Raw genomic sequence first — 46,162 nt, 5'->3', positions numbered from 1 at the left:
TGGTTTTACTAAACCCCCCCCACCCCAAAACACCACCCCGGTGCACCCACCTAAAAACAAACAATAAATCCCACATAAGCACGACGGCGGCCGGTCACCTTTGAACAAAAGGTGACCGGCCGCCGTCGTGCTTATGGCGTATTTACTTGTTGTAGTTCGGAGCTTCCACGGTCATGGTGATGTCGTGAGGGTGGGATTCCTTCAACCCAGCAGCCGTGATGCGCACGAACTTGCCGCGCGCCTTCAGCTCGGGAATGGTCGGGGAACCGACGTAGAACATGGTCTGGCGCAGGCCGCCAACCAGCTGGTAAGCCACCGAAGCCAGCGGCCCGCGGTAGGCAACGCGGCCTTCGATGCCTTCGGGGATGAGCTTCTCATCGCCGGACACATCGGCCTGGAAATAACGGTCCTTGGAGTAGGAGGTGTTGTTGCCGCGGGTCTGCATGGCACCCAATGAGCCCATGCCGCGGTAAGCCTTGAACTGCTTGCCGTTGACGAACACGGTCTCGCCCGGAGACTCCTCAGTACCGGCCAGCAATGAGCCGATCATGACGGTATCGGCGCCGGCAACCAGTGCCTTGCCGATATCGCCTGAGTACTGCAGGCCACCGTCGGCAATCAACGGAACGCCGGCAGGGATGGCAGCCTTGGCGGATTCGTAGATGGCGGTGATCTGCGGAACGCCAACACCGGCAACCACGCGGGTGGTGCAGATGGAGCCCGGGCCAACGCCGACCTTAATGCCGTCAGCGCCGGCGTCGATCAGGGCCTGAGCGCCCTCGCGCGTTGCTGCCTGGCCGCCAATGACATCAACATGAGCGGCAGACTTTTCCTTCTTCAGGCGTTCGATCATTTCCAGCACGCCCTGGCTGTGGCCATTGGCGGTGTCCACGAACAAAGCGTCAACACCGGCGTCAACCAGAGCCATGGCGCGCTCGTACCCGTCGCCGAAGAAGCCGATGGCTGCACCTACACGCAGACGACCTTCGTCGTCCTTGGTGGCCAGCGGGTACTGCTCAGCCTTGGCGAAGTCCTTGACGGTGATGAGGCCACGGAGCACGCCGGCCTTGTCCACGAGGGGAAGTTTCTCAATCTTGTTCTTAGCCAGCAAGCCCGAGGCTTCTTCACGGCTGATGCCAACCTGGCCGGTGATCAGCGGCATGTTCGTCATAACATCGCGAACCAGTCGCGTGGAGTATTCGTTTTCCGGAATGAACACGGTGTCGCGGTTGGTGACGATGCCCATGAGGCGGCCATCCGGGTCCACAACTGGCAGCCCGGACACACGGAATCGGGCACACAGCTCATCGAGCTCAGCCAGTGTGGCGTCGGGGCCAACGGTGACCGGGTTGGTGATCATGCCTGATTCGCTGCGCTTGACCAGATCCACTTCCTCAGCCTGGCGCTCGATCGAGAGGTTGCGGTGAACAACACCCAAACCGCCTTGGCGTGCCATGGCGATGGCCATGCGTGACTCGGTCACGGTGTCCATAGCCGCTGACAGCAACGGGGTTTGGACCGTAATGCGCTTGGATACCCGTGAGCTGGTGTCAGCTTCGGAGGGAATCACGTTGGTGTGTCCGGGAAGGAGCAATACGTCGTCGTACGTCAGGCCAACAAAGGCGAAGGGATCATGAATTTCAGGCTGGGACACGAAGGCTCCTTGGCGGGGGTAGAACCATTTGAGGGGTGTGCATCCAATGGCCGGTCCCGTTATTACGAAGCTAGCCTGTGCGTTGGTTACAGTCTAAAACGAAAGCTGCCGTTGCCCTATTCCCGTTCCGTGCGTCACACCGGTGCCGCGCAGCGTTGCCAACAGAGTGGCGAACAGCGTGCCGAGCAGAGTGGCGAACGGCGCCTAGGTAGCCCAGCGTAACTCGCGTCTTAGGACCTTGGTGAGGGACGACGTCGTCCCTCACCAAGCGGGCCTAGGGCCTAGTAAGTGGCGGCTTGGCACCCGCTAGGGCAGAGTGGTGCCATGAAGGAAACTGCAGCTACCAGGGCGTCAGCTCTCTCCCCCGAATCCCTTGCCCCTCAGGCTCCTGAGCAGTCCCGGATCGTGGCTGCCCTGCGACATTACCCTTTGGTATGGGCCACCCTGCTGGTTGCTCTGGCCGTGGGAGTCATGCTGCTCTTTGGGATGGATGCGGGCGCCCGATGGACTGCGAGCCTGTACGCTGTGGCGATCGCCCTCTATCAGGGTTTCGGCATGGTCAAGGACATTCTGCGCGGGCATTGGGGCATCGACATTCTGGCCGTCACAGCAATCGTAGCGACGGTTTCTGTGGGCGAATATGTGGCGTCCCTGATCATCATCTTGATGCTGACAGGCGGTGCCGCGCTGGAGGATTATGCCACCGGACGTGCCGCTCGTGAGCTGCGGGCTCTTATGGATCGTGCGCCTCGGGCAGCGCACCGAGAGAACGCCGACGGTTCCACGAGCGATATCCCGCTGGCCGATGTTGAGATTGACGATACGTTGCTGGTTCGTCCGGCCGAGGTGTTGCCTGTCGACGGAGTGCTGTTGAACGGTCCGGCGATGTTTGACGAATCCGCACTGACCGGCGAAAGCCTGCCTGTGGAGCATTCCTCCGGGGACTTTGTGCCCAGTGGTGCTGTCAACGGACCAACGGCCATCCGTATCAGGGTCACCGCCCGGGAAGAGGACTCCCAATTCAGCCGCATTATTGCCTTAGTGCGAGAAGCGTCAGAAAGTAAAGCGCCCGTGGTGCGCCTTGCGGATAGGTACGCCGTCCCGTTCACTGCGTTTTCTTTGGCGCTGGCGGGAATCGCTTGGTACCTCAGCGGTGACCCGACTCGCTTTGCCGAGGTGCTGGTCGTGGCCACCCCTTGTCCGCTGCTGATCGCGGCGCCGGTCGCTTTCCTGGGTGGCATGAGCCGGGCCGCGAAGTCGGGTGTCATTGTCAAGGGCGGAGGAACCCTTGAGCAACTAGCCCGAGTCAAGACGGCCGCTTTCGATAAGACCGGCACACTCACCGCTGGCAACCCGTCGTTGGACGAAGTGCGAAGCGTGTCCATGAATCCGGATGAGTTGTTGACTCTCGCTGCCTCTGCCGAACAATACTCCTCCCATGCACTTGCTGCGGCGGTAGTGGCTGAAGCGCTTTCGAGGGGGCTGTCACTGTTAACTTCCGATGATGCGAGCGAGCATGCCACCAATGGCGTCAGCGCGCTCATCAACGGCCACCGGGTACTTGTCGGCAAGCAGTCGTTTGTGGCTTCCCACTCCGCAGGGGTCCAAGAAGCGTCCCTAGCTGGCGGGCAACTTGCCGTGTATGTGGGTGTTGATGGTGAGTTTGCCGGGACCTTGATCATGCGCGATCTGCTACGACCCGAAGCCGCCTCAACACTGGCTCAATTGCGCGCCTTGGGGGTTTCCGACACCGTGATGCTCACGGGTGACGCCGCAGCCACGGCGAACTTCATCGCCGCCGAGGCTGGCATTACCAAGGTTTATGCCAGCCTATTGCCGGCGGATAAGGTCCGGCTTGTCAACGAGTTGCCCAACCGCGGAGTCCTGATGGTGGGCGACGGTATCAACGACGCACCGGTACTAGCCGCGGCCGACGTCGGAATTGCCATGGGAGCGAAAGGATCTACTGCCGCGAGCGAATCAGCAGACGTTGTCATCATGGTCGACGACCTGGCCAAGGTGGCGCAGTCCGTGGCGATCGGGCAACGAACCATCCGCATCGCTGTAGAGAGTATCTGGATCGGCATCATTCTGAGTGTGGGGCTGATGATCGTGGCGGCGTTTGGCATGATTCCAGCCGTGGCAGGCGCCCTGGCTCAGGAAGTGATCGATCTTGCCACAATCTTGTACGCCCTGCGAGCCCTGGTGCCGGGGCGTCGTCGGAAGTAGAACGCAAAAAGACGGCGCTTGCGGGTAAGGATGGCTGTATACAACCATCTTTACCCGCAAGCGCCGTCTTATACCGAACTCCACCCGCTGGATGGGCGTGGGTGGACCCACGCTCGCCAGAGTCCCGGAAAGCGATGGGCCCACAGGTCCGAGGGGCCCCAATGTTGGGTCGCTAGCGACCCAACATTGGGGAGGACCTGGGGACTAGTGCTGGTGTGCTTCTTCGTCCTCGGCAGGCTTGTCCGTCACGAGAACTTCGGTGGTGAGCACCAAAGCCGCGATGGAGGAAGCGTTGCGCAGGGCTGAACGGGTGACCTTGACCGGGTCGATGACGCCGGCCTTGACCAGGTTCTCGTAAACACCGGTAGCAGCGTTGAAGCCGAAGCCGTCTTCAAGCTCGCCAACCTTGTGGACAACAACGTAACCGTCGTGGCCAGCGTTCTGTGCGATCCAGCGCAACGGCTGAGCAACAGCCTTACGAACCAGCTCAACAGCAGTTGCGGCATCGCCGGTCAACGCCAGAACGGCAGCGTCTTCGTCGAGAGCCTTAGCGGCCTGTACCAGTGCGGAACCGCCACCGGCGACAATGCCCTCTTCCAAAGCTGCACGAGTTGCTGAAACAGCGTCCTCAATGCGGTGCTTCTTTTCCTTCAGCTCAACCTCGGTGGCTGCGCCAACCTTGATCACGCCGATGCCGCCAGCCAGCTTGGCCAGACGTTCCTGCAGCTTTTCCTTGTCCCAGTCGGAGTCGGTGCGCTTGAGCTCGGCGTGCAGCTGAGCAACACGGTCAGCAACATCCTCAGCCGTGCCAGCACCGTCAACGATGGTGGTGTTGTCCTTGGTGACCGTGATGCGGCGAGCCGTACCCAGTACCTCAAGGCCAACCTGGTCCAGGGACAGGCCAATCTCCGGGGAGACAACCTGTGCGCCGGTCAGGATTGCAATGTCCTGCAGCATGGCCTTGCGGCGGTCACCGAAGCCCGGTGCCTTGACAGCTACAACGTTCAACGTACCGCGCAGGCGGTTGACGATCAGCGTGGACAGAGCCTCGCCGTCGACGTCTTCGGCAATGATGAACAGCGGCTTGTTGGCAGCAAGTGCCTTTTCCAGCAGCGGCAGGAATTCCTGCAGGTTGGAGATCTTGCCCTGGTTGATCAGAACCAGTGCGTCTTCCATGACTGCTTCCTGGCGTTCTGCGTCGGTGACGAAGTACGGGGACAGGTAGCCCTTGTCGAACTGCATGCCCTCGGTGAGGACCAGTTCGGTGGAGGTGGTGGAGGACTCTTCAATGGTGATGACACCATCCTTGCCGACCTTATCGAACGCCTCGGCGAGCAGGTCGCCGATTTCCTGGCTCTGAGCGGAGATGGCTGCAACTTCTGCAACCTGTCCACCCTCAACCGGGCGAGCGTTCTCCAGCAGGCGCTTGGCAATGGCTTCAACCGAAACCTGGATGCCGCGCTTGAGCTCGCTGGGAGCCGCACCTGCGGCTACGTTGCGCAGGCCTTCCTTGACCAGTGCCTGTGCCAAAACGGTGGCCGTGGTGGTGCCGTCGCCGGCAACATCGTTGGTCTTCGTGGCAACTTCCTTGGCCAGCTGTGCGCCAAGGTTTTCGTAGGGGTCTTCCAACTCAACTTCGCGAGCGATCGTCACGCCGTCGTTGGTGATGGTGGGGGCACCCCACTTCTTATCGAGCACAACGTTGCGACCGCGCGGGCCCAACGTTACTTTGACGGTGTCCGCCAACTTGTCGATGCCGGCCTCGAGGGCCTTGCGTGCATCGTCATTAAACTGAAGCTGCTTTGCCATGCGTTATGTCCTTTCACGCAAAGACCCCGCGCCGGTGACTGATCTCGACAGGCTCGATCACCGATCCGGCACGGGGCTTTACAAAAGTGGTTGACGAAGGTCGTTACTTAACGACGATTGCCAGTACGTCGCGGGCAGAGAGAACCAACAGTTCCTCGCCACCGGTCTTGACTTCGGTGCCACCGTACTTGGAGTAGATGACTACGTCGCCAACAGCAACGTCGATCGGGACACGGTTGCCGTTGTCGTCAACGCGGCCGGGGCCCACTGCCACTACTTCGCCCTCCTGGGGCTTTTCCTTGGCAGTGTCCGGGATAACCAGACCGGAAGCGGTAGTCAGCTCTGCTTCGAGCTGGCGAACAACAATACGATCCTCAAGAGGCTTAATAGAGACCGACACTCGGACCTCTCCTTCACACGTAAATTTTTTGGATGCTTGGCAATCTTCTCGCCCATGTTGTGTGGAGCCCAACCGTCGTCGCGGTGCCGGTGATGCTCCCATGGCCAAAAAGATAAGCAAGTTGGCACCCTCAGGGTGAGAGTGCTAACTCTGACTCTAGGGAACTGATTAGCACTCGGTCAAGGCGAGTGCCAGTTTCACGCTTAAAAGTACGACGACGGCGGGCCGGGTTTCGCTCACGGCGCACCTTTGTGTCTGCCCTGGTGGGCGGCGCACTGCACCTGATGCTGACATGGCTGGGTTGACCGCCTAAAACTTCATCTTCCGTGCCCTGAAACGTTGTTGTCGCAAACGCAGCACAGTGCAAAGATGCAGCCATGACCTTAAGCCCTGTTCAAGTGCGTGACCTGAAGAAAAGCTATGGCGCTTTCACAGCCGTGGATGGCATCAGCTTCGATATCCACGAAGGTGAAACGTTTGCACTTCTTGGCCCCAACGGGGCAGGGAAGAGCACCACCATTGAGATTCTGGAAGGATACCGGGATAGGAGCAGCGGCGATGTTCAGGTGCTGGGCGTTGATCCCCAACGAGGAGGCCTGGACTGGAAAGCCCACTTGGGGATCGTGCTGCAGTCTACGGGTGAAAGCGGCAACGTCACCGTGCTTGAACAACTGAATCACTTCGCCGCGTACTACCCTCATCCGCGGAAGGTGGCCGATGTTATTGAGGCTGTGGGGCTGGGCAGCAAAGCCAAAACGCGGATCAGCAAGCTCTCAGGCGGGCAGCGTCGGCGCGTGGATGTGGCGTTGGGAATTATTGGCCGGCCAAAGCTTTTGTTCCTGGATGAGCCCACCACTGGCTTTGACCCGGAGGCCCGGCGCCAATTCTGGGACCTGATCAATCAGCTGAAAAGCGAAGGAACCACCATCTTGCTGACCACGCACTATCTCGACGAAGCGGCCACACTGGCTGACCGGGCAGGCGTCATTGCCGGCGGCAAACTGGTGGACATTGGCCCCATTGACGAGATTGGCGGGGCCAGCGCCCGGGTTCCTCTGGTGCGGTGGCGCCAAGACGGCGCCGACCGTACAGAGCGCACCAGCGAACCGGCAGCTCTGGCCGCCCGGCTGTTCGCAGAACATGGCGGGGAAGTGCCGGGTCTGGAAATCACCCGGCCAAGTCTCGAGGACATCTATCTGGACATGGTGGGTGCTCACGCCGCTACGAAGAATGCCGAGTCGCAGAGTGCCGTGTCAAAGGATGCAAAGCCGTCCGGCCTGGAAGGTGGGGCGGCGTGAAAACTCTGCAGCTAGGAATTTTCCGCATCGGCTACGAACTAAAACTGTATTTCCGACAGGGCGATTCGGTGTTTTTCACGTTCCTGTTCCCGATCGTGATGCTCTCCATCTTCGCCGTCGCATTCAGCACCACAGAAAATGTTGGTGCCGCCCCTGACGGCAGTGGCGGCATCTCCTGGGCCGCGTTTTATGTTCCCGGCATGGTGGCGGCGGGCATGTTGCTCAGCGGCGTCCAGAACCTCGCCGTGGATATTGCCACGGAGAAGGGCGACGGGACACTTAAACGCTTGGGAGGCACTCCCCTACCGGTGTTTTCCTACTTCATGGGCAAGACCGGCATGGTGCTGGTCAGCTCCGTGGCACAGGTAATACTGCTGCTGTTGGTGGCCCGCTTTGCCTTCAATGTTGAGCTACCCACGGACGGCGACAAATGGCTGACCTTTGTTTGGGTCTTCCTCTTTGGCGTGATCACCAGCTGCGTTTTGGGCATCGCCCTCTCCGCGTTGCCGCGCACGGGCAAGAGCGCCACCGCGGTGGTCATCCCACTGGTGTTGGTGCTGCAATTCATCTCTGGCGTGTACTTGAACTTTGCCCAGCTGCCCGTCTGGCTACAAAACTTCGCCAGCATCTTCCCGCTGAAATGGATGGCTCAGGGCATGCGCAGCGTATTCTTACCCGCATCATTCGAGGCCGCAGAAGCCAGCGGGAGTTGGAACTTGGGACTCGTGGCGTTGGTAATGGGCGTGTGGCTCGTGGCCGGCCTGATCCTGTGCCGCGTCACGTTCCGCTGGATCCGCAAGGACAGTTAGAACTAAACAGCCAGCGCTCAAGCGCAGCCCACAGCGCAGACCACAGCGCATCCCACAGACGCTATCGCAGCAATGGTTGAAAAATTCGGAACGCTATCCCACTGCAGTGAGATAGCGTTCGTCAAAACCGCACCCTTGCTGCGATAGCGTCCGGGAGGGGTTAGTTGGCCCGGCGCCAGGCAGCGGCAGGTGCGGGCATCCGCCGTCGAAAGTTAGCTTAGTAGTAGACGGCCAGCGGACCGCGGGGGCCCTGGATAACCTCAACCGGGGTGTCAAAGACTCGGGTCAGGACCTCGTCAGTCATGATCTGGGCAGGGGTCCCGAACTCAATGACCTTCCCGCCCTTCACGGCACAGATGTAATCGGCATAGTGTCCAGCAAAATTGATGTCGTGCAGCACGATCACGATGGTGCGCCCCAGCTCCGCAGCGGCCCGGTGGAGATGCTGCATCATCTGGGCGGAATGCTTCATGTCCAAGTTGTTCAGCGGCTCATCGAGCAGGACATGCTCGGTATCCTGGGCCAAAACCATAGCCACATAGGCGCGCTGCCGCTGGCCACCGGATAGCTGATCGAGGTAGCGGTTTTCGAGATCTTCCAAGCCCAAGAAGTCGATGGAACGGCTGATGAGCTCCTCATCTTCGGCATTGAGCCTGCCCTTGGAATAGGGGAAACGACCAAAGCCCACCAGCTGGCGGACCGTGAGCCGGGTGACGAAGTGGTTCTCTTGGCGCAGGATCGAGACGATCTTGGCCAGATCCTTGGAGGAAGTGCTGGCGACGTCGTAGCCGGCCACCTCGATGGTTCCGGCGTCCAAGCCCAGCAAGCGCCCCACCATGGTCAGCAACGTCGATTTGCCGGCGCCATTTGGGCCCACCATGGCCGTGATTCCACCGGTGGGAATAACCAGATCTACCGGGCCGATGGCGACGTCGCTGCTGTATTTCTTATGGACGTCCTTGAGCGTAATCACAGGCGGCCCTTTCTGAGGATGAAGATGAGGAAGACGGTTCCGCCGATCGCTTCGATGAGGATCGAGACCACACCTTGGGCGTAGAAGACGTTCTTCATGATGAAGTAGGCGCCGGAGAGGACCACGAATCCGGTCAGGACTGCGACGGGGAAAATGTAGCGGTGGTCGTAGCTGTCGGCGAGCTGATACGCCAAGGTGGCCACGAGGAATCCGAGGAAGGTCATGGGTCCCACCAGCGCCGTGGAGACGGCCATCAGAATGGAGACCAGGAACAGCACACGCATCACCTCAAAGCGGTGATTCAAGCCAAGGTTGATGCTGGCATCTTTGCCTAGCGCAATGACGTTCAGGCGTTTGGAGTTCAGGATCAGCAGGACGCCGGCCACCACCACTAGGGGAATCGCCACAGGTAGGTAACTGACATCGGCGTTGGAGATGGAGCCAAAGAGCCGGGCCGTGAGAATGTCGAATTCGCTCGGCGTGAGGAGGCGTTGCATAAACGTCGAGACGGAACCGAGTCCGCCGCCAATGACGATGCCCACCAGGAGCATGATTTGCAGGTTTCCGTACTTGCCGGACAGCAACCAGCCAAACAATGCCAGTGAGAGCGCCACCATGATGGCCACCTGCAAGATGAATTGTGGGACTCCTTGGACGGCGACAACGCCGGCGGCACCCATAAAGAAGACGGCAGCGGTCTGCACCGCCATATAGAGGGATTCGAAGCCCAGGATGGAGGGGGTGATGATGCGGTTGTTGGTGACGGTCTGAAAACTGACCGTGGCCAGGGCCTGACAAATGGCCACAATCAGCATCACCCCGACGCTGGTGGCGCGGAGTTCGGCGATGAGCCAGAATCCGGAGGAGCCCACGGGCATCGGGTTGTCCCAGGCGAGCAAGCCGGCGCCAAAGCCTAGTGCCAGGATGATCAACAGGCTCAGGACAATCCAGTACCGGCGGCTGATCGCTTTGGTGGGAAGAGGCCCTGATCTACGTACCCGCGAGCTAATTTTCGGGGTCTGGCGGGCAGGTACAGAAACCGTGGTGCTGGTATCAAGCATTTCGACGCTGCCTTAAGAGAAGTCCAATGAATACGATGGCTCCGACAATGCCAAGAATCAGTGACACGGGCACTTCGAAAGGCATGATGATGGTTCGTCCAATCAAGTCGCAGACAGTCACAATTCCGATGCCGAGCAGGCAGACCCAGGGAAGGTTGCTGCGCAGATCATCGCCGCGGAACATGGAGACAATGTTCGGAACGATCAAGCCTAGGAACGGTAGATTCCCCACCACCACGGTAACAACACCGGTAGCGACGGCGATCAGCGCTGTGCCGAGGAGCATGATCTGGTTGTAGTTCAAACCCACGTTGGTGGCGATGTCCTCGCCGAGGCCGGCAACGGTAAACCTGTCGGCGACAATGAAGATCACCACGGCCACAATCGCTACGATCCACAGCACCTCATACTGACCGCGCAAGACGGCGGTGAAGCTACCGGCGAACCAGATGCCCAGGCTTTGCAGCATGTCGGTTTGCAGCGCGATGAAGGTGGAGATTGCCCCGACCACCGAGCCGAGCATGATGCCCACAATGGGCACTGTCAAAGATGCCTTCAGTGAGACTCGGCGTAGGAACAAGAAGAAGATCATGGTGCCGATGAAGGCGGCCGCAATGGCGCCTGACATTTTCGCCAGGATGCTGGCCGTGGGGAAGAGAATCATGACCACCAGCAAGCCCAGACCCGCCCACTCGGTGGTTCCGGTGGTGCTGGGTGAGACAAAGCGGTTTTGTGTTAACAACTGCATGACCAGCCCGGACATGGACATGGCCGCCCCTGCCAAGACCAGCCCAATGGTGCGTGGGATGCGGGTGATGGCAAACATTTCTCCGCCATCGTTGCCACCGAAAATGTCATACACGCCGGTAAACAGGGAAATCACCAGCAGCAGAGCCACGATGGCAATGCCGATGATGAGTTTGGGGTCAAAGAGTTTGCCCTTGGAGGGTGCTCGGGTGGTCATGGCCGTCATCATCCAGCCGTCCCTTTCAGATTGCTCACGGAAAACTACGCAGTTGAAACCAACGCAGTGGCGGATCAGGCCAGAAAGGGCCCGATCCGCCACCACATTAGGGGTTCAAGAGACTTACTTGCCTTCGAAAGCGTCGGCGATGGCGTTGAAGAACTCCGTGTAGGTCTGGATACCTTCGTTGGTGTAGGAATCGTTGGGCATAAAGATCACATTGCCTTCCTTGGAGGCGGTGACGTTCTTCAATGCATCAGACTTGGTCAGCAGTTCCTTACCGGCAACGTATGTGGGGTCATCAGCGCCGGTGGCGGCGTCGCGGTCCATGGCGATAATCCAGTCCGGGTTGGAATCAGCAATGGCTTCAACGGAGATGTCATCGCCCTGGTGGTCCGTGCTGGCGTCCTTGACTTCCAGTGCCGGGGTCAGGCCCAAGATGTCAAAGACCGGGCCCAAGCTGCGGCCGTTGCCGGGAGCTGCGTAGTTGATGTTGCCACCGGAAGTGATGAGGGCCATGACGGTGGAGTCCTTGGTGTAGGCCTTCTTGGCGCGGGCAATCGCAGCGTCGAGATCATCATTGAGCTTCTTGGCTTCTGCCTGCTTGCCAAAAACTTCGCCCAGGACCGTGGTCGGACGCTTCAACTCAGCATCAAGGGCTTCTCCTTCGCGGGGGTCCAGCTCAAGCACTGTGGCATTCGGGGCCAACTTGGCAAAATCATCGTGGAACTGAGCAAAACGCTGCCCGTTGACGATCAACTGGGGAACTGCGGCAACGACTGCTTCGAGGTTCGGCTCGCGATGGCTGCCCAGGTCGATAATTGAGGTATCGGACTTGTAGGCGCTGGTTTTCGGCATCAATGCGACGGCGCCAGCGGTGAGTTTCACACCCCAGTCGGAGAGAGTTTCAAAGGTACGGTTGTCGGTGGCGACAACCGAGGTCAGTGGAAGATTGATGGTCTGCGAACCGTTATTATCCTCGACCGTGACGGATGTCGCCGCAGCAGTTTCCTCCGGGGTAGCGGCAGCCTGCCCGCCACAGGCAGTAAGTGCCAAAACAGCGGCGGTAGCGGCAAACGTGAGCAGGTGCTTCTTCAGCATCGTATTTCTCCAGAGGTAGGTTAGCTTAGGCAATCCTTATAAGCATTCCTCACAACCTAGTGCATGTGAAAATAATTGCGCAACTTATGCGTAGCGTATTTACCGTGACGCTCATCATGGTATCTGAGCCGGTTAGGCTTTACACATGTCCCACGATGCAATTTCCCCGCTCCTAACTGTTGAAGGCTGGGAACTTTTGTCATCCCTGGGCCCTTATGTCGAAAAGGACTCCCTCAAACTTAACGACACACTTCGTAAAGCAGGCCACTCCCCCGAGCTGGTGGCCGCCGCTTTGACCCAATCTCGGTTGCGATCCAAGGCAGAAGCCAAGTTTGGCGAGTTCGCCCACCAGATGCTGTTCACCCAGACCGGACTGGAACAAGCCACGCGGTTGAGTGTTGCGGCTTTGCATGCCCAAAGATTTACGACGGCGGGCATCACCAAAGTTGCCGATCTGGGCTGCGGCTTGGGTGCTGATTCCCTGGCCATGGCAAGCCTGGATATCAGTGTCACGGCGGTGGAGATGGATGAAATCACCGCCGCGTGCACCACGGTAAACCTGATGCCGTTCCCGCACGCCGAGGTAGTGTGCGCCAATGCGCAGGACGTAGATCTCACGGGGGTCCAGGGCGTGTGGCTGGACCCAGCCCGCCGCACCACCAACACCTCAGGCACCACGAGGCTCTTTGACCCAGAAGCCTTCTCGCCGCCGCTGTCCTTTGTGGAAGAACTGGCGGATAAGGGCTTGGCAGTGGGCGTAAAAATGGGGCCGGGAATACCGCACGATGCCGTCCCTGACACAGCCGAAGCCCAATGGATTTCCATCAACGGTGATGTGGTGGAGGCCGGGTTGTACTTCAATCAGCTGGCCCGCCCCAACATACGCCGCGCCGCTCTGGTTATCGGTCAACATGGCAGCGCCGAGCTGACCAGCGCCGAAACATACCAGCCACAGGAGCAGGATGCTCAGCTGGGCCCCATCAGTGGATACCTTTATGAGCCCGACGGCGCCGTCATCCGTGCGGGTCTGGTGGCGGATCTAGCGCGAGTCATGGGCGCGCATCTACTCGATGAACACATCGCCTACTTGTCTTCCGATGAGCCGATCGAAACCCCTTTTGCGCGTAGCTATAAGGTCCTCGAGGTCAAGCCGTTCAATGTCAAGGCCCTCAAAGCCTGGGTCAAGGCCAACCGGATCGGTGTCCTGGACATCAAAAAGCGCGGCGTTTCCACCACCCCGGAAGAGCTCCGCCGTCAACTCCTCACCGGCTCCGGCAAGGGGCCCAACAAGGCGACTCTGGTGCTGACGCGGATTGGTGAGGACCGGGTCGCCATCGTGGTGGAGCCCCACAGCCTGTAACTAGCCCGTACTGCAAACGGCGGCGCAGCGCCCAAGGGCGGCACTTCAGGGCCACGTTTGCAGGTCTTCACCAACTACCTTTTCGCAGCAATGGCGCCTTTCTCGAGAACCCTCGCGCACTGCCTGAGCCGCCCAAACGCGCCCGTCAGCACTTGGTGCAAGAGCGTCTGCCGAAAAGCAGCCATTGCTGCAATAGCGTCCCCGAAAAAGCCGCCATTACTGCGATAGCGTTGGTGCGGGTGGGGGTCAGCTGCGGGAAAACTCGGAAGCCTCACGGACCAGCTCGGGGCTGGGGCGCACCCCGGTGTAGAGCACAAACTGTTCCTCGGCCTGAATGGCGATGACCTCGGCGCCGGTGATGATGCGCTTCCCGGCAGCTCTGGCCGCCTGGATCAGCGGGGTTTCGGAGGGAAGTGCGACGACGTCGAACACCACCTCCGCGGCGCTCACCAGCGAATCACTGAAGGACTGCACCGCTTCATCGGCTCCTGCCATACCCAGCGGGGTGACGTTGATGAGCATGCCAGCGCCCGCATCGCTCGCGTCGCTCGCGTCGCTCACCTCCGCCAACCACGAGAATCCATACAGCGCGGCGAGGGCCCGGCCCCGCGCTTCGTTGCGAGCCACAATCGTGACGTGAGCGAATCCGGCGTCGTGCATGGCAGCGGCAACAGCCTTAGCCATCCCGCCGGAGCCGCGTAGCAACACAGTGGTTTGTGGATCGAGCGCATTCTCCGCCAACAGCCGGGCGATGGCGAGGTAATCGGTGTTGTAAGCGGTCAGGACGCCGTGGTCATTGACAATGGTGTTGACCGAATCGATGGCCGAGGCGGAGGCATCCATGACGTCAATGAGCTCGATGACGTCCTCTTTATACGGCATGGAGACGGCGGCGCCGCGAATGCCCAGACCCCTGATGCCGGCAACGGCTTGCGCGAGGTCCACCGGAGCGAATGCCTTGTAGACGAAGTTCAGGCCGAGAGCGTCGTAGAGGTAGTTGTGAAAACGCGTGCCAATGTTGCTGGGGCGGGCCGCGAGGGAAATGCACAGGGTCATGTCTTTGTTCAGGATTGGCATGCATCCATTGTGCCGCAGATCCTGAACTACAATCGTAAAGGCAGCTGGTACTGTGCCGCCTTGCATCCCTTACTTCAGCACCATTCCAGCATTGCCAAGGAGGCATCGAAAGTGAAGATTGATTTCGCCAAATCTGAGCAATCTACACTGGGTTTGGAGTGGGAAATTGCGCTCGTTGACTCCGAAACTGGGGATCTAGCAGCGCGCGCCAACGATGTTTTCGCCAACATTGAGGCCGCCGATCCTGACATCTGGGTCGATGGTGAGCACCCCCAAATCAAGGGTGAGATGCTGCAGAACACTGTGGAGTTGGTCACTGGCGTCAACCACACGGTTCCTGAAGGCCTGGAAGATTTACGCCGGAGCTTGTACACGCTGCGCGAGGCCACAACTCCGCTGGGGCTGGACTTACTCAGCGCCGGAACGCACCCTTTCAGCGACCCCTTCGCCCAAGCCGTGACGGACAAAGAACGTTACGCCAAGCTGGTGGATCGAACCCAGTGGTGGGGCTCTCAGATGCTCATCTACGGCGTGCATGTCCACGTGGGCCTGGACCATGTTTCCAAGGCCATGCCGGTGCTGGATGGGTTGGTTAATCACTTCCCACATTTTCAGGCGCTTTCGGCGTCCTCCCCTTATTGGAATGGTCAGGACACCGGCTACGCCTCCCAACGGGCTCTGATGTTTCAGCAGCTACCCACCGCTGGCTTGCCGTTCCAATTCCCCGATTGGGCCGCGTACGAATCGTATGTACAGGACATGTTCACCACCGGTGTCATCGACGCGCACAATGAAATCCGCTGGGACATTCGCCCCGTGGCTGGCCTGGGCACCATTGAAATGCGTATCTGCGACGGCATGTCCACGCTGGCGGAAATCGGCGCCGTTGCTGCCCTGACTCAGTGTTTGGTCCAAGACTTTTCTGACACCCTTGACGACGGCGGCACCATCCCCACCATGCCCCCGTGGCACATCCAGGAAAACAAGTGGCGCGCGGCCAGATACGGCATGGACGCCATCATCATCCTCGATGCCGCAGGCAAGGAACAACTCGTCACCGAGCACTTGGTGGAACTGTTGAACAAGCTGGAACCCGTAGCCGCCAAGCTAGGCTGTGCCGACGAACTCGCAAGTGTGGAGAACATCATTGCCACGGGCGCTAGCTACCAGCGCCAGCGCCGAGTCGCTGCCGCCCACCAGGGTGAGCTGCGCGCCGTCGTGCGTGAACTCGTGGCAGAGATGGCCAGCAACTAGGCCCTTTACCCTCCCCACGTACAGCCGGTCGGGTCCCTATTCGGGCAGGATCACCAATTCCAAGTAGTCACGCAGACAACCGGCCATGTCGACGCGCTCCGGGGCCATCATCCACTGGGTTTGAATGCCGTCCCACAGTGCGATCAAGCTTGCCGCGGCACGCTCGGGGTCGACGCCAGGGCGCAGCCGGCCTTCATTGGCGAGCGCTGAGAACGCCCTCAGGTAGCTGCTGCGCAACCTTTCAAAACGTTCGGTGAAGAAATCCAGCCCGGGGTGATTGTCAGTGATCGATTCCGCGCACAAAACCGCGTAGAGCTCAATGACTCCGGGCACCGTTTCATTGAATCGTGCCTGGCGGACCACGGCATCCACCAATGATTCCTCCGGGTCCCGGGGCTGCCCGCCTCCCGTCACGCTGTCACGCCAATTCAGCACAGCCAACAGCAGATCACTCTTGGACGGGAAATAGTGCAGCAGGCTTGTCTGACTCATTCCCACCTTGTCGGCCACGTCCTGCAGCGATCCGCCCCGGTAGCCTCGTGCCGCAAAAACCTCGTGGGCGGCGGTCACAATGCTCTCCCGACGCTGCTTGGATTTGGCATAAGGACCGCGTTTGGCGGACGGGGCGGTTGGCGTGGTGGTCATGGAATGTCAGCTTAGTCCACATTCCCCAGTAACATAATTGAAATTCGAGTAGTCACTCGATAAATTTATTGAAATTCGAGTAAACACTCGAGATTTGTGGTAAATTTTCTCCCGTCCCCAAAAAAGGCGCTCCGGACCCGACGGCATTAGATTCACCCAGAGGGCTTACCGGGCCCACACAACGAAGTGAGAGAGCAGGCTATGCCCCCCATAACACGAAGGCAGCTACTGCAAGGCGGCCTTGGCACAGCCGCGCTTGGGCTGTTGTCCGGTTGCGCCACGCCGGGAACCCGGTCCGTGAACGCAGCCCCCACCATTGCCTCGGCCTCCGGCCAAAAGATCACCCTTGAATACTGGTCCTGGCTCAAGAACCTGCAGCCGGTGGCGGACATCTGGAATGCCGCCAACCCCAATGTGCAGGTCAAGACGGTATGGATCCCCGGCGGCAACCAGGGCGGCTACCCGAAGCTGTACTCTGCGCTGGCAGCCGGGGGCGGGCCCGACCTGGCCCATGTGGAGTACGGAGTCATCCCTTCCTTCATGATGGTGAACGGCCTGGTGGACCTCAACCGCTACGGTTCAGATGAGTTCGCCAACCGCTATGACAAGACCTTGTGGAACCAGACCAGCTACGCAGGCGGCGTCTACGGCATCCCCCAGGATTCGGGGCCCATGGCGACGTTCTACCAACCCGCTGTCCTGGACAAGGTAGGTGCCACGGCCCCAGCCACTTGGGATGAGTGGGCCGGGGTGGCCGCGGAGCTCCGCAAAGCCAAGACCTACATGGACTGCTTCCCGCTCGCAGAAGCCGGCTTCTTCACAGCCCTGGCCACACAGGCGGGTGCCCAGTGGTTCCGGGCCGACGAGGACGGCTGGGTCATCAACATGACCGACGACGCAACCCTGAAGGTCGCCCGGTTCTTCGACAAGGCCATCGACCAGGACCTTGTCCAGACCGACTTTGGCGCGTATTCGCCGGGCTGGTTTGCGGCCGCAGGCAAGGGAGAGATCGCCTCATTGACCTCGGCCAGCTGGGGTGACGCCCTCGTCCAGGGCATCAGCGGCGGTGCCGGCCAGTGGAAGGTGGCTGCCATGCCCCGTTGGGATTCGGCCGGCTTTGGTTCCAGCTACCTGGGCGGCTCCGCCGTGTCCGTCCTGGCCAACAGCAAGCACCCGCGCGAATCCCTGGAATTCGCGGCTTGGCTGACCTCCACCCAGCAAGGCATCGACGCCGAAATCGAGCACTGCGGCATCGGCTGGTCCCCCGTCCCGGACGTTATTGGCACCACGCGCCAACAGCCTTCGGACTTCTTCAGCGGCCAAAACTACAACCAGGACGTCTTCGCCCCGGCGGCGCTGGAGCAAAATACCCAGTGGTCCTGGTGGCCCTCACAACAGCAGTCATTCAACATCCTCAGCGACGGATTCCGGCTCAAATCATCAGGAACCAGCCTCGTGGATTCAGTGGCTGACGCGGAACAGAAAATCATGACCGTCTTCAAGAACAGCGGCCTGAGCATCAGGAAGGAATCGGCATGACCACCACTCCCCCAAGGACCGAGCCGGCCGGCGCAACAGCCGGCGGCCGGGCACCCTCCCCCAGCCGGCGGAACAGCGGAGGGCGGGCATCCGCCGTCGGACGCGCCCCCTGGCTGCTGCTGGCGCCGTTCCTTGCCCTCTTTGTCCTGACATTCATCCTGCCCATCCTTGCTGCCGTGCTCTCCAGCTTCACCAAGGTCACGCGTGGCGGCCTGTTTGGCGAGGCCGGCATTACGAGCACCTTTGCCGGATTGTCCAACTACGCCCAGGCACTGGCCGATGGAAACTTCATCGCTTCCATGGGCCGGATGCTCCTTTTTGGGGTGGTCCAGGTCCCGGTCATGATCATCATGGCGACCATTTTGGCGCTGCTGCTGGAATCTGCCTCGGCACGGTGGCCCGGCTTCTTCCGGGCAGCCTTTTTCCTGCCCTACGGTGTGCCCGGGGTGATCGCCACGATCCTCTGGTCCTTCATGTATGTGCCCGGTTTGAGTCCCTTGATCGATATTGCCGGCTGGTTCGGCCTGTCCCCCGATTTCCTGGGGCCGAACACCGTGTTGTGGTCGATCGCCAACATTGTCACGTGGAGCTACACCGGCTACAACATGCTCATCATCATCGCGCAGCTCAAGGCCATACCCACCGAGGTGTATGAGGCTGCCAAAATGGACGGCGCATCCCCGGTCCGGGTGGCGCTGTCCATCCAGCTGCCCCTGATCAAGCCGGCCCTGGTGCTGACCACCATCTTCTCCATCATCGGCACCCTGCAATTGTTCGCCGAGCCGCAGGTCCTCAAAACAGTGTCCCCGGCGATTGACAGCCAGTACACGCCAAACCTGAGCGCCTACACCACAGCCTTTGCGTACAACGACTACAACGTGGCCGCCGCCCAGGCCGTGCTCATCGCCTTGGTTGCTTTTGCGCTCTCCTTCGCTTTCCTGGCGTTCACGAATAGGAAGTCATCATGACAGCACAGCTGACCAACACGCCCCTGAAGCCCGTGGCACGGACAAAAGCACGGACGAAGGCACCGGGCCGCAACAAGGGCACCACCATCCTTGTCACCGGCATTCTCGTGGTGGCTGCCCTGTACTTTCTGGCACCCGTTTACTGGGTAGTGGTCGCATCAACCAAATCCACCGCGGATTTGTTCGCCACCAACGGCTTTGCCTTCGCCGCCGAATTCAACCTGTGGAACAACCTGTCCCAGGTGCTCAGCTACGACGGCGGCATCTTCGTCCGCTGGTTCGGCAACTCGGTGCTCTATGCCGGCATCGGCGCCGTGCTGGCCACCTACATTGCCGCGGCCGGCGGTTACGCCCTGGCCAAATACCAGTTCAAAGGCAACAACCTGGTCTTCGGCATCATCTTGGGCGGCGTGCTAGTGCCCGGCACGGCCACGGCCTTGCCTCTGTTCCTGCTCTTCAGCCAGATGGGGTTGGCCAACACCTATTGGAGCGTCCTGCTGCCGTCGATGGTCTCCCCATTTGGGCTGTTCCTGTGCCGCATCTACGCTCAGGCCACTGTTGATCCCGCCCTGCTCGAAGCGGCCCGCCTCGATGGTGCCGGCGAGATCCGGATCTTCCACACTGTGGGGCTGCGCATGCTCACCCCGGCGCTGGTCACCGTGTTCCTGTTCCAGCTGGTAGGCGTCTGGAACAACTATTTCCTGCCGCTGGTCATGCTCTCCGACACCAAGCTGTACCCCATTACGCTGGGATTGAACAACTGGCTGACCCAGGTCAACCGCCTGCCCGAGTTCTACCAGCTCACCACCGGCGGCGTGCTCCTGTCCATCATTCCCCTCGCCATCGCAATGGTCGTGCTGCAGCGCTTCTGGCGCGGCGGCCTTACAGAAGGATCCGTAAAATAGTGACCCCCGCAGACGTTTCGTACATCACCGACCAGGGCCCCGGCTCCGGCCTGCGTGTGCCGGCCCGTTCCTGGCTGAATTCCGACGCCCCCTCGCTCTCACTGAACGGGGACTGGCGCTTTCGGCTCCTTCCGGCCGCCCCCGGAACCCCGGGCGCCGGATCCGTGCTGCCCGACGGGGAATCCGTGGAAGGTGTGGCTGCCGAATCCTTCGACGACTCCGCCTGGGACACCCTGCCCGTCCCGTCCCACTGGGTGCTGCATGGAGAGGGTAAATATGGCCGCCCGATCTACACCAACGTGCAATACCCCTTCCCCGTCGATCCGCCCTTCGTCCCCGACGCCAACCCCACAGGAGACTACCGCCGCAGCTTTGACGTCCCCGCCGCCTGGTTTGAAAGTACGACGGCGGCACTCACCCTGCGCTTTGACGGCGTCGAATCGCGCTACAAGGTTTGGGTGAACGGGCAGGAAATCGGGGTGGGCTCGGGCAGCCGACTCGCCCAGGAGTTCGATGTCACCGCGGCGCTGCGCCCCGGCTCCAACCTTCTTGTGGTGCGCGTCCACCAATGGTCGGCCGCCAGCTACCTGGAAGACCAGGACCAGTGGTGGCTGCCGGGCATCTTCCGCGACGTCACACTGGCGGCCCGCCCCGCCGGCGGCATCACCGACGTCTGGCTGCGCACCGGATGGACGGCTGCCACCGGCGCGGGGCAGGGATCCGGCACCGGCACCCTCGATCCGGAAATCATTGCCGAGGCGGACGCCTACCCGGTGACCCTCACGGTGCCCGCGCTGGGAGTTGCGGTGCGCTGGGACTCGCCGGCCGACGTCGTCCCCTTCACAGTGGACAACGTGGAGCCCTGGTCCGCCGAACTCCCCCGGCTCTACGAGGCCACGGTGTCCAGCGCGGCGGAGAGCATCACGCTCCGCCTGGGTTTCCGCACCGTGGAGATCGTGGGTGACCAGTTCCTGGTCAACGGCCGCCGCGTCGTGTTCCACGGCGTCAACCGGCATGAGACCAACCCGGACCGCGGACGCGTCTTTGATGAAGCCGACGCCCGCGAGGACCTGGCGCTCATGAAGCGTTTCAACGTCAACGCCATCCGGACCAGCCACTACCCGCCGCACCCGCGCCTGCTGGACCTGGCCGACGAGATGGGCTTCTGGGTCATTTTGGAATCCGACCTGGAAACCCACGGCTTCCACCGGCAGGGCTGGGTGGATAACCCCAGCGACGTCCCCGCGTGGCGCGATGCCTTCGTTGACCGGATGGAACGCACCGTGGAGCGGGACAAGAACCATGCCTCCATCGTCATGTGGTCCCTGGGCAATGAATCCGGCACGGGCGCAAACCTGGCAGCTATGGCAGCCTGGACCCACGCCCGTGACGCCTCCCGTCCCGTCCACTATGAGGGCGACTACACGGGAGCCTATACGGATGTGTACTCCCGCATGTACTCCTCCATCCCGGAGACCGATTCCATTGGCCGCAACGACTCTCATGCGCTGCTCCTTGGCTGCGACGCGGCCGAATCGGCCCGGCAGCGCACCCGGCCGTTCATCCTGTGCGAGTACGTGCACGCCATGGGCAACGGCCCCGGCGCCATGGACCAGTACGAGGAACTTGTGGACAAATACCCGCGCCTGCACGGCGGTTTTGTGTGGGAGTGGCGCGATCACGGCATCCGCGCCAATACCGCCGACGGCACGGAATTCTTTGCCTACGGCGGCGACTTTGGCGAGGTGATCCACGATTCCAACTTCGTCATGGACGGCATGGTCCTCTCCGATTCCACGCCCACCCCCGGCTTGCATGAGTACAAGCAGATCGTCTCCCCCATCCGCCTGTCGCTGGCCCTGGACGACGGCGGTGCGCCGCGGCTCACTGTCGCGAACCTGCGGCACACGGCTGACGCGTCCGACGTCGTGCTTCGCTGGCGGGTGGAGCACAACGGCGCCGTCGCCGCCTCAGGGGAGCTGGCTGTCGACAGCGCAGACGGTCCGCTGCGGGCTGGCGAATCCGTCACGCTCACACTGCCGCCCGTCGCTGCCGCGGCGGAAGGCGAGACGTGGTTGACGATGGAAGTCGTGCTGCGCGACGCCACGGAGTGGGCCCCGGCCGGGCATCCGCTGGCCGCAACCCAGCTGGACCTCTCGGCGCCGCAATCCGCACCGCGCGCGCCCCGTCCGGCCGCGCCCGTCAGCGGCGCGGCTCCCGTTGAGCTGGGCCATGCCATGTTCGACGCCGGAGCGCTCGTTGCGCTGGCAGGCCTGCCGGTGTCCGGTCCCCGGCTTGAGCTGTGGCGGGCACCGACCGACAATGACAGGGGCAAGGGATTTGGCGCCTATGGCCCGGAAGATCCTTGGCTCAACAACGGGAAAGGTGTTCCGGCACCGTCGTCGGAGGCCGTGTGGAAGCAGGCCGGACTTGACCGGCTGACGCGCCGCGTCGAGGACGTTGCCGCGCTGCCGGACGGACTGCGGGTCCGGACCCGCTACGCTGCCGCGAACAGTGCCGCCAGCGTAGCGGTAGAGGAGAACTGGCAGCTGGCGGGCGAGGAACTGTGGCTGCGCCTGGACATCATGCCCAGCGCGGGCTGGGACCTGGTGTTCCCCCGGATCGGCGTGCGGCTGGACTTGCCCACGGACGTTGACGGTGCCTCATGGTTCGGCGCCGGCCCACGGGAATCCTACGCGGACAGCATGCATGCAACAGTTGTGGGACGGCACAGCGGCTCCATTGATGAGCTGAATGTCCCCTACGCCCGGCCGCAGGAAACCGGGCACCGCAGCGATGTGCGCTCACTGGAGCTCTCCCGCAACGGGGCTCCGTGGCTTCGCATTGAGGCCGATCCGGATGCACTGGGGCGCCGTCCCGGGTTCTCGCTGGCCCGGCACACGGCACAGCAGGTCACCGCGGCTGGGCACCCGCACGAGCTTCCGGCGTCAAGCCACAGCTACCTGTATCTTGATGCGGCGCAGCACGGCCTGGGCTCGCGGGCCTGCGGACCGGATGTGTGGCCCGACTTTGCCCTGCGCCCCGAGGCAAGGACGCTGGTACTGCGCTTCTCCGCACTGTAACCCAATGCCGCCAAACGCGGCAGCATCTAATGGGCACTTTTCGCCAACGCGGCAGCACTCATTGCTGCCGCGTTGGCGAAAACACGCCATTTGGTGATGCGGCGTTGCGGGCGGCGGGGAATTCTTAGAAATTTCTTAGACGGTGCGCGGGACAGTGGAGGAAGAGCTTCACTCTCCACTTTGAAAGGCGCCCGCCATGGCTTCCCCGCCCCCATCCATGCACGACGCCGGCGCCCCCTTACGCACCCGGCTGGCGGTGCTGCCCCTCCCACGGTTTTGGGGCCTGTGGGTCACCGTCCTGTCCGTGGCAGTCTTGGCCCTTGGGTTCTTCGCCGTTGCCACGCCGAGATTCACGGCCAGCGAGTTCGGTGTTGACCAGGACCTGAGCCGGAACCATGTGGGCGTGCTGACAGCCCTCGCCATGACACTGGACAAGGCGTTTTCCCCGGTCGGCGGAGTGGCCATCATCGCCCTGGTGTGCCTGTTCTTGCTGCTGGTCCGCAAAGCGCCCGTCAATGCCCTTGCCTTTGGCGGCGTCGCTGCCTCGGGGTGGCTGGCCAGCCAATTCTTCAAGGTCATTGTTGACCGGCAGCGGCCCAACCCGGCGCTGCTCCTTGACCCGCTGGCACCGGAGACGGGTTCCAACAGCTTCCCGAGCGGACATGTCGCACTCGCGGTGGGCCTGGCCTGGGCGTTCTGGTTCCTCCTGCGAAAGACCCGATGGGCACGCCCGGCCGTGCTCCTGGGCGTTCTGGTTCCGGTGGTGGTTGCATGGTCCCGACTCTACGTGGGCGTGCATTACCCCACCGATGTCGCCGCCTCGTTCCTGGCTGCGAGCGCGGCCGTGTTCTTCTTTGCGGGTGTGTGGAATGCGGCCGTGGCCTGGGCGATGTCCCGGATGAACCCCGTTCCCGGCGGGTCTACCCTTAACAGTGGGAGCAATACTTCTTCACCCACCCGAATTCACGATTGAGGCTTGCCTTGCTGCACACCATTGCTTTATCCCTTCCCCACGCCGTCCCTGCGGGTTTGCTGTCAGTCATGGATCCTGCTGCGCTGCTGAGCGGCCTGGGCCCGGCCACCTTGGCCGTCGTCGCCTTGATTGTCTTCATTGAATCGGGGCTCCTGTTCCCGTTCCTGCCCGGTGATTCGCTCCTCTTCACGGCAGGCCTGCTGCACAACCAACTGAACCTCTCCCTCCCGGTGCTGATCGGTGTGGTGGTGCTGGCCGCCGTGACAGGCGATCAGGTGGGCTACCTGCTGGGCCGCAAATTTGGCCGCCGCTGGTTCAAGGACGACGCCCGCATCCTGAAAACCAAATACCTCACCGAGACCGAAGAATTCTTTGCCAAGCGCGGCGGCTGGGCCATTGTGCTCGCCCGCTTTGTCCCCATCGTGCGCACCTACGCGCCGCTCGTGGCGGGCGTGGCCAACTACGACCACAAGAAGTTCACGCTGTGGAACATTGCCGGCGCCCTGGGCTGGGCCGGTTCCATCACCTTGCTGGGCACCTGGCTGGGCCACTACGAAATTGTTTCCAAGAACATTGACGTGATCGCCGTCGCGCTTGTCCTTGTTTCCGTGCTGCCGGGCGTCATCAGCTTCCTACTCAAGCGCCGCGCTGCAGCTTCCGGAACGCTGCTTTCCGCACCGGAAGGCGAGTCGGCGGGGGACAATAATGAGCATGCACACCCCTGAGCTCCCGCGACTGCTGCTGGTGGAGGACGACCCCGTCCTTGGCCCCCTGATCGCCGAACTCCTCGCCGATGACTATGATGTCCACCTCGCCGCGGACGGCCAAAAGGGCCTGCACCTTGGCCTCACCGAACAGTGGGACGCCATGGTCATTGACCGCGGTCTGCCCGTCATGGACGGCCTCGAGCTGGTGGCCGCGCTGCGCCGCAAGGGTGTGGCCACCCCCGCCATCATCCTGACGGCGCTGGGCGCCACCGCGGACAAAATAGCAGGGCTCGACGCCGGAGCGAACGACTACATGTCCAAACCCTTTGATGCCGGTGAGCTGAGGGCGCGGCTGCGTGCCATGACCCGCAGTTTTGTGCCTGCGGCTTCGCTGGTGGACGTGGGCGGCTGGCTTTTTGATCCCGCCAACCGTTCGCTGCGCTCACCCTATGGGGAGTTGGTGGGGCTGACGGCCAAGGAGAGTGAGCTGCTGGCGCTGCTGGCGGACAGCCCGGAGAAGGTGTTCACCCGGGGGGAACTGCTGGCGGGTCTGTGCCACCCAGACGACTCCCAAAGCGTCATTGACACCTACGTGCACTACCTGCGCAAGAAGGTCTCCAAATCGCTGGTCCGCACCGTGCATGGGCTGGGCTACCAGATCGGGGACGGCGCATGACCGCCATGCGGGGACGGCCTGCCACTGCACAGTCGGCTGACTCCCCCGCCCTGAGGCGTGCCGCCCTCACAGTGGGAATCAGGATTGCCGCGGCCATCGCCCTCATGGTGGTGGCGGTCATCATCGCCGCTGCGGCCTACATGCTGTACCTCTCCCACCAACCGGATGTGGCCGCCTCAAACACCTCCGCCCGCGTCTATGTTGAATCGAATGACATGCTCAAGGCCATGGTCCTGGCCGGATTCGCCGGGATTCTTGCCGCCGGGGCCATTGGCTGGCTCAGCGCCCGCAGCGCCATCCGGCCCCTGGGCCGGGCCCTTGAGCTGCAGCGCCGCTTTGTCCAGGAGGCCAGCCACGAACTGCGCACGCCGCTGACCATCCTCGACGCCCGCATCCAGCTGGCCGAGGCCAAGGTGCAGCCCGGCAGCGATGCCGCCCGCATCCTGGGACAGGTCCGCCAGGACACGGCCGCCCTTAGCGCCACGGTCCAGGAGCTCCTGCTCGCCGCCACGGCCGGGACGGAGGCCTCCGCCGACCCCATCTCCATTTCCCCCGTGGTGCAGGAGGCGGCCGCGAGCCTGAGAGACGTTGCAGTTTCCCGCGGCGTGCAGCTGGAAACCACGCACGACGGCGGCCCCCGGGTCCGTATCCAGGCCAACAGTTTGCGCCGGGCTGTCCTGGGCCTGGTCGACAACGCACTGAACCACACCCCGGAGGGCGGGCGCATCACGGTGGCCGTGGCACAGTCCGGGCGGAGCGTGGCCATCACCGTGCACGACACCGGCGGCGGCATCACCGGCATTGAGCCGTCCCGGGTGTTTGACCGCTTCGCACACAGCACCGACCCCGCTGCCGGTGGCCGGCGCAGCTACGGATTGGGGCTGGCCCTGGTCCGTGAGATCGCGGTTGCCGCCGGCGGAACCATTGAAGTCGCCGCAACCGGCCCCGGCGGCACCACCATGGTCCTCACCCTCCCCGCCGCCTGACCACCCCAACCAAAAAACGCGCTCGCAGCAATGGCCAACTTTTCCCGGACGCGCTCGCAGCAATGGCATGTTTGCCGGCAACGCTATCGCAGTGGGTGCGATAGCGTTTGCGAAAATGCTGCCATTGCTGCGATAGCGCTTGTTTACCGCGGGTTCATGTGCAGGGGATAGCGTGGACCGCTGACACAGTGGGAGAGCTGATGAGCATGAGCAACACCCCGGGCCTGGCCCGCAAGCTAGGCACTTTCGACGCCGTCGTCATTGGCCTGGGCTCGATGATCGGTGCCGGCGTGTTTGCCGCGTTCACCCCCGCGGCTCAGGCGGCCGGTTCCGGCTTGCTCATTGCTTTGCTCGTGGCCGCCTTCGTGGCCTATTGCAATGCGACCTCCTCCGCCCAACTCGCCGCGGCCTATCCCACCTCCGGCGGCACGTACATCTACGGCCGCGAGCGGCTGGGGCCGTGGTCCGGCTTCCTCGCCGGGTGGGGTTTCGTGGTGGGCAAGGTGGCCAGCGCCGCCGCCATGGCCATGACCTTTGCCGCCTACGCCGCGCCCGCGGGGTGGGAGCGCCCGGTGGCGGTGGCCGCCGTCGTGCTTCTGGTTGCGGTGAATTACCGGGGCGTGACCCGGACGGCGACTCTGGCCCGGATCATTGTGGTGGCGGTCCTGGCAGCATTAGCCATTGCCGTTGCGGCCGCGTGGGCGGGTAGCCCGGGCACAGGCGGCAGTACTTTTCTCGGCGATGGCCTGCTCTCGCACGGGTGGTACGGGATTCTGCAATCGGCCGGGCTGCTGTTTTTTGCGTTTGCCGGCTATGCCCGGATCGCCACCCTTGGCGAGGAAGTTCGCGCGCCCCGCCGCACCATTCCCCGCGCCATTTTGCTGGCGTTGGGCATTGCCGCCGTCATCTACGCCGCTATAGGCGTCAGTCTGCTCGCCATTTTAGGGCCCGACGGCGTTGCCGCCACTGCCTCTCCGCTCGCCGATGCGGTGGCTGCCGGGGGCTGGAATTGGGCGGCGCCCCTAGTACGAGTGGGTGCCGCTTTGGCCTCGCTAGGTGCACTGCTTGCTTTGGTGGCCGGGTTGGGACGGACCTCGTTAGCCATGGCACGGGAAGGCGATCTCCCACGCTACTTTGCCGCCGTCCACCCCCGATTCCAGGTACCGCACCGGGCTGAACTCGCCTTGGGCGCCGTGATCTGCATGATCGTCGTCTTCGCTGATCTGCGCGGCGCCATCGGGTTCTCGTCCTTTGGCGTACTGGTCTACTACTTGGTCGCTAACGTTGCCGCCTTCACCCAGAGCGGGGCCGACCGCCGCTATCCAAAGTTCTTGCAAGTGCTCGGTGCCGCGGCCTGCGTGGCCTTGGTGGCCACACTGCCGCTCAGCTCAGTGCTGGCTGGTTTGGTGATGTTCGCGCTCGGAATTTTCTACCGTCTGATCCGGCTACGGATTCCGGGCGCTCCAACTCCCCTCCCCACATCGATGTGACACTTAACGATGATGTGGGTTAGAGGCTGATGCTGGTCACGGGCATGGAGGAATCGGGTGCGAAGGACAGGTCACTCGGAGCCACGCCGTTCATCACCAGCTGCGCACCTAGGGCCGCAACCATGGCCCCGTTATCGGTACACAGCGAGAGCTTCGGAACCAGGAGCGTGATCCCGGCGGATGCGCACCGCTGCCCGGCCAGTTCCCGCAACCGTGAATTGGCCGCTACTCCGCCGCCCAACAACAGCGTGGTGATGCCCTGTTCGCGGCACGCCAACACTGCTTTAGCGGTGATGACATCCAGTACGGCTTCCTGGAACGACGCGGCAATGTCGGCCACGGGGACCGCCTCACCGCGCGCCTCATAACCCTCAACACAGCGGGCCACGGCGGTTTTGAGCCCGGAGAAGGAGAAGTCGTAGCGGTGCGGGCCGGGGGCCTCGGCCGTGCCCATGTACTTGGGCATGGTCAGCCCGCGAGGGAAGCGCACGGCCTTGGCGTTGCCTTCCTTAGCCAAGCGGTCAATGGCCGGCCCCCCTGGGTAGTTCAGCCCCAACAGCCGGGCCACCTTGTCAAAGGCCTCCCCCGCGGCGTCGTCAATGGTGGCCCCGAGCAGCTGAACATCGGAGGCGATGCTGCGCACCCGCAGGATCTCGGTATGACCGCCGGAGACCAAAAGCGCACCCAGATTCTCAGGGAGGGCCCCGCCGTCGTACACGGACGCGATGGACTCATCCAATAAGCCCACACCCACGTGTGCCACCAAGTGGTTGATGGCGTACAGCGGTTTGCCGGTGGCCAGCGCGAGCGCCTTGGCTGCGCTGACGCCGACCATGAGCGCACCAGCTAGCCCGGGACCGCTCGTGACGGCGATTGCATCCACGTCCTCGAGGCTCACGCCAGCATCGGCGAGCGCGGCGGCCAGGGTTGGCACAAACGCGTCGAGGTGCGCTCGGGAGGCAATTTCCGGGATGACGCCGCCGAAGCGAACGTGCTCCTCCATGGACGAGGAAACAGTATTGGTCAACAGCTCGGTACCCCGGACCAGTCCCACACCGGTTTCATCGCAGGAGGATTCAATCCCCAGGATTAGCGGGTTGCTCTGGTTCATGAGGGGTCCTTCGAAGTGGTGGAAACGGGAGGTTGCAGACGCATGATGAGCCCGTCCGAGCCGTCGCGGTAATACTTGCGCCGCGTGTGAATATGTTCAAAACCGTAGCGCTGGTAGAGCCGCTGCGCCCTCGGATTGGTGGAGCTAACTTCCAGCATGATGTTCTGCGCACCGCGCCGGATCGCCTCAGCAATGAGATCATCCAGCATGGCCCGAGCAATGCCGCGCCCTTCAAATTCCGGCAGCACACCAATGGTTTGAATGTCGCCGATGGGCGGCACACACATCAGTCCAGCGTAGCCAGCCACAGTTTTTCCCTGACCTTCACGGTCTTGATGTTCGACGCCGGATGGCAGCTCTGCGATGATGTACCGCCGGGTTTCTGGCTGGGCCAGCTCGTCCACGAACATGGTCCGGGGCCAGGAGTCGATTCCAAAAAGCTGGCGATCCAGTGCCGTGATGAAGTCAATGTCAGCGGCCACCATGTCGCGCAGCACTGCGGGCTGGTGCGTTCCCCCCGGAGCGCTTCCCTCTGACATCTAGAGTGCCCGCTTTCGGGGGCCGGGAACTTTGGCGTCGGACTCGCGTAGATAGAGAGGAGTCGAATCCAATAGTCCGGCGCTCTCTAGGGAGCCTGCCGCGGCGATCTTGCGTGCGGCAGCGCGGCCCAGTTCAAGGGCTGTTGGCTGGGCGTCGGAAAACAGGGGGTAGACATCACAACCGTTGGCAGCAAGAACCTCTTCGTAGAGTCCAGCCCCAGCACCAAACACCTGAACGCCGCTGATCTCCTCGGCAGGACCAACATGGGGGCCGTCCAGGAGGTGGGCCCCGGCGCTGTACCGGGCCCAGTAAACTTCCTTGCGTCTAGCGTCGGTGGCGACCACAAAGTCGCGCATGGCCAGCGGACCCACGGCCCGTCCGTCCCTGTAGGCGGGTGCGTCAAAAACCTGATGCGCTAATGCGTCAAGGCTCATCATGCCGTAGAGCGGGATACCCCAAGTGAAGCTGAGTGTGCGTGCCATGGTAATTCCAGAACGCAGCCCCGTGAACGGCCCCGGGCCTGTGCCCACCACGATCGCATCCAAGGCCGGGCCTTCTGTCACGGGGTCGGTGAACAGGGACTTCACACCCGGGGCCAGTACCTCGGCGTGGCTGCGGGTATCGGTGGTGGCAAAATTGGCCACCAGTTCCGCCGTCCTGACCGGGTCCAAGGGGTCAAAATCGAGCAACGCGGCGCTGGCGACAGCGGAGGTGTCAATGGTCAAGATTCGCACGTTTTAGGCTTCTATTCTGTTGTGTTCACAAGCTGACCCAGCACCGAAAAATCGATGCCTTCCCAGCGCGGCCCGACAGCTTGCAAGCGCAAGGTGCGGGGTTCGTCGTCGTCTTCGTCGGCATAGTCAAAGGTGTCGGCAGCGTCACTGGCATCGCCGTCTATGCTGGCAGCGGCGCCGATGGGCTCGGCGTCAGTGTGGCTGGCCATGGCGGGTATGTCAGCTGAGGGCTTGTCCCCACCCACTGCGCTGTCGCCACCCACGGCGCGCACCAGCTCAATTTCCAGCCGACTGGCCGCGAGATGCTCCACCCGTTGCGCACCCCATTCCACCACTGTCACGGAAGTGTCCATGGTGTTTTCCAAGTCAATGTCATCAATCTCGCCGGGCGAGCCCAAGCGGTAAGCGTCAACGTGGACTAGATCAGGGCCGCCCGGATTCGGGCCATCGGGCAGATTGGGGTGGATGCGCACCAGCACAAAGGTGGGCGAAATGATGCCCTCGCGCACGCCGAGGCTCCGGCCCAGACCTTGAGTGAAGGTGGTTTTTCCGGCGCCCAGTTCACCGCTGAGGATGATCAGATCGCCCGCCTTGAGCAGCTGTGCCAAATTCTCGGCCAACTGCTGGGTTTGCGCGGCGGTGCTGGTGGAAAATTCCCAGGCCATCACGCAGCGCCCCCAGCAGCGGCCCCGCCAACGTAGCTCCGCGGCACCCGCTGACTGATCCGGGTCACGATCTCATAGTTGATGGTCCCGGCCGCTGCGGCCCACTGCTCAACGAGGGGTCCGCCGTCGTGCCCATTGCCAAACAGCTCGGCGGTGGCACCCAACGCGGAGCCGGCAACAGCGGCATTGGCGAAGCCGTCGCGGCCGTGCGGGCCCAGATCAATCACCATCTGGTCCATGGCAATCCGACCCACCACGGGGTAGGTGATGCCGTTGACACGGACGGGGCCTCCACTGGCGACCCGCGGAATACCATCGGCATAGCCCAACGGAACAAGACCCAGCGTGGTGGGTTCGGAGGTGCTGTAGTTGAGGCCATAGGAGATGCCTTGACCGGTGAGCACGTCCTTGCAGTTGGCGATTTGGGTTTGCAAGGTCATGGCCGGGACCAAGCCCAGCTGGGCGGAGGTGCGGTCGGCGAACGGTGAGAGTCCGTAGATGCCCAAGCCCACGCGGACCAGATCAAAGTGCGAATCGGGCCGAGACATGGCGGCGGGGGTGTTGGCGATATGACGCACTTCCAGCCAGGCACCGGCTTCCTCGGCAATCGCCACGGCCTCACGGAAACGGAGCAATTGTTCATCCGTTTCGGTACGTTCGGGTTCGTCAGCAACGGCGAGGTGGCTGAAAACGCCAACAACGCGCAGCAACCCCTGCGCTTGATACGCCACGGCCGCGGCGACCAGCGCGGGCCAGTCTTCCTGCGTGCTGCCGTTACGGCCTAGGCCGGTATCAATTTTCAGGTGCACCCGGGCGGGGTGCTGCCGGGCCCGGACCGCCGCCACAATATGTTCCAGCTCCCAGCCGGAACACCCCAAATCAATGTCATTCTCTACGGCGGATTCAAAGTCAGTGTCTGGAGTGTGCAGCCACGCCAGCACCGGGCCGTCAATGCCCGCGGCACGGAGGGCTAGGCCCTCACTGACATGGGCCGTGCCCAGCCATTGCGCCCCGGCGGCAACGGCAGTGCGGGCCACCTCGATCATGCCGTGCCCGTAGGCATCGGCCTTGACCACGGCCATGAACTTCGCGGGGGCGACGATTTCACGGAGGTGGCGAATGTTGTTGGCGATTGCGGACAGGTCAATGATGGCTTGCCGTTCAGGGCCTGTGGCAGGCGCGGGAACCGGCACAACTAAGTGGCTCACCCACCCATTTTAGCCCGCCCAGCAGGCCAGCTGCACAATCTTGGGCCCGCGTTGCCACCTCGGCTAGCTTGGAGCTGTTGGCAGTGGCAAGATTGATTCAGTTATTGACAAACTGAACGTCCCAGACCACTGGAGTTCGGCAGGGTTCGCCACGGTTGCGCAGGAGAGGAACGCCATGCATCAGATTCGGCGCGTCGCCATGCTTTCCCTCCATACCTCACCGCTGGATCAGCCCGGCGGCGGTGACGCAGGCGGCATGAACGTCTACGTTCGGGCACTGGCGCTGGAACTCGCCGCAACGGGTGTGGCTGTGGACATTTACACCCGCCGCACCTCGCCTGATCAGCCCGAAACCGTTGCGCTTGACTCCTTGGTATCGGTCCACCATATTGTGGCGGGCCCCTTCGGCAAGGTGTCCAAGGAAGCTCTCCCTGAGCTGATCACGGAAATGGCCGACGCCGTCGCCGATCACGTCAGTGCCCTTCCGGGAGAACCCGTTCGGGTCATCCACTCCCACTATTGGGTTTCTGGCATGGCCGGAATCCTGGTAGCCAAACGCCTGGATCTCCCGCTCGTCCACACCATGCACACCATGGCGCGGGTTAAGAATCAGCACCTGCCGCAGGGTCAGAGCGCCGAACCCGGTGTGCGCGAGGACGGCGAACAGCACATTGTGGCCGCGGCAACACGGCTGATCGCCAACACAACAGCCGAGGCCGCAGAGCTGGAGCGCCACTACGATGGCTGTGAACAACGCATCGATGTGGTTTCTCCCGGTGTGGACTTGAAAATTTTCAAACCGGCCTTCCGGGACCGATCGCGGCAGGATCTGGGCATTGCCCCCGGGAGCTTCCACGTTGTCTTCGCTGGGCGGTTGCAACGCCTCAAGGGTCCCCATGTACTGGTCAAGGCTGCCGCCATCTTGCGGGCGCAACGCCCCGACATTAATCTGCAGCTTTCCTTTCTCGGCTCGCGCAGCGGCTCTGACAAATATGATCTTCAAGCACTCATCGAAGAGCGTGGACTGCAAGATTCCGCCACCATCTACCCTCCCGTGGAGGCCAGCAAACTAGCTGATTGGTACCGCAGTGCCAGCGTTGTAGCAGTGCCCTCCTCAAGTGAGTCCTTCGGTTTGGTCGCCTTGGAAGCCCAGGCCTGCGGCACCCCGGTTATTGCCACCAATGTTGGCGGTCTCCCCCGCGCAGTCAGCGATGGACGCACCGGCTTGCTGGTCGAAGGCAGATCCCCGCAGCTCTGGGCCGAGGCGATCGCCTCGCTGCATGACTTCAGTGAAACGCGCATCGATATGGGCCGCGCGGCCTCTGTTTTTGCCGGCTCTTTTGGCTGGGAACAAACTGCCGCGCACACGGTGTTGAGCTACGACCTGGCCCTGACCTATCAATACATCGCCCCGCCAGGCTGCTAACGGGCCCGGCCGCTAAAACGCCCAGAATGAAAGCAGTCGGCGCTGTCAAGACCAAACTGGCGGTTAGCTCCGTTTGATTGCCGGTTCTATGCCGAAGGACAGTGCCCTGACTACCTATCCGGCTAGTTCCTGTTATTGCCGCTGTGTTTGGGGTCACAAACAAGCTACTGATCGGTAGCCTTTCCCCGTTGGCTACGTCGGTTCACAGCGCTTTCATCACTTCTCAAAGTTGCCTACCGCCCTGCCATGTTGCATCCGTGAGGCAAGAGGTCGCACGGAGATCCTGTTGAAAGGTTCAGCGCACCATGACCATGAAACGAACGGGAAGAACTCTCTTTCGAAGCCCAGGACTACGAAAGGCCGTGGCGCTAGGCGCAGGCCTGCCGTTACTTCTGGCCTCAGTGGGGGCACTGCCAGCATCGGCCAACCAGAGCCAGCTGAGCATGCCCAGTATCACTCAAACAGATGTTAACCCTTTGAGCTTCCCCGCCGGACGCTACATAGTTGTCCTCGCCGAGCAGCCCATCGCCATGTACGACGGCGGCACGGCCGGCCTTGCTGCAACGAAGCCGCAGGCTGGGCAGAAGCTTGACTCCACGCGCGCCGAGGTGAAGAAGTACAAGAAGCATCTTGAAACCAAGCAAGCTGCCGTGGCCACGGCCGAAAACGTCAAGGTCAAGCGAACCTTCACCGCGGCCCTCAACGGCTTCTCAGCGGAACTTTCCGCAGATCAGGCGTTAGCCTTAGCGAAAGACCCAAGCGTCTTGACCGTTGCTCCGGATACGGAGAACGCCCCTGATTACTCCAGCACCGATTTCCTTGGCCTCAGCGGCAAGGATGGCAGCTGGAACAAGAACTTCGGCGGGCAGAACAAGGCAGGCGAAGGCGTTGTGGTCGGTATCATCGATACCGGGTACACGCCGTCGAGCCCGTTCTTTGCCGGTGAAGAAGTCCTCCCACTGACGGGGGACCCGGTGGTCGGCGTCCCGTACCGCACCGATGACGGCAACATTGCCATGCTCAAGGCCAACGGTGACACCTTCTCCGGGGAATGCCAGAAGGGTGTGGAATCGGGAGCCGATTTCGATGGCAGTGCCTGTAACTCCAAGGTCCTGAGCGCACATTACTTTGCCGATGATTTCCTGAACTATGTGGCCCCTGCGGATCGGGCACCGCAAGAAGTTCTCTCCCCCGTGGACGTTGCCAGCCATGGCACACACACCGGCAGCACGGCCGCCGGTAACGCCAATGTCGAGGCAAAAATTGGTGACCGCGCCATGGGGATTACCAGCGGTGTTGCCCCTGCTGCCAAGCTCTCCATCTACAAGATTTGCTGGGAAGACACCGATCCCGACACGGGCGGTTGCTACTCTTCCTCGGCTGTTGCCGCCATCAACCAGGCCATTCTGGACGGCGTGGACGTTTTGAACTACTCCATCTCGGGTAGCACTACCTCCACGACCGATCCGGTGTCCCTGGCCTTCCTCTCAGCCACTTCGGCCGGCATCTTTGTGGCGGCCTCGGCTGGCAACTCCGGCCCCACGGCAGGCACTGTTAACCACGGTGCCCCGTGGCTGACCACCGTCGCTGCCACCTCCTTTTCCTCCGAGCTTCAGGGCACGGCGGAATTCGCTGATGGCAGCAAGTTCCGCGGCGCCAGCATGATGGGTCAAGGTGTTCCGGCCAGCCACGTCATCCTTGCCACCACGGCAGCCGCCGCCGGTGCGGCCAACCCGGAGCTTTGTGGACCCAATACCTTGGATGGCAGCAAAGTTGCCGGCAAGATCGTGGTGTGTGACCGCGGCGTGATTGACCGTACGGCCAAGAGCGCCGAGGTCAAGCGTGCAGGCGGGGTGGGTATGATCCTGACCAATGTCACCCCGTCCTCCGAGGACGTGGACCTGCACGCCGTACCTACTGTTCATGTGAACCCGCCGGCCACACAGCTCATCAAGGACAAGATCACGGCCAACCCGGACATTTTGGTGGCGTTGGTTGACCATGACACCACGGGACTGCCGGTAGCACCGCAGCCGCAGGTGGCAGGTTTCTCCTCCCGCGGCCCGCTGGCAGCAGCCGGCTCTGATCTGCTCAAGCCCGATGTTGCAGCACCCGGCGTCGCCGTTCTGGCTGGGGTCTCCCCCATTGCCACTGGTGGGGAACAATTTGGCATGATGTCCGGAACCTCGATGGCGGCACCGCATGTTGCCGGTTTCGCGGCGCTGCTCATGGCCAAGAATCCTACGTGGTCACCGGCCACGGTCAAGTCAGCCATGATGACAACGGCCACGAATGTGGTCAATGCCGATGGCAGCAAGAACACCGATCTCTTTGCAACAGGTGCCGGTCAGAGCGCCGTGGTCAAGGCGCTCACGCCGGGGCTCGTGTACGACGCCGGCGACACCGAATACCTGAAGTTCATTCAGGGCACCGGCATTGATCTGGGCATGCCCGGGCTCGGCAGTACCGCGCCGCGTGACATGAACGTGGCATCTTTCGCGGTGGGTTCTTTGGCTGGCAAGGTCACAGTCACCCGCACCGTCATGGCGTTGACGCCTGGCATGTACCGGGCCACCGCCAACGTCCCCGGCGTCAATGTCAAGGTCACCCCGTCGGTGCTGAACTTCTCTCAGGCCGGCCAGCAGCGCACCTTCAAGGTCACCTTCGAGAACAACAATGCAGCTCTGGGCGCGTTCGCCATGGGCAGCCTGACTTGGCAGGGTGCCGGAGCCACGGTGACCTCCCCGGTTGCCGTGCGTCCGTTGGCTGCTTTGGTGCAGCCGGAGATCAGCTTCAGTACCAATAACGGCAATAGCAGTGGCAAGATTCCGGTGGTTTCCGGGACCAACGCTCCTGTGGCGCTGACCGTCAATGGCCTGTCCAAGGCTGACTCCAACGCTATTGAGCTGGTTCCCGGTCCGCTCGTCGTGGGCAACAGCGCCTCAAACTTCTTGAAGCAGGTTGTTGTTCCGGAGGGAACCGAGTTGGCCAAGTTCCAGGTCATTTCTGCGGATGAGGGCGCCGATTACGACATGATCGTCTTCAGCCCGGGCGGACAGTACAGCGATGTGCGTACGGCGTCCTCGAGTGAGACGCTGACCTTGACCAATCCGGCCCCCGGGACCTACCAGGTGCTGGCCAATCTGTACTCCAGCACTGACGGCGGGGCTGTCAAGGCCACTGTGGATGCCGCGATCCTCGGAGCAGATGCCGGTAACGCCAAGGTTTCACCGAACCCGTTCAAGCTCGCTAACGGCAAGTCCGGCAACGTCACGTTGAGCTGGACCGGGCTGGCACCGGGCAACTATCTGGGCCGGGTCTCCTTTGGCGACACAGGGACGCAGACGTTTGTCTCCGTCATTGTCACCCCCGGTGGCACCGCAGTGGTTCCGGATGAGGACAATAGCGGTCCCGTCAAGGATAAGAAGGGCAAAGACAAGCCCAAGAAGGGTAAGAAGGGGCACTCGGAATTCTCCGTTGAACAAGCTCCCACGGACCTGCTGCGCTAGAGTCCAGCACGTCTAGATAAGCATTTTTCCACGCACGACGGCGGCCATCCAGTTGAACTGGATGGCCGCCGTCCTGCGTGGCTGGCTTGGGCAAGGCGCACGCTCCCCGAGCTGACGCGCTGCCGAATCTGGCGCTGCTTAACCCGGTGGTACTTGGGCTGATTTTCGCCCGGTTTAGATGTTGCCGGTGCCCCCACCGAGTGCACCAAAGAGCGGAGCCAGAGCCTGCCATTGGCTGATTTCACAGCCATCGGTGCGTTTGAAGGTGGCATTGACTTCCTTACCGTGGAACCAGCCGGTCACCTGGGCAATTTCCGGGCCACCATATTGCTGGGTGCACGCCCTATTGGGGTCCGGGACGGGGAAGAACATTTTCTCACCGTACTTTTCCACCGCGGCCAGTGCCGCGGCCGGATCGGGCAGCGTGGATTCCGGTGCCGGGGTGGCGCCTTCGGCCACAAGACGGAACGTTCGCGGCGTGGCCTGGGGCGATTCCGTGAGTTTGATGGTGAGGTCTATTCCACTGGCGGAGGGCGGTGTCACGGCGGCTGGGCTCTCGCTCGCAGCGGGTGGCTGACTGCCTGAGCTGGACGGGTCAGACCCGGGGCCCTGCTGCGCGCATGCGGCCACTACTGTCACGACGGAGAGCATCAACAACGTGGCCGTGAGCCGTGAGGGAACTCTTTTCACTGCTTTCATTGCTTTCATTGCTTTTACTGCTTTCGCGGTGCCGTTGAGACGATGCGTTCTTGGCATGGTGACGCCTTCCTCGTGGTTCTGCCATGCTAACGCACCATGCCGGCGGCCCACAGAGTATGAACGCTAGCCAATACACGCTAGTGAATGAAAGCTTGGGCTTGAATTGCCACGGCTGCTGCGCCACGGGCCCATTCGGTGAAATCGGCCGACCCCACCCGTACCTTCACCGGCGCTGCTTCCGGGTCCCGTCCCGCCGTCAAGGCAGCCAGCACGGTGGCTTCTTTCGCCGCGAAGAGGGCCACGCCTTCCCCTCCCAGCACAACTGTGTTAACCATTGTCAGGTTTGTGGCCGCGGCGATGAGGATCCCCAAGGACTTTGCTGCTGCCTCCAGGACTGCCGCGGCGGCGCGGTTGCCATCTGCGGCAAGGTCCAGCGCCTGCCCATAGTCCACCGGGCGGCCCAAGGCTGCTGAAATTTGCAGACAAATGCTGGGGATGGACAGCATCGCTGTGGAACAGCCCCGGTGCCCTTCGGCACACAGCGGACCGTTGGGATCCAACGGGAAGTGCCCGCCCAGCCCCAGTCCGGTATCCACTGTTCGGATCACGTGGTTGCGAATGGTGAGTCCGTAGCCAACCCCTGCGCCCACGGTAATCACAGCAAAATCGGGCACCTCGCGGCCCGCCCCAAACCATTGCTCGGCGGCTACAAGGGCTGTCACGTCATTTTCCACCACAACGGGGAGTCCCAGCCGGTCCTGCAGCAGGCTCTGCAAGGGCACGTTTTTCCAGTCCAGAAACGGTGCGCGGTGGACCACGCCGTCCGGGCGCACTTGTCCACCCAGGGAAACGCCCACCCCCGTGGCTGTGACGCCTGCTTGCGCCTCCAGTTGCGTAGAGAGCTGGGCAATGCCTGCCACCACGGCAGCGGCCGATTTCTCGGGTAGAGGCAGCACGGCTTCCGCCAGAATAGTGGCACGAATGTCCGTGACCACGGCCTGCAGACTTTCTCCTGTCACTTTCACGCCCACAAACCACGCAGCGTCAGTGGGAACATCGAGCAATCGCACAGGGCGCCCCACGGTACCGTCGGCAACGAGAGGGCCTTCAACGAGCAAACCCGAATCGAGCAGTGGTTTGCCCAAGCGGGTGAGGCTGGCAACGCTCAACTTCATTTCCCGGGCCAATTCACCGCGGGAAATGGGGCCGCGGACAAGCACTAGCCGGGCCAGTTCAAGGGCTGATTCCGCGAGCGTTTCCGGTTGAACGCGGATCGGAGCAAGCTGGTTCGGGTCAAGCTGGTTCGATATGGAGGCAACGGTGTTCATAACAACAAGTTTATTGCACTTCAAACATAATTCCACTCTGGAATCAAGTATTTCGCGATAATTCCGCAATCAAAGTGACCCTTGACATGGCAATTACTTTCGCTGTAAAACTATTCAATGAGCTCAACAACTTCTTCACGTCCCACCCATCTCCAGCTGCATCGCGGCGGCACCTCGGTCATCGTGGACCTGGACACGGCAGGCACACCCACCATCATTCATTGGGGCCCAGCCACAGGCACCCTCTCCCCCGCAGAACTGGCCTCGCTGGCAATAGCAGCCCGTCCGCAGCGCGTTTCCGGCGGCATTGATGTTCCCGCCCGCCTGAGCATCCTGCCGCAGGAGACGTTCGGATGGCAGGGCACCCCCGCACTGCTCGGCCAGCGCGCTGCCGGCGGGTGGGCCAGCGCCTTAAGCACCACGGCGGCATACGCCGATGACTCCTCTCTCACCATTACCGCCGAGGACCCGGCCGGAGGGCTGCATCTGGTTACGGAGCTGGAGTTGAGCGCCGCCGGGGTGCTGCGCCAGCGGCACACCCTGAGCAACACCGGGGACAGCGACTACCTCCTACACCGGCTCACCACCGTATTCCCCTTGCCGGCGAGCGCCACCACCGTCCAAGATTTCACGGGCCGCCATTTGAAGGAGCGCACCTCCCAGCGCCGCCCGCTGACGGTGGGCGCCCATGTTCGCGAAAGCCGCCGCGGACGCCCCGGTGCGGATGCCACACTGCTCATGTTGGCAGGCCAGGACAGCTTCGGCTTCCGCGCCGGCCTGGTCCACGGCGTGCACACGGCATGGAGCGGCAATCACAGCCTGTCGGCCGAACGCACCATCACCAGTGACAACTTCCTGAGCGCCGGGGAGCTGCTGCTGCCGGGCGAAGTGGTTTTGGCACCCGGGGACTCGCACACCACCCCGTGGGCGCTGGGTTCCTGGGGCTACGGCCTGGATCAGCTCTCGGCCCGGTTCCACGAAGACCTGCGTGCCCGCCCCCAACACCCAAGCCGGCCACGGCCCGTCACTCTCAACACCTGGGAAGCGGTGTATTTCGATCACGAGCTAGCCACACTTAAAAGCTTGGCCGAGGAGGCTGCCGTGGTCGGCGTCGAACGTTTTGTCCTTGATGACGGTTGGTTCCTGGGCCGCCGCGATGATACCGCCGGGCTCGGCGACTGGTTTGTGGACGCGGCCGTCTGGCCGGACGGTTTGGGTCCCATCATTGAGCATGTGCGCGGCTTGGGCATGGAGTTCGGGCTGTGGTTTGAGCCGGAAATGGTGAACCCGAACAGCGAGTTGGCCCGCAAGCATCCTGACTGGATCCTGCACACCGACGGACGCTGGCCGGTCTCCGCACGCCAGCAGCAGGTGCTGAACCTGGCCAACGCGGACTGCTTCGAGTACCTTTTGGGTCGCCTTGATGCCATTTTGTCCGAATACCCCATTAGCTACATCAAGTGGGACCACAACCGTGACCTGCTCGATGCCGCCGACCCCCGCACGGGCAACCCCAGCGTGCGGGAGTCCACGCTGGCCCTCTACCGGCTGCTCGCGGAGCTCAAGCACCGCCACCCCGGCGTGGAAATTGAAAGCTGCGCCTCGGGTGGCGCCCGCGTGGATCTGGGCATCCTGGACTACACGGACAGGATCTGGACCAGCGATTGCATCGATCCGCTCGAACGCCTCGACAACCAGGCCAACACCGGGCTCTTGGTGCCTTACGAGCTCATGGGAGCGCACATTGGCGGGCCAAAATCGCACTCCACGGGCCGCCAACACAGCCTGGGGTTCATGGCCCGCACCGCCATCTTCGGCCACTTCGGGATTGAATGGGACATCTCAACCATCTCTGCCGCACAGACGGAGGAACTCGCCAGCTGGATCTCCTTCCACAAGGAGAACCGGGAGCTGTTCCACACCGGCACCAGCGTCCACGCGGACCTGCCCGATCCCGCACTGGATGTCCGCGGCGTCGTCGCCGCAGACGGTAGCCGCGCCGTCTACTCCCTCACTCAACGCACAGCGTCCACCACTTACCCATCCGGGCGCATCACACTGCCGGGCCTGCTCCCGGACACGCGCTACCGGGTCCAGCTCTCACAACCCCTCAATGACCAGCTCGGCAACGGTCAATCTCCCCTTGACTGGACCGTTGCCGAAACCATCCTCTCCGGAGGACTTCTGGCCGTCACCGGACTGGCGTCCCCCGTACTTTTCCCCGAACAAGCCGTTTTGATCACTGTTGATCAGGCCAACTAAGGAGTCCCATGAACCATGAACAAGAATCCGGCCCGCCAGCGCTGCGGCACCAGCTGGCCAGGAAGCCACAGCCCGGACGGCGCAATTTCCGCCGCAGGCTGATGGCCACCGGTACTACCGCCGCACTGGCATTGACATTGGTGCTGACCGGCTGTTCCACGAACGACGACGGCCGTGTCACCTTGGACTTTTTTCAGTTCAAGCCCGAAGCGGTGGCCCAGTTCACCCAGATCGTGAAGGATTTTGAGGCCAAGAACCCCAACATCCATGTGGTCATCAATAACTCCCCGGACCCGGATACCGCCATCAGGACACTGCTGGTCAAGAACCGAACACCTGATGTGCTGACGCTCAATGGCAACGGCAACTTCGGTGATCTGGCCAAGGCCTGCGTGTTTGCAGATCTGTCTAGCATGCCGGCGGCCGCACGTGTCCAGCCGGCTGTTCAGGACATTCTGAACGGTTTGGGTACCTGCCACGGCAACGAAACAAACGGTCTGCCGTTTGCCAACAATGCCAGCGGCATCTTGTACAACCCGGAGATTTTTGCTGCCAACGGGGTAGCAGTGCCACAAACGTGGGATCAGCTCATCGCAGCCGCGGACACCTTCAAGGCCAACGGCGTCAATCCGTTCTATATGACCCTCAAGGACGCTTGGACGGTCCTGCCCTCCTTCGTCAACCTGGCCGGAAACCTCATGCCCGCGGACTTCTTTGACAGTGTTGGAACTTCCGGCTGGACCCCGGCAACCGGCGCGTCCAGTTTTGCCAAGGACGGCACGGAAGCCTCCACTAAACTCTTGAAACTCTTCAGTTACGCCCAACCCGGCGCTCAGAGCGCAGGCTACAACGATGGCAATGCCGCCTTCGGAGCTGGAAAATCAGCCATGTACCTGCAAGGCAGCTTCGCGATCCCGGCCATCCGCGCGTCGAACCCGGATGCGAAGATCGCGTCCTTCCCCTACCCCACCACCAACGACCCCGCCAAGAACGTCCTGGTCTCCGGTGTGGATGTAACCCTAGCCATCGGCAAGGACACCAAGCACCCGGAAGAGGCCAAGAAGTTTGTGGAATACCTCATGTCCCCTGCGGTGCTGGACTACTACGCCAAGGCCCAATCATCCCTGACCCCGGTGACGGATGCGGCCCCCAGCGTAGACCCTGCTCTGGCAGGCATGCAGGGCTTCTTCAACGACGGCCGGGTCATTGGCTACTTCGACCACCACGTCCCTGCGAGCATCCCCTTTGATGCGATCTTGCAGCAGTTCGTGCTGGATAAGAAGCAACCGGCATTCCTGGCCCGCATGGACCACGAATTTGAAAAGGTTGCCGCCCGCACCATCACCAAGAAAGGGGACTAGATCATGACCACCACGGCCAATAAGCCCCGCACCACAGCCGGGCTGCAACGCCGGAGCCCGTCCCGGCCCAGCAAGACCTTCTACTGGATGGTTGTTCCGGCCTTGGTCTTGTTCGTCATCTTGCACACAGTCCCCACAGTGACGGGCATGTTCTACAGTTTCACCGACTACGCCGGCTACGGCGAATGGGATTTCGTGGGACTGTCCAACTACGTGAACCTGTTCAAAGATGACAGGATCATGGCGTCCTACGGATTCACGTTCCTCTTCGCCATCACCACCACCATTGTGGTCAATGTGGGGGCGCTCTTTATCGCCATCTTGCTGAACTCCAAGATCAAGTATCAGACGGCATTTCGCGGAATCTTCTTTATCCCCAACATCTTGTCCGTGCTGATTGTGGGCTACGTCTTCAACTACCTGCTCTCCAACAACCTGCCCCTGATCGGCCAGGCACTGGGCATTGAGTGGCTCTCCACATCCATCCTGGCCAACCCGGACTTGGCGTGGTTGGGCATCGTGGGTGTCACGGCGTGGCAGTCCATCGCCTTCAGCGTCATCATTTACCTGGCCGGCCTGCAAACCGTCCCCGGGGAATTGTATGAGGCCGCAAGCTTGGACGGGGCGTCCCCGTGGCGCCGGTTCCGTTCCATCACCTTCCCCATGATCGCCGGCTACTTCACCATCAACATGGTTCTGGCCCTCAAGGGCCTGCTGCAGGCATTCGATCAGATCGTGGCCCTGACCAACGGCGGCCCCGGAACCTCCACTGAATCGGTGGCCATGGTCATTTACCGCGGCGGGTTCCAAGGCGGCGAGTACGGCTACCAGATGGCCAACTCCGTGGTTTATCTGGTGGTCATCGTTGTCCTGTCCCTGCTGCAAATGCGCTTCCTCTCACGCAAGGAGTCTGAGCTTCAATGAGTCTGCTTATCGAAAAGTCGCAGGCCGGCAGCCAAGCCGCGCGCCGCCGTCGTTCCGCAGTGAATATTCCACTGACGCTTCTGGCCGCCGTGCTGTCCCTGACGGTGCTGATCCCGCTGTACTTCACCATTGTCACGGCCCTGAAATCCTCCGATCAACTCAGCGGCAATGGGCTGGCGTTACCCACCAGCATCCATCTGGAGAACTTTTCCAACGCGTGGAAGCTGACCAATTTCCCCAACGCGCTGCTGATTTCAGGCATCGTGACGGTCGCGGCGGTCATCCTGACGATCCTGACTAATTCGCTGGTGGCTTACGCTATTGCTCGCAACATGCACCGGCCATTTTTCAAGGCGCTGTATTACTTCTTCATCGCAGCGCTGTTCGTGCCGTTCCCCATCATCATGCTGCCGGTGACGAAGGAGATGGCGGTGCTGGGGCTGGATAATCCGGTTGGACTCTTCCTGCTGTACACGGTGTATGGTCTCAGTTTCAATGTTTTCGTCTACACCGCGTTCATCAAATCCATCCCCGCCGAGCTCGAAGAAGCTTCGGTCATGGACGGCGCCAGTACTTGGACCACGTTTTGGAAGGTCATCTTTCCCATCCTGACGCCCATCAACGCTACCGTTGGCATCCTGACTTGTTTGTGGGCGTGGAATGATTTCCTGCTGCCGCTGGTGATCCTTTCGGACCCCACTACCCGCACCCTGCCCCTGGTGCAGTACGTCTTCCAGGGACAATTCAATACCGATTACACAACAGCCTTTGCCTCCTACCTGATGGCCATGGCGCCGCTGCTGTTGATTTACATTTTCGCCCAACGCTGGGTCATTTCCGGCGTCATGAGAGGATCCATCAAGTAATGACCGCATCACTTTCTGATTCTGTTTCCGGCCCTGATTCGCTGTCCCTGCCACCGGCTCCGTGGTGGCGCCAAGCGGCCGTCTACCAGATTTACCCGCGCAGTTTTGCCGATTCCAATGGCGATGGCATGGGAGATTTGCCCGGTGTCACGGCCCGCATGGGCTACCTCGCCGAGCTGGGCATCGACGCGATCTGGCTCAGCCCGTTCTACCCCTCCGCGCTGGCCGACGGCGGGTACGACGTCGATGATTACCGCAACGTCGATCCCCGCTTAGGCTCACTGGCGGACTTCGACGCCATGGTTACCGCCGCGCACGCAGCCGGCATCCGGGTGATTGTGGATGTGGTCCCCAACCACAGCTCCAACCGGCACGAATGGTTCCAGGCCGCCCTTGCCGCCGCTCCCGGTTCGCCGGAGCGGGCCCGGTACCAGTTCTTCGATGGGTTAGGGGACGACGGCGAGCTGCCGCCCTCGGATTGGCCCTCCCACTTTGGTGGGGCTGCTTGGACACGGGTGGTTGAGCAAGCTGGGCCTAATGCCGGTTCTTTGGGCCAGTGGTATTTGCACCTGTTCGCCACCGAGCAGCCCGATTTCAACTGGGACAATCCGGAGGTGCGCGAGGACTTTCACACCACCTTGCGTTTCTGGTCTGATCGAGGGGTGGATGGTTTCCGCATCGATGTGGCGCACGCGCTGATCAAGGACATGTCCCTGCCGCTGCGGTCCAAGCCGGAACTGGAAATCCTTGTCGATGACGGCTCCGATCCTCTCTTTGACCGGGACGCCGTACATGAGGTTTTTGAGGGCTGGCGCTCGGTGCTCAATGAGTATGACCCGCCCAAGGCTGCCGTGGCCGAGGCCTGGGTGCCTTTCACGGACCGTCGCTTGAAGTACGCGCGCCCCACCGAGTTGGGCCAGGCGTTCAACTTCGATCTGTTGCAGGCCCCGTTTCTTGCCACGGAATTCCGGGCCATTGCGCAAAAGTGTCTCTCGGAGGCTACTTCCTCCGGCGCATCGTCCACCTGGGTATTCTCCAATCACGATGTGGTTCGTCATCCCTCCCGCTACGGTCTGCCCGATGGCAGCACCCGCGAGGACATGGAAGCGTGGCTACTGGCCGACGGCGCCGCCCCGGCACTCGATCTGGCGCGCGGTTTGCGCCGAGCCCGGGCCGCGACGCTGTTCATGCTGGGCCTGCCGGGTTCCGCCTATCTCTACCAGGGCGAAGAACTAGGCCTCTTCGAAGTCGCGGAGCTGCCGGCTTCGGTGTTGCAGGATCCAACCTGGTTCCGCACGCTCCATAAGGTCAAGGGCCGTGACGGTTGCCGGGTTCCGCTGCCATGGTCCGCCACGGCAGCAAACTTCGGTTTTGGTGGCATACCGTGGCTGCCCCAGCCGGAGTGGTTCAGCGAGTTCGCCGCCGACGCGCAGGCCGGGGTTACCGGGTCAACGCTGGAAATGTACCGTGCCGCGCTGAAGCTGCGGCGCGAGTTGCAGGCTGAAGAGTCACTTGAGTGGCTCAGCTCCCCCGAGTCGGAGGTGATTCACTACCGCCGCCCCAACGGC

General features: G+C 62.0%; 37 protein-coding genes (1 of these 37 running past the window's edge). 21 read left to right on the top strand and 16 right to left on the bottom strand.

Going from position 1 to position 46,162, the window contains the following annotated elements; translation table 11 throughout:
* Positions 1 to 142: 142 nt before the first annotated feature.
* Complete coding sequence (guaB, locus tag AB0P14_RS14335) at positions 143 to 1,654, bottom strand: IMP dehydrogenase (protein ID WP_363843500.1); 1,512 nt, start codon at positions 1,652 to 1,654, stop codon at positions 143 to 145.
* A gap of 471 nt (positions 1,655 to 2,125) precedes the next feature.
* Here guaB and AB0P14_RS14330 point away from each other — a divergent pair, with 471 nt between their 5' ends.
* Positions 2,126 to 3,883, top strand: coding sequence for a heavy metal translocating P-type ATPase (locus tag AB0P14_RS14330; protein WP_363843530.1), 1,758 nt, complete (start codon positions 2,126 to 2,128; stop codon positions 3,881 to 3,883).
* A gap of 204 nt (positions 3,884 to 4,087) precedes the next feature.
* Here the strand turns inward: AB0P14_RS14330 and groL are convergent, their stop codons facing one another.
* Both groL and groES read right to left on the bottom strand, forming a co-directional pair.
* On the bottom strand, positions 4,088 to 5,692 hold the full coding sequence (gene groL / locus AB0P14_RS14325; protein ID WP_363843497.1) for a chaperonin GroEL: 1,605 nt from the start codon (positions 5,690 to 5,692) through the stop codon (positions 4,088 to 4,090).
* Between the two features lie 103 nt (positions 5,693 to 5,795).
* Entirely contained in the window at positions 5,796 to 6,092 is a 297-nt protein-coding gene (gene groES, locus AB0P14_RS14320; protein WP_038464523.1) for a co-chaperone GroES, read from the bottom strand.
* Between the two features lie 377 nt (positions 6,093 to 6,469).
* On the opposite strand from groES, the gene AB0P14_RS14315 reads away from it, so the two are divergent.
* A complete protein-coding gene (locus AB0P14_RS14315; RefSeq protein WP_363843493.1) occupies positions 6,470 to 7,390 on the top strand; it encodes an ABC transporter ATP-binding protein in 921 nt (306 codons plus the stop codon).
* On the top strand, positions 7,387 to 8,199 hold the full coding sequence (locus AB0P14_RS14310) for an ABC transporter permease (protein ID WP_363843490.1): 813 nt from the start codon (positions 7,387 to 7,389) through the stop codon (positions 8,197 to 8,199). The genes AB0P14_RS14315 and AB0P14_RS14310 overlap by 4 nt, the downstream gene beginning before the upstream one ends.
* Positions 8,200 to 8,416: 217 nt before the next feature.
* Here AB0P14_RS14310 and AB0P14_RS14305 read toward each other — a convergent pair whose 3' ends face one another.
* The 4 genes from AB0P14_RS14305 to AB0P14_RS14290 form a co-directional block, all read right to left on the bottom strand.
* Positions 8,417 to 9,172, bottom strand: a complete 756-nt coding sequence (locus tag AB0P14_RS14305) for an ATP-binding cassette domain-containing protein (RefSeq protein ID WP_363843487.1) — start codon at positions 9,170 to 9,172, stop codon at positions 8,417 to 8,419.
* A complete protein-coding gene (locus AB0P14_RS14300; protein ID WP_363843484.1) occupies positions 9,169 to 10,233 on the bottom strand; it encodes an iron chelate uptake ABC transporter family permease subunit in 1,065 nt (354 codons plus the stop codon). The genes AB0P14_RS14305 and AB0P14_RS14300 overlap by 4 nt, the downstream gene beginning before the upstream one ends.
* Positions 10,226 to 11,197, bottom strand: a complete 972-nt coding sequence (locus AB0P14_RS14295) for an iron chelate uptake ABC transporter family permease subunit (protein ID WP_363843481.1) — start codon at positions 11,195 to 11,197, stop codon at positions 10,226 to 10,228. The genes AB0P14_RS14300 and AB0P14_RS14295 overlap by 8 nt, the downstream gene beginning before the upstream one ends.
* 123 nt (positions 11,198 to 11,320) lie before the next feature.
* Positions 11,321 to 12,298, bottom strand: coding sequence for an ABC transporter substrate-binding protein (locus AB0P14_RS14290; protein ID WP_363843478.1), 978 nt, complete (start codon positions 12,296 to 12,298; stop codon positions 11,321 to 11,323).
* 145 nt (positions 12,299 to 12,443) lie between these two features.
* Here AB0P14_RS14290 and AB0P14_RS14285 point away from each other — a divergent pair, with 145 nt between their 5' ends.
* Positions 12,444 to 13,658 (top strand): SAM-dependent methyltransferase, encoded by a 1,215-nt coding sequence (locus AB0P14_RS14285; protein WP_363843475.1) that lies wholly within the window; start codon positions 12,444 to 12,446, stop codon positions 13,656 to 13,658.
* A gap of 246 nt (positions 13,659 to 13,904) precedes the next feature.
* Here the strand turns inward: AB0P14_RS14285 and AB0P14_RS14280 are convergent, their stop codons facing one another.
* Positions 13,905 to 14,735, bottom strand: a complete 831-nt coding sequence (locus tag AB0P14_RS14280) for a shikimate 5-dehydrogenase (RefSeq protein WP_363843473.1) — start codon at positions 14,733 to 14,735, stop codon at positions 13,905 to 13,907.
* Positions 14,736 to 14,846: 111 nt separating this feature from the next.
* Between AB0P14_RS14280 and AB0P14_RS14275 the strand changes: the two genes are divergently transcribed.
* Entirely contained in the window at positions 14,847 to 15,989 is a 1,143-nt protein-coding gene (locus tag AB0P14_RS14275; RefSeq protein ID WP_363843470.1) for a glutamate--cysteine ligase, read from the top strand.
* Between the two features lie 36 nt (positions 15,990 to 16,025).
* Here AB0P14_RS14275 and AB0P14_RS14270 read toward each other — a convergent pair whose 3' ends face one another.
* A complete protein-coding gene (locus AB0P14_RS14270) occupies positions 16,026 to 16,634 on the bottom strand; it encodes a TetR/AcrR family transcriptional regulator (protein ID WP_363843467.1) in 609 nt (202 codons plus the stop codon).
* Positions 16,635 to 16,835: 201 nt separating this feature from the next.
* Between AB0P14_RS14270 and AB0P14_RS14265 the strand changes: the two genes are divergently transcribed.
* The 9 genes from AB0P14_RS14265 to AB0P14_RS14225 all read left to right on the top strand — a co-directional run bounded on the left by AB0P14_RS14265 (position 16,836) and on the right by AB0P14_RS14225 (position 27,961).
* Positions 16,836 to 18,173: an extracellular solute-binding protein gene (locus AB0P14_RS14265; protein WP_363843464.1), complete on the top strand. Its 1,338-nt coding sequence runs from the start codon at positions 16,836 to 16,838 to the stop codon at positions 18,171 to 18,173.
* A complete protein-coding gene (locus AB0P14_RS14260; protein ID WP_062286684.1) occupies positions 18,170 to 19,141 on the top strand; it encodes a sugar ABC transporter permease in 972 nt (323 codons plus the stop codon). The genes AB0P14_RS14265 and AB0P14_RS14260 overlap by 4 nt, the downstream gene beginning before the upstream one ends.
* Entirely contained in the window at positions 19,138 to 20,046 is a 909-nt protein-coding gene (locus tag AB0P14_RS14255; RefSeq protein WP_363843461.1) for a carbohydrate ABC transporter permease, read from the top strand. Before AB0P14_RS14260 ends, AB0P14_RS14255 begins: the two co-directional genes overlap by 4 nt.
* Complete coding sequence (locus tag AB0P14_RS14250) at positions 20,046 to 23,129, top strand: glycoside hydrolase family 2 TIM barrel-domain containing protein (RefSeq protein WP_363843458.1); 3,084 nt, start codon at positions 20,046 to 20,048, stop codon at positions 23,127 to 23,129. Before AB0P14_RS14255 ends, AB0P14_RS14250 begins: the two co-directional genes overlap by 1 nt.
* 196 nt (positions 23,130 to 23,325) lie before the next feature.
* Positions 23,326 to 24,102, top strand: a complete 777-nt coding sequence (locus AB0P14_RS14245) for a phosphatase PAP2 family protein (RefSeq protein WP_129587164.1) — start codon at positions 23,326 to 23,328, stop codon at positions 24,100 to 24,102.
* A complete protein-coding gene (locus tag AB0P14_RS14240; RefSeq protein WP_363843455.1) occupies positions 24,099 to 24,827 on the top strand; it encodes a VTT domain-containing protein in 729 nt (242 codons plus the stop codon). Before AB0P14_RS14245 ends, AB0P14_RS14240 begins: the two co-directional genes overlap by 4 nt.
* Positions 24,814 to 25,485, top strand: coding sequence for a response regulator transcription factor (locus tag AB0P14_RS14235; RefSeq protein ID WP_363843452.1), 672 nt, complete (start codon positions 24,814 to 24,816; stop codon positions 25,483 to 25,485). The genes AB0P14_RS14240 and AB0P14_RS14235 overlap by 14 nt, the downstream gene beginning before the upstream one ends.
* Positions 25,482 to 26,471 carry a HAMP domain-containing sensor histidine kinase gene (locus AB0P14_RS14230; protein ID WP_363843449.1) on the top strand — a complete coding sequence of 330 codons (990 nt, stop codon included), beginning with the start codon at positions 25,482 to 25,484 and terminating at the stop codon, positions 26,469 to 26,471. The genes AB0P14_RS14235 and AB0P14_RS14230 overlap by 4 nt, the downstream gene beginning before the upstream one ends.
* Positions 26,472 to 26,677: 206 nt before the next feature.
* Positions 26,678 to 27,961 (top strand): APC family permease, encoded by a 1,284-nt coding sequence (locus AB0P14_RS14225; protein ID WP_363843527.1) that lies wholly within the window; start codon positions 26,678 to 26,680, stop codon positions 27,959 to 27,961.
* Positions 27,962 to 27,980: 19 nt separating this feature from the next.
* Here the strand turns inward: AB0P14_RS14225 and tsaD are convergent, their stop codons facing one another.
* From tsaD to alr, 5 genes are read right to left on the bottom strand one after another with little or no spacing between them, the layout of a single operon-like run.
* Positions 27,981 to 29,072: a tRNA (adenosine(37)-N6)-threonylcarbamoyltransferase complex transferase subunit TsaD gene (tsaD, locus tag AB0P14_RS14220; protein ID WP_363843446.1), complete on the bottom strand. Its 1,092-nt coding sequence runs from the start codon at positions 29,070 to 29,072 to the stop codon at positions 27,981 to 27,983.
* Positions 29,069 to 29,611, bottom strand: a complete 543-nt coding sequence (rimI, locus tag AB0P14_RS14215) for a ribosomal protein S18-alanine N-acetyltransferase (RefSeq protein WP_363843443.1) — start codon at positions 29,609 to 29,611, stop codon at positions 29,069 to 29,071. The genes tsaD and rimI overlap by 4 nt, the downstream gene beginning before the upstream one ends.
* Complete coding sequence (tsaB, locus tag AB0P14_RS14210) at positions 29,612 to 30,346, bottom strand: tRNA (adenosine(37)-N6)-threonylcarbamoyltransferase complex dimerization subunit type 1 TsaB (RefSeq protein WP_363843440.1); 735 nt, start codon at positions 30,344 to 30,346, stop codon at positions 29,612 to 29,614.
* Between the two features lie 11 nt (positions 30,347 to 30,357).
* Entirely contained in the window at positions 30,358 to 31,011 is a 654-nt protein-coding gene (gene tsaE, locus AB0P14_RS14205; RefSeq protein ID WP_363843437.1) for a tRNA (adenosine(37)-N6)-threonylcarbamoyltransferase complex ATPase subunit type 1 TsaE, read from the bottom strand.
* The gene (gene alr, locus AB0P14_RS14200; RefSeq protein ID WP_363843434.1) at positions 31,011 to 32,219 is read right to left on the bottom strand and encodes an alanine racemase; all 1,209 of its coding nucleotides are present in this window, start codon (positions 32,217 to 32,219) and stop codon (positions 31,011 to 31,013) included. Before alr ends, tsaE begins: the two co-directional genes overlap by 1 nt.
* A 175-nt stretch (positions 32,220 to 32,394) precedes the next feature.
* Here alr and mshA point away from each other — a divergent pair, with 175 nt between their 5' ends.
* On the top strand, positions 32,395 to 33,645 hold the full coding sequence (gene mshA, locus AB0P14_RS14195) for a D-inositol-3-phosphate glycosyltransferase (RefSeq protein ID WP_363843432.1): 1,251 nt from the start codon (positions 32,395 to 32,397) through the stop codon (positions 33,643 to 33,645).
* Positions 33,646 to 33,950: 305 nt separating this feature from the next.
* A complete protein-coding gene (locus tag AB0P14_RS14190; RefSeq protein WP_363843429.1) occupies positions 33,951 to 37,154 on the top strand; it encodes a S8 family serine peptidase in 3,204 nt (1,067 codons plus the stop codon).
* 174 nt (positions 37,155 to 37,328) lie between these two features.
* On the opposite strand, the gene AB0P14_RS14185 is transcribed toward AB0P14_RS14190, so the two are convergent.
* Together AB0P14_RS14185 and AB0P14_RS14180 are read right to left on the bottom strand one after the other, a co-directional pair.
* Positions 37,329 to 37,910: a hypothetical protein gene (locus AB0P14_RS14185; RefSeq protein WP_363843426.1), complete on the bottom strand. Its 582-nt coding sequence runs from the start codon at positions 37,908 to 37,910 to the stop codon at positions 37,329 to 37,331.
* An 80-nt stretch (positions 37,911 to 37,990) separates the two neighbouring features.
* Entirely contained in the window at positions 37,991 to 39,181 is a 1,191-nt protein-coding gene (locus tag AB0P14_RS14180) for an ROK family transcriptional regulator (RefSeq protein WP_363843423.1), read from the bottom strand.
* A 117-nt stretch (positions 39,182 to 39,298) separates the two neighbouring features.
* On the opposite strand from AB0P14_RS14180, the gene AB0P14_RS14175 reads away from it, so the two are divergent.
* The 5 genes in view from AB0P14_RS14175 to AB0P14_RS14155 are tightly spaced (at most 8 nt apart) and all read left to right on the top strand, a layout consistent with a single transcriptional unit that may run on beyond the window.
* On the top strand, positions 39,299 to 41,443 hold the full coding sequence (locus AB0P14_RS14175; protein ID WP_363843420.1) for an alpha-galactosidase: 2,145 nt from the start codon (positions 39,299 to 39,301) through the stop codon (positions 41,441 to 41,443).
* An 8-nt stretch (positions 41,444 to 41,451) separates the two neighbouring features.
* Complete coding sequence (locus tag AB0P14_RS14170; protein WP_363843417.1) at positions 41,452 to 42,804, top strand: extracellular solute-binding protein; 1,353 nt, start codon at positions 41,452 to 41,454, stop codon at positions 42,802 to 42,804.
* 3 nt (positions 42,805 to 42,807) lie between these two features.
* Positions 42,808 to 43,728 carry a sugar ABC transporter permease gene (locus AB0P14_RS14165; RefSeq protein WP_363843414.1) on the top strand — a complete coding sequence of 307 codons (921 nt, stop codon included), beginning with the start codon at positions 42,808 to 42,810 and terminating at the stop codon, positions 43,726 to 43,728.
* The gene (locus tag AB0P14_RS14160) at positions 43,725 to 44,594 is read left to right on the top strand and encodes a carbohydrate ABC transporter permease (RefSeq protein ID WP_363843411.1); all 870 of its coding nucleotides are present in this window, start codon (positions 43,725 to 43,727) and stop codon (positions 44,592 to 44,594) included. The genes AB0P14_RS14165 and AB0P14_RS14160 overlap by 4 nt, the downstream gene beginning before the upstream one ends.
* Positions 44,594 to 46,162, top strand: the 5' portion of a protein-coding gene (locus AB0P14_RS14155) for an alpha-amylase family glycosyl hydrolase (protein WP_363843408.1). The gene runs 150 nt beyond the window's last position; the window shows 1,569 of its 1,719 coding nt (coding positions 1–1,569); its start codon is at positions 44,594 to 44,596; its stop codon lies beyond the right edge, outside the window. The genes AB0P14_RS14160 and AB0P14_RS14155 overlap by 1 nt, the downstream gene beginning before the upstream one ends.

The organism is Specibacter sp. NPDC078709 (assembly GCF_040686795.1).
Taxonomy (GTDB): Bacteria; Actinomycetota; Actinomycetes; order Actinomycetales; family Micrococcaceae; genus Specibacter.
This window is presented reverse-complemented; position numbering and strand designations above follow the sequence as displayed.

Coding starts and splice junctions, on each gene's coding strand:
- AB0P14_RS14330 (WP_363843530.1), top strand. CDS start 2,126: ATGCTGCTCTTTGGGATGGATGCGGGCGCCCGATGGACTGCGAGCCTG.
- groL (WP_363843497.1), bottom strand. CDS start 5,692: ATGGCAAAGCAGCTTCAGTTTAATGACGATGCACGCAAGGCCCTCGAG.
- AB0P14_RS14315 (WP_363843493.1), top strand. CDS start 6,470: ATGACCTTAAGCCCTGTTCAAGTGCGTGACCTGAAGAAAAGCTATGGC.
- AB0P14_RS14300 (WP_363843484.1), bottom strand. CDS start 10,233: ATGCTTGATACCAGCACCACGGTTTCTGTACCTGCCCGCCAGACCCCG.
- AB0P14_RS14295 (WP_363843481.1), bottom strand. CDS start 11,197: ATGACCACCCGAGCACCCTCCAAGGGCAAACTCTTTGACCCCAAACTC.
- AB0P14_RS14290 (WP_363843478.1), bottom strand. CDS start 12,298: ATGCTGAAGAAGCACCTGCTCACGTTTGCCGCTACCGCCGCTGTTTTG.
- AB0P14_RS14285 (WP_363843475.1), top strand. CDS start 12,444: ATGTCCCACGATGCAATTTCCCCGCTCCTAACTGTTGAAGGCTGGGAA.
- AB0P14_RS14280 (WP_363843473.1), bottom strand. CDS start 14,735: ATGCCAATCCTGAACAAAGACATGACCCTGTGCATTTCCCTCGCGGCC.
- AB0P14_RS14270 (WP_363843467.1), bottom strand. CDS start 16,634: ATGACCACCACGCCAACCGCCCCGTCCGCCAAACGCGGTCCTTATGCC.
- AB0P14_RS14265 (WP_363843464.1), top strand. CDS start 16,836: ATGCCCCCCATAACACGAAGGCAGCTACTGCAAGGCGGCCTTGGCACA.
- AB0P14_RS14260 (WP_062286684.1), top strand. CDS start 18,170: ATGACCACCACTCCCCCAAGGACCGAGCCGGCCGGCGCAACAGCCGGC.
- AB0P14_RS14255 (WP_363843461.1), top strand. CDS start 19,138: ATGACAGCACAGCTGACCAACACGCCCCTGAAGCCCGTGGCACGGACA.
- AB0P14_RS14245 (WP_129587164.1), top strand. CDS start 23,326: ATGGCTTCCCCGCCCCCATCCATGCACGACGCCGGCGCCCCCTTACGC.
- AB0P14_RS14235 (WP_363843452.1), top strand. CDS start 24,814: ATGCACACCCCTGAGCTCCCGCGACTGCTGCTGGTGGAGGACGACCCC.
- AB0P14_RS14230 (WP_363843449.1), top strand. CDS start 25,482: ATGACCGCCATGCGGGGACGGCCTGCCACTGCACAGTCGGCTGACTCC.
- AB0P14_RS14225 (WP_363843527.1), top strand. CDS start 26,678: ATGAGCAACACCCCGGGCCTGGCCCGCAAGCTAGGCACTTTCGACGCC.
- tsaD (WP_363843446.1), bottom strand. CDS start 29,072: ATGAACCAGAGCAACCCGCTAATCCTGGGGATTGAATCCTCCTGCGAT.
- rimI (WP_363843443.1), bottom strand. CDS start 29,611: ATGTCAGAGGGAAGCGCTCCGGGGGGAACGCACCAGCCCGCAGTGCTG.
- tsaE (WP_363843437.1), bottom strand. CDS start 31,011: ATGGCCTGGGAATTTTCCACCAGCACCGCCGCGCAAACCCAGCAGTTG.
- mshA (WP_363843432.1), top strand. CDS start 32,395: ATGCATCAGATTCGGCGCGTCGCCATGCTTTCCCTCCATACCTCACCG.
- AB0P14_RS14190 (WP_363843429.1), top strand. CDS start 33,951: ATGACCATGAAACGAACGGGAAGAACTCTCTTTCGAAGCCCAGGACTA.
- AB0P14_RS14185 (WP_363843426.1), bottom strand. CDS start 37,910: ATGCCAAGAACGCATCGTCTCAACGGCACCGCGAAAGCAGTAAAAGCA.
- AB0P14_RS14180 (WP_363843423.1), bottom strand. CDS start 39,181: ATGAACACCGTTGCCTCCATATCGAACCAGCTTGACCCGAACCAGCTT.
- AB0P14_RS14175 (WP_363843420.1), top strand. CDS start 39,299: ATGAGCTCAACAACTTCTTCACGTCCCACCCATCTCCAGCTGCATCGC.
- AB0P14_RS14170 (WP_363843417.1), top strand. CDS start 41,452: ATGAACCATGAACAAGAATCCGGCCCGCCAGCGCTGCGGCACCAGCTG.
- AB0P14_RS14165 (WP_363843414.1), top strand. CDS start 42,808: ATGACCACCACGGCCAATAAGCCCCGCACCACAGCCGGGCTGCAACGC.
- AB0P14_RS14160 (WP_363843411.1), top strand. CDS start 43,725: ATGAGTCTGCTTATCGAAAAGTCGCAGGCCGGCAGCCAAGCCGCGCGC.